Genomic DNA, 49,930 nt, shown 5'->3' with positions numbered 1-49,930 from the left:
CACGACCGTTAAGCCCTCTAGCGCCGATGGTACTTGGACCGCAGGGTCCTGGGAGAGTAGGACGCCGCCAAGCAAAGAACCACTGCCGATGATGTTCGGTGGTGGTTTTTATATTTTTAATAAATTAGTGAAGAACATAAAAACCTTCAATCAAGGAATACTTAAACTACATTAACAAAAAAAGCAGGCGTACCGATCTAAATGAAAGGGCGCTTTTTTGTTATATTATCAAGACTTGTCCACGTAAGGAACACAGTTGTGTACAAGGGGAAGCACAACTAATTGTTCCAAGGAGTTTCCCTTGACATTCTAAATATCGCTTTGCTAAGATGGACAATAATATATTTTCAGAAAACGAATTTTCGGCATACAATACAGCCTGGAATCTTCGGGTTTTGGTCGGTAAAGCTGAGCAAACTTAAGGAGGAACACTTGCGTGTGGGAAGATAAATTTGGTAAGGAAGGCTTCACCTTTGATGATGTATTGCTAGTGCCACGGAAATCCGAGACACTGCCTAAAGAAGTAGACGTATCCGTTCGTTTGAGCGATAACGTCAAATTGAACATTCCTCTGATTAGTGCAGGGATGGATACTGTTACTGAAGCGACATTGGCGATTGCCATTGCGCGTGAAGGCGGTATTGGTATTATTCATAAAAATATGTCTGTCGAGCAACAAGCTGAAGAAGTGGATCGGGTTAAACGCTCGGAGAGCGGTGTTATCACCAATCCTTTCTCACTCACAGCTGAACATCTGGTATCTGATGCTGAGGCAGTTATGGCAAAATACCGGATTTCTGGTGTGCCTATCGTTGAAGGAGATCAGAAGCTCGTAGGGATTCTGACAAACCGTGACTTGCGATTTATCCATGATTTCAACATCAAGATTAGTGAAGTCATGACCCGTGAGAATTTGGTTACAGCTCCTGTCGGTACAACACTGCAAGAGGCAGAAGGCATCTTACAGAAGCATAAAATTGAAAAACTCCCATTGGTGGACGAGTCCAACACATTGAAGGGACTTATCACGATTAAAGATATCGAGAAGGCAATTCAGTTCCCGCAAGCTGCGAAGGATGCGCAAGGTCGTCTTTTAGTTGGTGCAGCCATTGGCATCTCGAAAGATACTTTTGAACGTGCAGACGCTCTGGTCAAAGCGGGAGTCGATCTGATTACAGTGGATTCAGCTCACGGTCATCATATTAACATTATTGAGGCGGTTCGCAAGCTGCGCGAACGTTTCCCTGAGCTCACCATCATTGCAGGCAACGTTGCCACAGGTGAAGCCACACGTGATCTGATTGAAGCAGGGGCTTCCGTTGTTAAAGTAGGGATCGGACCTGGTTCCATCTGTACAACTCGTGTTATCGCAGGTATTGGTGTCCCTCAAGTTACAGCAGTATATGATTGTGCAAGCGTGGCGCGTGAATATGGCGTACCTATTATTGCTGACGGCGGTATTAAATACTCTGGCGAGATCACCAAAGCTCTTGCTGCGGGTGCTCATGCCGTAATGCTGGGAAGCCTGTTTGCAGGAACAGCAGAGAGTCCAGGAGAAACGGAAATCTTCCAAGGACGCAGTTATAAAGTATATCGTGGTATGGGTTCGATGGCTGCAATGAAACAAGGCAGTAAAGACCGTTACTTCCAGGATGATGACAAAAAACTGGTTCCTGAAGGCATTGAGGGCCGCGTAGCTTACAAAGGTCCTTTGTCTGATACCATTCATCAGTTGATCGGTGGATTGCGTTCGGGTATGGGATACTGTGGAACGAGCAATCTGGATCAATTGCGGAATGACACAAGTTTTATCCGTATTACAGGCGCTGGTCTTCGTGAGAGCCACCCGCATGATGTACAGATTACGAAAGAAGCACCTAACTACTCGTTGTAATCCGAAGAGAGTTAATGATTTCCAAGGCAAGCTCGGCGATTTTCGCCGGGCTTGTCTTTTTTTGCGGATACCCCTGTGATAGAATAGAACAAGCGGTGGCCGTCCAAGGATGGATCTGGGCGTTGCGGCGATTTTTTGACGTGATCCATGAACTTTTTTATACGATTCAAGGTAAGCTTGTTATGACTTATCCTACTAGAGAATGTTTATTATGTTTTACATAAGATAAGCATTCAGCAAGATGCGAGCGAAGTGACATTTGATCTGAACATTAGAGCAACGAACTTGCTCATTTCGATATAGCGCATTCAGCAGAGAACCACATATCCATTGACACATTGACGGGGATTTATGAAAATAGCAGCTTGAGCTGCACTGAGGCATCATTCAGAAGCTTCAGATCGAAGGGAGTATTCATCATTGAAAGTCAAACACATGAATAAAAAGAAACGTCAGATCCTCAAAAAGAGCGTAGCCTCTGTTATGCTCATTAACATGCTATGCATGTCCGCAGTGATGCCTGTTATGGCAGCAGCAAGCGATTCTGGTCAGGTTTTGACCGCGGCAGCTACAACAACGAAAACGCCGGCAAAGGCCGTCAGTATCCCTTCAGTAGACTCGCTTGGTCTTGATGTAAGATCAGCAGTCCTGATGGAAGCTTCCACAGGCCAGATTTTACTGTCAGTTGATGCGGATAAGGCAATGCCGCCAGCGAGTATGACGAAGATGATGACAGAGTATATTGTTGCAGAACAGGTGAAACAGGGGAAGTTTGGCTGGGATACAGTAGTCACGGTGGGTAAGAACGCAGCTAAAAGTATCGGATCACGCATTTTCCTGGCCGAAGGTGACCAGCATACGGTTAAAGACCTGTATATCGCCATGGCTGTTGGATCGGCCAATGATGCGACAGTTGCCTTGGCTGAATATGTTGCGGGTTCGGAAGCCGAATTTGTGAAATTGATGAATGAAGAAGCGAAACGGATGGGTATGAAGGATACCCATTTCATAAACTCTACTGGTCTTGATCGTGCAGACATGCCAGCTGAATTCCGTCCAGCAGAAGACAAGGAAACGGTAATGTCCGCTTTAGACGCTGCTATTTTGTGCAGATATATCGTCAGAGATCATCCCGACTACAAAGATTTTACAACGATTCAATCCTACAAGTTCCGTCCTAATGACAAAGCGCCGATTATCAACTATAACTGGATGCTGGAAGCGAATAAAAATATAACCAACTTCAAAAGCTACGCTTACCAAGGTCTGGATGGGATGAAAACAGGTCATACGAGCAACGCAGGCAATAACTTTACCGGTACGGCTGAACGTAATGGCATGCGTTTGATCAGCGTGGTGATGGGCACGGATTCCGAATCCGCACGTTTTAGAGAAACGAAAAAAGTGCTGGACTATGGCTTTGATAATTTTGAAGTGAAACAGGCTGTTGCAGGAAAAAGTAAAGTGACTGGCTGGGAAACGGTACCTCTGAAAAAAGGGAAAGAGACGACAGTTCCTGTCGTAACTGATAATGCAGTGAGTTTTGTTGTGCCTAAAGGAACTCAAAACCTGAATGTGACATTCAAAGCAAGTGTAACGGAAGCGGATAAACTGGTCGCACCAATCAAAGCGGGTACTAAGGTTGGTACGGTTACTTACACCTATAAAGCAGAGGGAATGGAACCTCAGGAAAAAACGGTAAACCTGATTACAGCCGAAGAAGCTGAGAAGGGCGGTTGGTTCCGCCTATTCTTCCGTGCAATCAAAGACTTCTTCGTAGATCTGTTTGATGGAATCAAAAACTTGTTTTAATCGAAAAATACAAACTAATACTGCATGAGTGGATTGTATATTTGCGCTTTTTCCGGTAAAATATCAAGTTAGAATTCTACGTATTACAGTATAAAAGTCTAAGGTTCTTTCATCTGAATAGAAGCGTTGTTATGCTTATTGAAAAATGGGAGACAACACATACACTACGGGGGGCTTGGAATATGGAAACGGGAACATCACGCGTTAAAAGAGGTATGGCTGAAATGCAAAAAGGCGGCGTAATCATGGACGTCATGAACGCTGAGCAAGCTAAAATTGCGGAAGCAGCAGGTGCAACAGCGGTAATGGCACTTGAGCGTGTTCCTTCCGATATTCGCGCAGCAGGCGGAGTGGCTCGTATGGCTGATCCAACGATTGTGGAAGAAGTAATGAAGGTTGTGACGATCCCTGTTATGGCCAAAGCACGTATTGGTCACTATGTAGAAGCTAAAGTACTTGAGTCATTGGGTGTGGATTACCTGGATGAGAGTGAAGTACTGACTCCTGCGGATGAAGTATTCCATATTGATAAACATGAGTTTACTGTACCGTTTGTATGTGGAGCGAAAGACTTGGGTGAAGCACTTCGCCGGATCGGTGAAGGAGCATCTATGATTCGTACAAAAGGTGAGCCGGGAACTGGTAACATTGTTGAGGCGGTACGTCATATGCGTTTCATCAACGGCCAAATTCGAAAAGTAACCAATATGTCAAAAGACGAGCTGTATGCTGAAGCGAAAAACCTAGGCGTTGCCTATGAGCTTTTGCTTGATGTGCATGAGAACGGGAAATTGCCAGTGGTTAACTTTGCAGCAGGCGGCGTAGCCACTCCAGCAGATGCTGCACTTATGATGCACCTTGGAGCAGACGGCGTATTTGTAGGTTCCGGTATTTTCAAATCGGACAGCCCAGAGAAGTTTGCACGTGCAATCGTTGAAGCAACAACACATTATACCGATTATAAATTGATTGCCGAAGTTTCCAAAAACCTCGGAGCACCAATGAAAGGCATCGAAATTTCCAAACTCGCACCTTCCGAGCGTATGCAGGATCGCGGCTGGTAAGAGAAGGGGAATTCAGACATGAAGATCGGCGTTTTGGCACTTCAGGGTGCTGTTACAGAACATATACGCAGTATTGAACGTGCTGGAGCTGAAGGCGTAGCTATTAAGCAGGTTCAGCAGTTAGAGGAGCTGGATGGCTTGATTCTGCCGGGTGGAGAGAGCACAACCATCGGAAAGCTCATGCGCAAGTATGGGTTCATGGAAGCCATTCGTGCCTTCGCCGCAGCTGGAAAGCCAGTATTCGGTACCTGTGCGGGTCTGATCGTCATGGCCAAGCATATTCAAGGTCAAGAAGAAGCCCATCTCGAGCTTATGGATATGACCGTTTCCCGTAATGCATTTGGGAGACAGAGAGAGAGCTTTGAGACAGACCTGCCTGTAAAAGGGATTGAAGAGACGGTACGGGCTGTATTTATACGTGCTCCGTTAATTGAGAGCGTTGGCGAACAGGTCGAGGTTCTTTCTACGTATAAAGATGAGATTGTGACAGCACGCCAGGGTCATTTACTGGCTTGTTCCTACCATCCGGAGTTGACGGATGACTACCGTCTACATGCTTACTTTGTAGACATGGCAAGGACATATAAACAATCGGTAGAAGCAAAATAAAGTACGATGTACAACCTATGATCTCCCGGTCATCGGAGCACTCCTCAGTTGTCTGTTCTAGGCTGCTGTGGTAGCTGCATCTGGACGGATGCCTCATGTTGCTTGTAACTGCTGCATAGCGGAATCGCAGCGGAGGTGGCAACCGGGGACATAGGTTGTTTTTTCGGTTATTGGCACATTGTAGGTTATAATAGATATTATTGTGTTTTTAATTGAAAGTATCGAGAACGAGCCTGAGGTGAGGCTCTATAATGTAGGTTTATTAGGAGGGGTACGCAGTGCTTGATGTGAAAATATTGCGGAATGAATATGCACGTGTAGAAGAGGCATTAAATAATCGTGGCAAATCGCTCGATCTGATTGCTGGGTTTACGGAGCTCGATGCAAAGCGACGGGAATTGCTTCAGGAGAGTGAGAATCTGAAGAGCCGTCGTAACACCGTTTCCGCAGAAGTAGCTAGACTGAAGAAGAACCGTGAGAACGCCGATGATTTGATTGTCGAGATGCGTGAGGTCTCCGATCGAATCAAAGCGATGGATGAGGAAGTACGCGAGCTTGAGGTTAAAATTAACGACCTCACGATGGCGATTCCTAACATTCCAAATGAAAGTGTGCCTGTGGGTACATCCGAAGAGGATAATGTTGAAATTCGCCGTTGGGAAGAGCCCAAGTCATTCTCTTTCACGCCCAAAGCGCACTGGGAGATTGCACAGGAGCTGGACATCCTTGATTTCGAAGCAGCAGCCAAAGTGACAGGTTCCCGTTTTACCTTTTATAAAGGACTTGGAGCGCGTCTGGAGCGTGCGCTGATTAACTTTATGATGGATTTGCACAGTGATCAGCACGGATACGAAGAAATTCTGCCTCCATATATCGTGAATCGGGACAGCTTGTTTGGAACAGGCCAGTTGCCGAAGTTCGAGGAAGATCTGTTCAAGCTTAGAGATACCGAGTATTATCTAATCCCAACAGCAGAAGTACCTGTAACGAACTACCACCGTGAAGAGATTTTGAATGCCGATGATCTGCCGAAGCATTTTGTCGCGTATAGTTCCTGTTTTCGCTCAGAGGCTGGTTCGGCTGGACGGGATACTCGCGGCTTGATCCGTCAGCATCAGTTCAACAAGGTGGAGTTGCTCAAGCTATCTTCACCAGAGACATCGTATGATGAGCTGGAGAAAATGACACAAAACGCAGAGCGTGTACTGCAACTTCTAGGCTTGCCTTACCGCGTGTTGACGCTCTGTACGGCTGATATGGGTTTCACTTCGGCTAAAACATATGATATTGAAGTGTGGCTGCCTGAGAGCAACACCTACCGTGAGATTTCATCATGCTCTAACTGCGAAGACTTTCAGGCACGTCGTGCCAATATCCGTTTCCGCAGAGAGCCTAAGGCAAAACCTGAATTCGTACACACACTTAACGGTTCTGGACTGGCAGTAGGACGTACGGTAGCAGCCATTCTGGAGAACTACCAGCAGGAAGACGGTACAGTAGTCATTCCTGAAGCATTGCGTTCTTATATGGGCGGAATTGAAGTCATTGCTCGCCGTAAATAGTGTGATGTTTGAGATAGCATAATGAACAAATCATCTTAACTCCATTCGCCATTTGAGGATGGCGGGTGGGATGGATGATGTGTTAAAGTGCTGTAGGTTGTTAAAATCCGGTTTTAGCATAAAATTTAAATAAAAAAAACTTGCATTCAATCATTAATCTATGGTATGATAATTTTCGTGGCAAGTTTATAAAATATTTTTTGGAGAGGTACCGAAGCGGTCATAACGGGGCGGTCTTGAAAACCGTTAGGGTGCAAGCCCACGTGGGTTCGAATCCCACCCTCTCCGCCATAACTTTCAAATGACACGCCGTATAAGGCTTTACGGCGCTTATGATTGAAACGCACTAGACTGTTGAACAGCGGTCTGGTGCGTTTTTTTTGTGTTCGTGACCGTTAGAGATAAATCTAACGGGAGGACTCGTAGGGGCATGTTATAAAGATAATAAAAGGCATACCTAGAAAGGTATGCCTTTTAACGAAACCTATGTAGTTTTGGCTTGCTTTTTAGACACTGCTATTTTCTTCTGCAACTCTTTATGTGCAGCAAAACTCATAATAAGGAAGATTAGGTTAACGACCGCAAGGACCGAATAGCCCGGTTCATATGTTATTGCTAATAACAAAGCTATCACTTCTACTATGACTAGAATTGAAAAGGTTGTGAATGGTAGCGTGAAAATAAAAGCCCATGCAATGAACTGAACGAAGATTAGTCCTCCGCTTAAAATACGTCTAGTCTCTCCATCATAATCTAAAGGTTGTGTTGTCAAAAACTTAAAGAATATGAATACAAGCCAAAATGCGAAGATGATACCTGTGGCAACTCTCAATAGATGATTCCCCCCTAACTCTACAATAATGAAATGATTGTACCATGCACAATTAAATTTGTAATCATTTTTCAATGAAATTTATGGGATATGGGTAGAGTTATTCATGCATAAAAACAACGTCTTCTCCGCACGTTATAGAAGTGGAGGTGGTAAAGATGAACCGCGAACTAAACATTGATCAGAACGAACTTGTAGGTGCTTGGCAGGAGCGTTTGCCTCAAGTCTTGAATGTGGGTGACCAGGCACAGGTTATGGCAGACGAAGCAGATCATCAGGCGATTCGAATACACATTGCAACAGCAGGCCACGAAATGTACTCTTTTGATTTTAAATGCCACTATGTTGATTCCCGTGAGGTCAGTGTAGAGCTAGTTGACGTGGAACGAGATGGACGGGCAACGGATGAGCGTACAGAGCCGATTCAGGAACTTGCGCATGATTACACTCGGCACATTCACGAGTGTGCTCAGTCACTGCAATCGATAACGAAATCTTAACACGAACCAAAAGGGGTCGAATGGAATGACTAAAGCCAAATCAGACGTGGATAAAAACCTGCAAAATGTTGTTGAAGATCTCGAACAGACTGTAGTTAACAGCCATCATGCGCAGCAACTACAGCAAGATTCCAATGATCGCCGCCATCAGGATGCATTAAATCATGACAAAACGGAAGATAGAGATCCATCTCATTCCTAACTTATGATGAGGAGGCACTTATATGAGTAAACCAAAAGCAATTCCTGTACCCGAAGCTCAGGATAACCATCAGCAACGTCATTCATCCAAGCGTTCTTCCATGCAGGAACCATTGTCTGGCTCTAAAAAAGTGAAGAATCAGAACCATGTGGATCATCTAAATCCGGAGGGGTAACCTGTAATGTAATGTTATCGTGCATAAAATAAGTATGAAACATAAAAAAATCACTTCATTTCAAAAGTCCCTTGTTACCTAACAGGGGGCTTTTGCGTATTCATACATATGGAAAGACTAGCAGTCAGATCATCCCGTACCTGACATAGGTCTTTCTAGCCATTTTAAAGAGGAAAAATCACAATTTTCCCAAATTAGGTTTCAGTATCGGTCGAGATGGTATATCATTGGTATTGAATTATTTTTTTGGGGTTATCACGAGAGGAGAGAAACAAATGACTAAACGCATGGGGGCGCTTCTTCTTACGTTGTTGTTAACCGTATCTTTGGCTTTAACAGCATGTAGTAGCAAGCAAGAACCAAAAGAGGCATTGAAGACAGCTGCAGCAAATGCTTCTAAATTAACTTCGTACGAAATGAGTTCCAACTTTACGATTAATGAGTTGAGCTATAAACCTGGTGATGCATCGCAGACAGATCCAAGCATGACCCAGTTTATGAGCATGCTGAAAGACGCACAACTGAATGTCACAGGTGTATACCAAAGCGAGCCAATGCAGACAGAGATGACCGTTGGCATCGAGCTTAAAGGCGATATGGGGATGACTTTTAACATTCCTATGGTGATGACGAAAGAGAAATTGTATGTAAAAGTTCCAAACATCCCATTCTTCCCGATTCCGGAAAATATGGTGAACAAATTTATTGAATTTGACTTGAAAAAATTGGCGGAGCAAGAGGGTACTGAATTTAACCCTGATGCACTGGACGCTGCCAAAACACAAAAGCTGAGCAACGAAATCATGGATGCGGTACTGGGTGAGTATGATGAAGCCAAGTTCTTCAAAAACCTCGATACCAAAGATGCAAAGTTGCCTGAAGGTGTAGATGCGAAGCAGGTCGTACAGTTCACTGTAAACAATGACAATGTGAAAGAAGCTGTTACTGTACTGGTAACCAAAGCGCTTCCTAAAGTGATGGATATTGTCTCCAAAGAAGAGTACAGAGATATGTTGCAACTGAGCCAAGCAGATATCGACAAAGCCAAAGAAGATTTGAAAATCTCTGAAACAGATCAAGCTGAAATGGCTAAAGATCTGGATAAATTGAAAGACGTTCTGACAATCAACACATTCAACATCGATTTTGCGTTGGATAAAAACGACTTCCCAGTTTATCAAAAAATGGTCGCTGACATGCTGATCAAACCGGAAGATACCAAAGACGAAATGAAATTGGCCTTCACTGGTTCGAACACATACACTAAGATTAACGAAAAGCCTGAATTCAAAATCAACATCCCGACGGGTGACGATGTAATTACAATGGAAGAGTTTGAGCAACTGATGAACTCCTCTTACGGATATTAAGATCTAAACCTGATCTATGAATAAAACCCGCCTGATACTCAAGCAGAGAATGCTCTTTTCCTGCTAGTATCCAGGCGGGTTTTATTTGTATAAATACCGTACTACTGAGGTTCATAAGGAATGGTGTGGTGTTTATTATTTAGAACAATAACTGAGGCAAGGCAAATGGGCTTAGCGCTGCGATTCATCGTGCAAATCTTCGGCAAGCACAGCGTAGATTTGATGATCCTGGTAGATTCCATTAATTTTCAAATATTTACGAGCGATCCCTTCAGGCTGGAATCCGTTTTTCTCCAGTACCCGCTTAGAACCTTGGTTTGATGGCAGTACAGCGGCCTGCACCCGATTTAACTTCAGAGCACGAAACCCGTAGGCTACAGCCAGCTTCACCGCTGCAGTCATTCGGCCACCGCCTTGATAGTCCGGATGGATGAAGTAACCCATATCTGCATAGTTAGCAACGCCGAGTACGACATTGTTCAGACTAACCTGCCCGATGAGAAGGTCATCCTTAATCGCGAAGATGCCAAACTGGTAACCGGTACCCTCGTCAGCGGCTCGCATGCGATCCTCAATCCTCCGGGTTTGAGCTTCAAGTGTGTAAAAATCATTTTCGCGAACCGGTTCAACCGCTTGGTAAGGGATGCGGGTAAGTTCAATCAGTTCAAGATAGGTTTGTGCATCTTGGGTGGTGATTAAACGAAGACTTATGCCATGAGCTGTATCATATAGTGTGAGTGCCATTGTAGTAAACATCCTTTCTTATACTTTTTTTTATTATTTTTTACGTAAACGTCTAAAAAATTGCGTCAGCATGGAAGAACACTCCGGCCGGAGAACATCAGGGATAACCTCGGTTCTATGGTTGAAGCGTGGTTCTTGGAGTAAATTCATTAGTGTCCCTGCACAGCCTGCTTTGGGATCAGCGGTACCGAAGATCACGCGTGGAACTCTGGATTGCACAATCGCACCGGCACACATTGGACAAGGCTCAAGAGTAACGTACAGTGAACAGTCAAGTAAGCGCCAAGCTCCAATAACCGCACTTGCCTCACGAATGGCTACCATCTCCGCATGGGCAGTAGAATCGAGCGTGGTTTCCCGCAGATTATACCCACGACCGATAATCTCATTGTTACGTACAATTACGGCTCCGATGGGTACCTCACCAAGTGCCTCTGCTTTGTGGGCTTCTGCAATAGCCTGCCTCATCCAATATTCATGCAGTTCTTCCTCAGTCAATGCCGTAAAATCAGGCTGGTGAAAATCATCATTCATAGGTGTAAAACTCCCTTCATTAACGTTTATTCAGCGAACAGACATTCGGGTTGTTAACACGTTGTGTACAGAAATGTGGATAACTATTAGTTAATCACATAGTTATGAACATACTATCCACAACCCTGTGGATTTGTGGACAAATTAAGTGATACATTTCATGTAAAAGTGAACAAACAACAATATTCGATCTATTTAGCCAGAGTGGTAACTTTCGGGCAAAGGGCGATTATCCTTTTCAAATAGTCATACAAGCGTTATGATGGGTATAGGTTTTGCCATATATCGCCAGAGGGCATAAGCCGAGAGGTGAAGAACAAATTTGTCTATTAAAACGAAATTATCCATGATTATGTCGTGCTCGGTGCTTGTTATTTTGGTATTAAATATCGCACTGAGTTATTATACTACAGAAGAGAATCTGAGGCAGGATAGTGAGAACAAGATGGTACTCACAGCGAAGCAAATCGCAATTTCTGTCGAACAGAATCAGTACAGTGCAGATTATGTAAAAAGACAGATCGGAAACAATCTGTGGCTTGCTTCTATTATGGCAGCAGAAGAATTAGATCCAGACATCAAGAACATTACCAATGAAGAACTGGTTCGTTTGAGTAAAAAAGTAGGTGTATCTCATATCTCACTCCTGGAACAGACAGATGATGACATCGTGGTTAACCGGTCCTCTGATCCAAGGGAGATTGGGCTCTCCACGAAATCAATGACGTACTGGTATCAGGCGTTTAAGCAGTTATTTGAGAAGCATCAGGTAACAATTCCCGAAGGGCAGAAGCTGGATCATTTCTGGTCAGATGGTTTCGAGTATTCGACCTCCAGTCCTACAGATATTGATATCTGGGGTTATTACCATGATGGAAAGAGAAATTACATAATCAACCCCTTCTATAATAATACTGAAGTAGATGACTATGTGAAGATCTCTAGCCCGGATGAAATCTTAACTAAAATCCGTGAAGTCAATCCCTCCATTTTGGAGATTACAGGTATTAATCCATTGACGTTTGCGAGCCCGGATATGAGCGATGATGGAAGAGATATCAACTTTAGCAAACTGAACAACAGACCGATCCGTTTTGGTACATATCAGTATGGCTCGGTAGATGAAGACCATCGTGCTGTGGTACGAGCTGTTCGCACAGGGCAGAATGTGTCCTTTGTGAGCGAAACACATGATCAGAAGGTTTTGAAAAGTTTTATTCCAATTTTCACACCGAATGAATCTTCCTATGTGATCAGTATTGTCATGGATTACAAACAAATATCCTCGATGGTATCTGAACAATTGGTCAGCCATGCTTCGATATCTCTGGTTTTGCTGGAGATTGTGATCTTTGGCAGTTACTTGCTTGCTGGTTACATTACACGTCCCATCCAATCAATCTTGGGTAAGGTGAATGATGTGGCGGATGGGCATTTTGATTTCCGTCTGAAGATTAAGCGCAAGGATGAGCTGGGACAGCTTGCCAACCGAATTAATGCGATGATTCGCAATCTCGGTCACTATACAAGTCGTCTGAAACAGATGTATGAAGAGAACCGGGCAGTGAAGGAGCATCTGGAGTCTATCATTAATCAAACAGCAGATGCAATTCATATAACAGACCTTGAAGGAAAAGTGCTACGGGTTAACCGTGCATTTGAGCAATTATATGGTTTCCGCAGCCGTGAGGTGCAAGGACGCTTGCTGAAGATTATTCCTCCTGAGGCGGAAGAGGAAATGAAGCAACAGCATGCACAGCTTATTGAAGGCATGTCGATTACATCTAACGAAACGATCTGGATGAAAAAAGACGGAACCCGTGTTGAAGTCAGTGTGAGTACAGCACCTGTACGCGACGAAGCTGGTGAGATTACAGCGCTCATCAGTGTCTCAAGAGATATTACAAGCCGTAATCGAATGGAAGAGCTACTTAGACGGTCGGAGAAACTGACGACAGTTGGACAGCTGGCCGCCGGAGTAGCCCATGAGATCCGTAATCCACTGACGACACTGCGTGGTTTCTTGCAGTTGCAACAGGAAAGCAACAAGCTAAACCATCGTCATCTCGATCTGATGTTATCCGAGTTAGACCGAATCAACTTAATTGTTGGAGAGTTTCTGATCTTGGCCAAGCCGCAAGCGGTTCATTTTCAAGAACGAGATATTCGTTTCATTCTTGGAGATGTTATTTCACTGCTGGATAGTCAGGCTCATCTGCACGGGGTTGAGTTTGTCCTGCATGCATCATCAGATTCAGCTATGGTACACTGTGAAGAGAATCAGTTAAAGCAAGTATTCATCAATGTCCTCAAAAACGGTATGGAAGCTATGCCGAATGGAGGAAGCATCCATATCAAGCTGAAGGTTAATGAGCAGGCCAACCGGGTTAGAATTGAAATTAAGGATGAAGGCATCGGCATTCCAGAAGAAATGATGCCAAAGCTTGGGGAGCCGTTCTTCACGAATAAAGAATCCGGCACAGGACTCGGCCTCATGGTAAGTCAGCGCATTATTCAATCCCATAAGGGCATGATGGATATTAAGAGTGTTATGAATAGGGGAACCACTGTCATTATTGAACTGCCGGCTTCTGAAGTGCAGACACAGTTACAGGAGGCAGATCCATCAGCGGAAGAACAACAACCAGATGAAGAGAACTAGATGAGGTGAGATGACCTTTTGCGTATTAATAAGTTTATTAGTGAGACAGGTTATTGCTCCCGCCGAGCAGCCGACAAATTGATTGAAAGTGGTCAGGTGACCATTAATGGCATCAAGGCGGAACTCGGCAGTCAAGCAGAAGAAGGCGATGATGTTCGAATTAACGGGAAGCCGATTAGCGAGAAGAAAAAGCATGTGTACATCGCGCTGAACAAACCCGTGGGAATCACAAGTACAACAGAGCAACATATTCAGGGAAATATCGTTGATTTTGTAAATCATCATGAACGAATCTTCCCGATCGGACGTCTAGACAAGGATTCGGAAGGTTTGATTCTGATGACGAATGATGGGGATATCGTGAATCGGATTTTGAGAGCAGAAAATCGTCATGAAAAGGAATATATTGTGACGGTGGATCGCACCATCACACCGAGCTTCCTTAAGGGAATGAGTACGGGGGTTAAAATTCTAGGGGAAATGACGTTGCCTTGCACCGTAACTAGAATGACAGACCGTGTGTTCCGTATTATTCTGACGGAAGGCAAGAACCGTCAGATCCGGCGGATGTGCAGTGCATTCGGATATGAGGTTCGCAAGCTGAAACGGATTCGTATCATGAACATTCATCTTGGAGAGCAAGCAACAGGAACATGGCGGGAGCTTACATCTGCTGAAAAAGCAGAACTGGGCAGTTTACTGGACTATTCGCTGGAATAAGGGATGCTGAGTATGAATGGGGCAAAGGCTTGCCTTAGCGTTGGCGTGAATGAAAAGCATTGTTTCCTTGTAAGAGGAGGCAATGCTTTTTTAGTTTAAATACAGAAGGATACCCGTATGCCCGCGTCTCAAAAAAGAGAAAAACCGCTCTCCTTCAGTTTCATGGAGAACGGTCTTACACTCATTCCGTGCTGAGGACTGCTAGTTGCCGCCACTCACGGATTTTACATTCGTATTGTTACTTTGATACTTCCGGATAATCGACACTTCTACACGCCGATTCTGTGCTCTTCCGATGTTTGTATCATTGCTGGCGATTGGATGATACTCCCCGTATCCGCTAGGTGTGAACTTGGAAGGATCAAGCTGAGGATTCAGCAACAGGATTTTCAGAAAGTTCAGAGCACGATCTGCACTCAAATCCCAGTTATCCTTATATTGGTTATTGGAAATGGGAACATTATCTGTATGACCGGATACGACAACTTCGTACTCAGGGAACTCTTGCAGCATGCTGGAGATCGCCTTGGCCAGTGAACGTGATTCAGGCTTCACGTCTGCTCGCCCAGAGGAGAACAGCGCTTTATCACTGATGGTGATCTTGAGCTCAGACTGGTTAAGCTTCGTGTTTAGCTGGTCTGATAGTCCATTATGAGCAATATACTTGTCGAGTCGCTTCTTGAGCTTCTCTAGATCTTCCTGTTCTTTTTGGGCCATCTGGGCATCTGTAATCTGCGCAGGAGTTTTCTTTGTGATTTCCTTCGGTATATCCTTGTTTTTGCCTAGATCTGTGCTGGAGTCTGTTGGATTCATTGAAGAGTGATCCAGAACGCCGGACCCTCCGTTGAGTGCACTGCTTAGTGCGGAGGCCATTTGCTCGAATTTGGCTGCATCCAGTGAACTCATAGAGAACAGGGTGATAAACAAGGCGAGCAACAAGGTCATTAAGTCGGAATAGGGAAGCAACCAACTCTCATCGATATGCTCTTCGTGCGGTTCGTGTTTTTTACCCTTTTTCACCTGATGATCCCTCCTTCTCTTCCAGTTGTTTACGTTCGGAAGGTGTCAGGAATACGGATAACTTTTGGTTGATGGCAATAGTAGATACGCCAGATTGAATCGACAAGAGTCCTTCAACCATCATCAACTTGATCTCCATCTCTTTTTTGGACATCCGCTTCAGCTTGTTGGACATCGGGTGCCACAACACGTAACCACTGAAGATACCAAGAAGGGTTGCAATAAATGCCGCTGCAATCGCATGAGAGAGCTTCTCCATGTCACTAAGGTCGGCGAGTGCCGCAATCAGACCTACAACGGCCCCGAGAACCCCGAGTGTTGGTGCATACATCCCCGCTTGAGCGAAGATCAGTGCGCCGCCGCGATGTCGTTCTTCGGTTGCATGAATATCTTCCATCAGTACATCACTGACGAATTCCTGATCGTTACCGTCAATAATCATCCGCATGCCGCTGCGAAGGAACTGATCATCGATCTCTTCTACTTTTGATTCCAGAGCGAGCAAACCTTCACGACGGGTAGTGGAAGCCCAGTCCATAAATGTGCCAATCAGAGAAACGCGGTCAATCAGTTGTTGCTTTTTGAAAAGGATACCGAATAACTTCGGAATCTTCTTAACTTCAGACATAGGAAACGCCATAAAGATGGTTCCTGCCGTACCAACGAAGATAATAACGTATGCTGCCGGGTTATTAACGAGGTTGACCAGCGGAGCACCCTTCAGAAACATACCAAGTACAAGGGAGACTAAACCTAAAACTAGTCCGATAATCGTTGAAATTTCCATCATACACCTCATCCATGAGATAAAATTGAATCCTTTCAAGCGGCAGAATTCGGGCTTCCGGACGAACATTGTGCCGCAATCCGTTGCATGTTTGGCAACCTCCATGGTTGCTGAAAACGAATGAAACGGTCATGTATAGTATTTATCGACCAGATGGGCTTTTTTTTTAAGGGTTATTTTCAGGTATAATAAGATCAAATCCGCCTTTTACAAGGTGAGTGGGAGTGAAAAGTCAATGGGCGTAAAGCATGGACGTGATTATGAAGGAATATTGACAGATTTAACGGTGGCTATTGGACGCATCCCGGATCGCTATGTTTTCTTTGAAATGGATGCAGAAGAGTGGGGGAGACTAGGGGAGCCGGAACAGCTGGAGGTGGACGAAGCGCTGGCTGAGGATTTGTTCTACGCGCTTGGAGAGGAATCCGTCATTCCGGTTGGAAGCGGTGTGGTGATCCATGATAAAGACCAACACCGGATTCATATTTTGATCGGAGAAGAAGAGCTAACCTTTGTACCTCTAATTTAAAAAAAATGTAGCGACGATAAAACCTTGCGCTTCAAGGCACTGAGCCGTCTGTTCTATGGATTTTGGTGCTTTGACGTGGTAAGATGATACTCATGAAAAAGGCGCCGCTGGGCGGTGGCCTGCCTTTAAGGCTGTATGGGCAGCATGCAAAGGTGCCGATGGTCATGTGGATGTAAGTCCGCGATGTCTCATCATATGGGGAGGAAGATAACGCATGGTTTTTACGCAAGAGGAAGTCGAAGCTCATCTGGGAAGGCTGGAAGGCTGGGAACTGGAAGAGGGACGGTGGATTGTCCGCAAATTTGTGTTTTCTAACTATATGAAAGGGATTGCTTTTGTAGATGAAGTCGCTGCGATTTCGGAAGCATTCAATCATCACCCTTTTATTACTATTGATTATACAACGGTTACATTGCGTCTTACGTCTTGGGATGAAGGCGGCATTACATCGGTAGACATCAAAGAAGCTGAGCAGTACAACGAAGCTTTTGAGAAAATGAGAACGTAATAATCTGCTGCAACGTCGTCTGCAGGATGATGTTTGTAATGCATACCAAAAGAGGCTTTTGTCTCCCCAACGGGAGGACAAGAGCCTCTTTGATACATTGGATACCTTACGCGCAGAAATGCTTATTTCTTCTCTGCAAGCCACATTGCAATGTGGGCGATTTCCTCGTCTTGCAGTCTGCCTTTGAATGAAGGCATGCCGCCTTTACCTTTGACAATGGTGGAATAGATTTTCTCCACATCGTCCTTACTGCCAATGTTTGCAAGAGCTGGGCCTACGCCACCTTGAAGCTGATCACCGTGACAGGAGATACAATTGGCTTTCACTAGTGTCTCAGCCTGTCCAGCGTCCATAGCTACTTCAGGCATGGTTGGTTTGGCTTCCTGAGCCACTTCTTCTTTGCCTGGAAGCGTAAACATTAAAACAATAGCTAAAGCACATGCTGCAAAAAATACCCCGCTCATGATCCATTTGTGCATCCCTTATGTCCCCTCCAGAATGAAAGATCATCTAACTCAAACTATCCCTATCATTATAACGGAAGCTGTCGCTACATCATAGCATTTTGTGGTAATTTTTTAAACTAATCACAAAAGAGAGACAAATTGAAGCCGATTAATCGGGGGTTTACTATCTTGGGCCTTCATACACCATGCAATGGAAGGGCTTTAAACCACTTGGGGTTTGACGCTCATATGTATCCTGAATGACGAATCCGCTCTTTAGATATACCTGAATGGCGCGGTTATTCCAAGTCAAAACTTCAAGATCAATCTCATTGGATGGATTCCGGCGGATGGCCTCTTGTACGATCGCAGTAACGAATGCTTTGCCGTGACCTTGACCACAGAGATCAGGGTGCATCCCTAGACCAATACGTGTGACATGCTGGAGCGGAAAATATTGTGCGAATCCATAAACCTGTTCATGTTGATCCAGGATAATGGCATATTGTTCTTGTCTGAGCTGCGCATCGCCAAACTCGACTTCTAGTGCTTTCATTTGTTCCCAAGGCAGCCAGCTGTAGATATTGTATGGCGGATCATATTGCCAGCTACATATGAGTTCAGCTTGATCCTCCTGCATAGGCACCACATGAAACGTCAAAGGGGCTTCATTCTTCATATAACAGTGCATGCTCCTTTCTCCGTTACCCGTTCTTTGTTCACTCTACAAAAGAGCTGTTCATTTGGCAAGTCTGCCAATGGTCAGAAAAAAATTGAAACAAAAGTCTGGATCATTCCGTTTATATTATAACGGTCTGGGTAAAAACATGATAAGGGCACGGACAAACGAAAGAAGACGAATCTGTTGGTTCACATATACACCATGACTTACAGCATGAGGAACCACACAGATTCAGAATGCATTAAAAAAACCGCCGGATACATTCCTGCGGAGAATGTACCGGGCGGTTCTGTTTATACTTCGTATTTCGTTACAGTATAGTTACATGGTTCCAACATCATGTTGATTACAGCTTGTACCTATTCAAGGGCCAGTGACTCATAATCGTCCGTGCTCATGATCCGTTTAGCGCCAACGTAGCGGTTAGCCCAGTAGTTCTCACTCAAAGAGCTGATCGTTACACCTTTGGAAGAAGAAGAATGTGCAAACTTGCCACTTCCTACAAAAATGCCTACGTGTGATACACCTTTACCGGTTGTGTTGAAGAACACCAGATCTCCAGGTCTCATCTCCATGCGAGATACGGAATCCCCCATGTCGTATTGGGAGCTAGATTGACGAGCCAAATCAATACCTAATTTGTCGAATACATACCGTGTGAATCCGGAGCAGTCAAAACCGTCAAGCGTTGTTCCTCCGCTTTTGTATGTAGTTCCCATTGCTGAATCGATAACTTTATCCATCTTAGAATCTGCAAATGCGCTGCCTGCTCCAAGTGATAATGCAAATGTGATACTAAGTACTGCTGCGGTCAGTTTCTTCTTAAACAAGTGATATACCCCTTCCAACGCCTGCGAGGTTAGCTTAAGGATTCGGTTGAAGGTCCCCTATGATCCCTCTGTTTCAAGATCAATTCACCCATAACTGGTTCCCCCGCTTCCCAGGTGCCAGGAATTTGGCTATGCTAGTTATGCACCTGAAAAATGAAAAGAAAATTTAATTTTAAGGATTTAATTTTAAGTTGTTACAAATAAGAATTTAAAGATTACAAAGTTGTTACTAAAAACTCACTGCGCTTATTGTACCAGAGGCTTAGTGCTTTGGCAACGTTTAGCAGTAAAATTAGCAAAAAAAACCTCGACCTTTGACGGGGAAAGGTCGAGGTTTGCGTATTTATACGCAATAACGAATGAAATGTTTCACATGAGATGGTAACATTTTTTTATTTTTGAAAGCGATCTCAGCTTGTGTGTAACATCTTAGTTCAACGTATATGATTTTCATTTCGGGTGGATGTGGACTGCCATAAACGGAAATGACTACATACTTTCCACATACTAAGTACGCTTCGGGCAAGCGGGTACGATTGCTGCAGGATCAGTCCGGATAGTCCTGTCAGGAACCATGAGGCAGAAGTGAATGCACCAAAGACAAACAAATGAACAACTCCCAACACCACCGTAATGCCGATGACAGCGAAGATGCGGCGTACAGCAATCCATAGTCCCTTGAGCGTTCCGTGGATTCGCCCTTCTGCTTCCGGGTCAGAAATGCCAAACTGCATGTAGAGCACTGCATGGTGTACAACCCAGCCATAGATAACCCAGCCTACTGCATACGGAAGACCGGGAAGTAATAAATGGAGAGAATGGAAGCTGTCCATTATTGTAGAATACAATTTGGGTAGGAGCCAGTACGCAGGCAAGAACATGAGAACGGTGCGTATGGTGTGCAGCAGCAGCATCGGTTTCCATAACTTTTTGATGCCCCGAACAAAAGGAATGCGTTCTTCTGTAGAATGATAATGTTGCAGGGAGTAGAGCAACCCAGCCTGAATAAGTGGACTGATCAGCAGGCGAAGCAATAACATGCCACCCAGAATCCACAGATAGCGCTGGACCTCCGGACCAGACAGGCTGAGCTGGCTTTCCATTTTGAATAAAAGTGTGCTTAGCTCGCCGACATCATCCGTTGGATAACGTAGCAATAGAGGAACGACGGCGGATTGAACCAATCGATAGATGAAGTAACCCCAAATTAATTGATAGATAAACAAGAGTGCCGCAATAAACATATGCTGACGGACGAGAAACCAACCTTCACGAATTTTTGCTTTCACTGTCTCCACCTCACCATGACAGACCTCCGAATACGGCTTCAATTAGTTTCGTAGCACTCATGTTCCAGCGGGATTTGACTTGCTCGTCCAGTCCGGTTCTCAGGAAATTGTTCATATGGCGATTTTCGAGCACGATGTCATACAAAGGGTCGGTCATGGCCCAGGTGACAGGAGATGTATACGTGAGCTTGTAGGTGATGCGCTCCTCGCGGCCATCCCAGTGTTTGGTTACGGTATGGCCGTCCTCAAACGCAATCCGAACAGGGACCTTGGGGAAGTCACTCCCTTTTTTGGCAATGGTGACAGAGGACTCGTACATTTTTTTGCCGTCCTTCTCTATAGTAGAAACGTTGATCTTCTCCACAGCAAAATCGGCCATGCCATTGCGGTAGACGTACTGGTCAAAGTAATCCGCCCAGGAGGTGCGGGTGACTTGTTCAACCACCTTTTGAAAATCACCGGTTGCGGGATGTTTAAAACGATATTTTTTTACATACGTCGAAAGGATTCGTTCCATGGTCTTTGCTCCGACTTGCTGTTCAATGCCGAGCAGCACCAGTTTGCCCCTCGTGTATACGTTGGAAGCATATTGATTCTGCGAATCAAACTTCCACGAGGGCTGTGTCAGAGGAGCTGGAGATGTGATCAGACCTGATTGTACCGGCAGGTTCGGAATCAATCCGTATTCTTGCTCCATCAGCTTATCTTCTGCGTAAGAGGTGAACCCTTCATCCAGCCAGGCCTCCTCAAATTCATTGCTCGCAACCATACCGTAGAAGTATTGATGTCCAATTTCATGTACAATGGTGCGCTCCAGATCGTAACCGGGCGTTGTATCATCGGCTCCAAAAGCCGTAATGAGTGTCGGGTACTCCATACCGCCAGCGCCATTTGCAGCTTTTGGCGGGACAACGATAGATAAGGTGGCATAAGGATAAGGACCAAACCACTTGCTGTAGTTCGTTAATGCGGCTTTGGCAGCAAAGAGATAACGTTCCTTCAAATCTTGATGTGCGGGATCAAGGTAGAGTTTGATGCGTACGCCGGGTACGTTGGGGGCAGAAAAGGGTTCCTCCGCATACACAAAATCAGGTGATGCTGCCCAAGCGAAATCATGCACATCATCGGCATAAAATTGATATACCTTCTCACCGTTCTTCAAGGCCGCCTGCTGCGTTGGGAATCCAGTTGCTGCCACCTTGTATGTTTCGGGCACTCGAATACGCACACTGTAGATACCGAAGTCAGCATAGAACTCGGAGTTTCCGTGATACTGATGCAGGTTCCAGCCTTCTATGGTACGGCCCCGTCTTCCAACAGGCTCGTAAGCACTGAGTTTAGGGAACCACTGGCCTGCCATGACAAAATCATCCGTTTTGCCCATCCTTGCGAAAATTTTAGGCAAACTGACTTCAAACGTTGTGCGGATGGTGATGCTTTCACCACCCTTGACGGGTTTGGGCAGACGAACCTTGATCAGCGTTTTGTCTTTGATGTTCCCGTCATCCGGCTGTACATACTGCATCCGGTGTAGCAGAGAGAGCCCATCCTCCGTCTGCATGTCAGTAAATTTCATGGAGCCATAACCATCTGTGGGCATGACATCGCCGCGAAGCTTACCGCCCGATTCTTTCATAAATGTGGTATCCGCAGAGGAGAATGCATTAGGGTACATATGAAAATAAAGTTCGTTCACCGTTTTTTTGCCCGGATGAGTCCATGTTATGGTCTGTGTGCCTTGCAGTTTGTTCCCCTCGTTCAGCTTCACATCCATGTGGTATTCAACCACACGTTTGCTGTAGACCTCGGCTGTAGGAGATTGTACACTTTCCGGGGGAGCAGGGGCTCCTGTTTTGGCTGGAGGTTTGCCCGATTCTGGAGCGAGTACGGGTAACTCAGATGAAATGGAGCGATTGTAACCGAGTGTGATCCATACCCCTCCGGCAAACAGGCATAGGGCCAGGGATATTATGAGCCAGCTCTTGGCGCGTCGTGGAATCATCGTTAAATACCTCCCGTTGACAAGCATCTACAGCATGTATATGTTTGCAATGGGCCGATTATTAGTTAAAATATTTATATCAACTCTTGGAGGCTATGAACATGGACCAAAATGAGCAAAACGGCAAGAAACAGATTGCCTTGAATATCGTGAGTGCTAAAAGCAAACATAAAGGTTTCGGTGCAGGTTCCATTGACCTGAACAACCTTTCACCGGTCATCATTGATCAGGGCGAAGCCAAAATCGACGTTGGTGCCATGCACGCGAAGAGTAAAGTGGAACGAGGCATTAAATTTTCAACGAATCGAGAAGACGTTCCGAATGGACGTCAGGTATGGCTGGTATGGGTTGCTGTGGATCGTACAGAGCAAGGGCAGTTGTATGGCGGGGCAACGGCATGTGAGATGTGGATTGACACGGAAGCCAAACGGGGGTGGAAGCTGCTCGCAGATCACGTTAACCGGATGGATTATGCGATGAAACGCCGATTTATGCTGGATGAGCTGGGACCGGAAGACAAAGCGGCACTGAAGACTCTTCTGATCTCTCATAATGAAGAATGGTGGAATGCTTCCCCGGATGAATTGAAAGAGGCACTTGCCTGAGGATAAAAAAACAAAAGCAAGAAGCCTCGAACCGGAATATCCGGTTTCGGGGCTTCTTGCTTTATTTCTGTGATGAAGATGTAGCGAAGGCTCCATACAGTCATCTGCATATTTATGAAGACTCCATGAAAGAATGCAGTCTGTTAAACCGGCAATCTTCGTGACGCAATCCAGTCATTACGGATATGCGTCATTCTACCCACCAGCGTTTAAAATCACTCCACCAGGAATGCTTCTGCTCTTGGATTCCTTTTTGATTTTCTGCCGCACGTTCTTTTTCATCCTGTGAAGCATCCATTTTCTCCGCATCGCCAAGGCAGACCTCTGTAGGTTCTGTTCCTTGAATAAACACTTCCAGCCGCTTCTCCTCACAGCCATTGCCTGCAAGTTTCCCGGTCTCCGGATTAATGTATACACTCACAACCTGATCGGGTACGGAGAAGATTTTGGGTGGTACACTTGCAAGGGCTTGTTCCGTAAACTGAGCAAAGATCGGGGCTGCGCGGCGGCCATCAGATGTCGAGATCGCTTTGCCCTGATCATAGCCCACCCATACAGCGGTTGACAGCTCTGGGGTAAACCCAACCAACCAGGCATCCGTATTTGTTGTTCCTGTTTTGCCAGCTACCGGACGTTTGATGGTGGCGGATACCCGATTGCCTGTGCCTCCGTTCTCAAAGACACTCTCCATCAGACGTGTCAATACGTAGGCGGCTGCCGGTTCAACCACTGTTTCTGCTTTGGTCTGCGGAGATTCGTACAACACCCGTCCTGCCGCATCCGTCACTTGTAAAATAGCTACGGGTGGTGTCCGTTGTCCTCCGGCAGCAATAACGGAGAAGGCGGAGGCCATCTCGAGTGGGCTGACAGGTGAAGTACCCAGTGCCAGTGATGGCACAGGGCTCAGCTTGCTTGTGATACCCAGATTCTGAGCCATGCTTACGACCTTCTCAGGGCCAACCTTCATGATGGTGTTCACGGCATAGATATTATCGGACGCAGCAATGGCTTGGCGAAGATCAATCTCGCCCAGATATTTATCGCCGAAGTTGCCCGGTTTGTAGGTTTTGCGATCATTGTCATAATGGAACAGGGTAGGCTGACTGTTGAAAATGGATGCACTGGTAAGTTGCTTCGATTCGAGGGCAGCGAGATACATAATCGGCTTAAAGGCTGATCCCGGCTGGCGTGTTGTCGTCAGCACATGGTTGATCTGATTGGTACGATAGTTTTTGCCACCAACCATAGCTTTAATGTAACCGGTGCGCGGGTCAATGGACACGAGTGCCGTTTCCAGCTCGCTTTTCGCATCCATTCCTTTGGCAACCGCCATTTCCGCAGCCTTCTGCACACGTAAATCCAGTGTTGTGTAGATGTTCAGCCCGCCGTGATCCAGCATCGCTTCACTGATGCCGAGCTCCTTCACGGCGAGATTTCGGATATAGTCACGGAAATAAGGCGCGTTCTCTACCGTTTTGCGCTCGCTCTCCGGTTTAAATTTCAACATTTCTTCGTAGGCGGAGTCCGCTTGTTTTTGTGTAATCTTACCCGTTTCGATCATGGCTTTCAGCACGATCTTCTGTCGATCCTTGGCATTCTTCATATGATTGTAGGGGGAATAATAAGTCGGCCCCTTCGGAATACCCGCAAGCATAGCGCTCTCGGCCAGATCAAGTTTCTTTGCAGATTTGCCGAAATACATCTGGGCAGCCGCTTCAATGCCATAAGCACCGTGCCCGTAATAGATTTCATTCAGGTACATCTGCAAAATTTCATCTTTGCTATATTTCATCTCAAGCTGAGCGGTGTACATTGCTTCCTTGGCTTTGCGTGTCCAGGTTTTCTCATGGGATAGGTAGAGGTTACGCGCAAGCTGCTGTGTTAACGTACTGGCTCCCTGAGACATTCGCATATGCTGGATGTTGACAAGGACTGCTCTTCCCATGCCTTGAATGTCGAATCCGAAATGCTGCCTGAATTTACGATCCTCTACGGCTAGCGTAGCATTCACCAAATCAGGAGCAATATCCTGAAGTTGAACGGGAATCGAATCTTTGCCGCCAGCAGAGAAGGTGGCGATGACCTCACCCTGACTGTCGAGTAATCTGGAGTTGCGATCCGAGTCAGCCAGCGGCAGGCTGGTTGCGTATAGATATACCAGAATAGCAGCTGAGGCAATCAGGCCAAGCGCCATCAATATGGATACATATTTGATAAATTGGAGTACACGGAACCCGCGTTTGCGGGTCTTGACATTCGGCTTGTTCATGGAACGGGCTCCTCTCTTTTCTTTCCAGTATGGGACGGGAATAACCGGGATATTCAATTCGTCTGTGAAGTGCATAAATTATAAGTCAATTTCGGCCTGAAAACCGTTTTACAGTTGAATCATCTATCGCGTATAATGCAAAAGGGTAATGAAAAGGTAGGGTTCGGCACAACATACTACAGTGTGTTTGGGCGAACAGACCAGTGATTATGTATTTAAAGTGATCACTCATTACTTTTATAGAAAGAAGGTAACGATCATGGAATTGTGGTTTACAGAGAAGCAGACCCCTGTGTTCGGCATTACCGCAAAGATTAAACAGACTTACGTCACAGAACAAACGGATTTTCAAGACCTCGCAATGGTTGAAACTGAAGAGTTCGGTAACATGCTAGTATTGGACGGCATGGTGATGACGACGGTTAAGGACGAGTTTGTCTATCATGAGATGGCTGCACATCCGGCCTTGAACACTCACCCTAATCCGAAAAAAGTACTGGTGGTTGGCGGTGGTGATGGTGGTGTGATCCGTGAAGTCATCAAACATGCGTCTGTAGAAAAAGCGGTTCTCGTCGAAATTGACAGTAAAGTGATCGAATATTCCAAAACGTATCTACCTGAAATCGCTGGCAAGTTGGATGAGCCGAACGTTGAAGTGCTCGTTAACGATGGTTACATGCATATTATTGAACATAAAAATGAGTACGACGTCATTATCGTAGACTCTACAGAACCTGTAGGCCCAGCCGCTCCGCTCTTTGAGCGCGGTTTCTACCAGGGGATCTATGAAGCGCTCAAAGAAGACGGAATCTTCGTCGCCCAGACGGACAACCCTTGGTTCAAGGCAGACCTGATCCAGAAGGTGAACAAAGACGTCAAAGAAATCTTCCCGATCGTACATGTGTACGGCTGTAATATTCCAACCTACCCAAGTGGTCTATGGACATTTACTATGGGTAGCAAAACGCATAACCCACTTGCGGTGGACGAGACTCAAATCCCGGAGATGGATACGAAGTATTATTCTCCGCGTCTGCACAAAGCGGCATTTGTACTTCCAAAATTCGTGGAAGATTTAACGAAATAAAGGGGAAATGAAGAATGAAACTGGATCAAGCTTATTCAGGAAACGTATTTATTTGCAGTTCTGAGGATTATGAAAACTCCAAAGCGGTCATCTATGGTATGCCGATGGACTATACTGTCAGCTTCCGTCCCGGTTCCCGTTTCGGCCCGGCTCATATCCGTCAGGCTTCGGTTGGACTCGAAGAGTACAGCCCGTATCTCGATAAAAGTATCGTGGACATGACCTATTTTGATGCGGGAGATTTGTTGTTGCCATTCGGTAACGCAGGACGCAGTCTTGAGGTTATCCATGAGTACATTGGCAGCCTGCTGGCAGATGACAAGTTCCCGATTGGCCTGGGCGGCGAGCATTTGGTGACATGGCCTGTCATCCAACAGATGTACAAGAAATACCCGGATCTCATTCTGATCCATATTGATGCACACGCAGACCTTCGTGAACACTATGAAGGCGAGCCCCTGTCTCACTCCACACCTGTACGTAAAGCTGCTGAATTGATGGGCGGTCAAAATATATATCAATTCGGTATCCGTTCTGGCTCCCGTGAGGAGTTCCAGTATGGCCGTGAGAATATTAACTTCTACCCGTTTGAAGTAGCGGCTCCAATGAAGGAAGCTTTGCCGAAAATGGGCAACCGTCCAGTCTATGTGACGATCGACATCGACGTGCTTGATCCTTCTGCTGCACCAGGAACTGGAACAGCAGAAGCTGGCGGAATTACATCCAAAGAACTGCTTGAAGCAGTTCACATGATCGCTGGATCGGATGTGAATGTCGTGGGCTGTGACTTGGTTGAAGTAGCCCCAATCTATGATCCGACACAACAGACACAGATCGTAGCTGCCAAGTTGATTCGTGAAATGTTGCTTGGGTTCGTGAAGTAAGTGAACTTAACTTCTGTTTCGGCCTATGTTATACTGGACACATAAGAGTTTAGTAATATATTAATCGATATATTACAGTCGTGAAGTATAGGGTGTGCGGGTTCGACCATATACTAAATAAAGAGCCATTACCGCGCCAACGGTAATGACTCTTAGGACCCGAAAGGCTGTGGATTGCCACGGCGTGCAAGAATTAAATAGTGCTATTCAAGCAAAACCCACCGTAGGCGGCTAACCTTATGAGGTGGGTTTTCGCTTGTTCCGAAGCTTTTTGCGTAACCAACGATACAGCTTTCGTCCGCTCAGCACAATACTGAGGATCGCAGCAATCCACCGGATTACATCAAGCCACGCCACAAGTTTGACCATCGACGTCACCCTCTCTCGGAAAGCAGCGCCGTGATCAGAAAACATCCACACTCAATGATAAGTCCATACCTCTAATTATAGCACATATGTTCCTGTTGCTCTATGATTTGTTAATTGATTTAAGATTTTGGACCATCCATTTTCATCATAGATGGTAAATTAATAATGAGAGTTTTACTTTTTGAATAAAAATGAATGCACCACTTTTAACCAGATGGACACCGTCATGGGTAAAGGTGGTTTTTTTCTTGCAAAATTGTCATCTGCTTTCACCCGATTTGTTACGTTATATTGTGCGATTTGGGGTAAAACGATAGAAGGAGGTGTTACCAATGAGAATCAAGACAACTAAGAACACCAAGACATGGAAACGAGCAAGCGTGATAACTTTAGCGCTCACACTATTATGGGGAATTGGACAGGCGCATACATTACCTAATGCGAGTGCAGCGCCTTCAACCGCAACATGCGGCACAGGAGGTCATGGACTGACACCAGAATTGAAAAAAGGCAGTGGTGTCGAAGGGCAGCAGTTGCAATTTACGGATATTGATTTTCTGAATCAAACTACAGGACGGGCGGCAGGTAAAGGTTTCTTGATTGGAACTTCGAATGCAGGCTGTACTTGGCAATCCATATACACGGGGCAGTGGCAGTTTGAACAATTAAACTTCCCCAATAACGTTACAGGGTATGCCCTGGCAGGCGTGAAGGGCCCCTCACTAACGTATCTCATCCGTACTGACGATGGGGGTTCACACTGGAAGAGGCTTGACACGCCGGGTGTTCCGCAATTTAAGCGGATTGATTTCAGTGATAAAAATAACGGCTACGGATACAGCTATAACGGTTCATATCGAACGTCCAATGGCGGTGTAACGTGGAGTAAAATGAATACGCCAGCCAACACCAGAGCCACTAGTTTTACTACAGATAAGCAGGGATATGCTGTTGTAGTTGTACCGGGAACAGGCTATAAGCTTGAGAAGACAAGTGATGGAGGTAAGAGTTGGAGTACAGCTCTTCGGGTGAAATCAGATACATGGAATGGAGCAGACCTGTATGCGCATGGATCTCAGGTATGGGCTATCCTATATGGAGATGCGGGCATGTCCCAGCAATCCTACTCACTCTATGCGAGTGGTGATCAAGGAGAGAACTGGAGACAGGTTTTCGCTCAATCGACAGCAGGCGCAGGGCCAGCACCTGGTTCCAATCAAGAAGGCAAAGGAAGCGGCCCGGCTAATCCTGGTGGACATCCAGGCAATATGGCACTGGTTGGTAACCAGACTGCATATCTCTCTGCTGGATCACCGGCAACGGACAAGGTTGGAATCGGACGATCCTTTGATGCAGGTTCCACGTGGAAAAACGTTGATCTGAAAACGGAAGGTTATAGTTCGCGTATCTCGTTCCCGACAACGAAGATCGGCTGGCTTGTTGTCACAAGCGAGAACAGACCTGCCGTCTATGAGACAACGGACGGTGGAATAACCTGGTCTGAAAAAATTTCAGTCCGCTCAGAACAGAATTAACAAGCTTTGAAATGAATTTATGTATTAGCTAATTCAAACTAAAGCTAATCTATATGAAATTTTGGTTGGGTTGAATAGATGTCATATCAAATATGCTCTTTTCCTGAAAATTAACTTGGGAAAGGGCTTTTTGTTTAGGCAATAAAAGGGTTGAAACCTGTCTCCAAACAGGTTATTGTAAGCGTTGACAATACATTTCAAGGGGGTTGAAATAATGGTTAATGTTATTTTAAAGTCTGATTCAGATAAAGGATTAATAAATCGCAATATATATGGTCACTTTTCCGAGCACTTGGGACGCTGTATTTATGAAGGTCTTTGGGTGGGGGAAGATTCACCTATTCCGAATACTGAAGGCATTCGGAACGATGTACTTGCGGCACTTCAGAAGTTGAACATTCCGGTGCTTCGCTGGCCAGGTGGTTGTTTTGCTGATGAATATCACTGGAAGGATGGTGTAGGGCCAAAAAGTGAACGAGCACGCATGATTAATACCCACTGGGGCGGCGTGGAGGAGAATAACCATTTTGGTACACATGAATTCATGAGGCTGTGTGAGCTGCTTGGTGCAGAACCTTATATCAGCGGTAACCTGGGTAGCGGAACGGTACAGGAAATGCAGGAATGGGTAGAATACATTACGTTTGACGGTGAGTCTCCTATGGCGAACTGGCGGAAGCAAAACGGTCGTGACGAGCCGTGGAAGCTGAAATATTTTGGTGTGGGCAATGAGAACTGGGGCTGCGGCGGCAACATGCGTCCAGAGTATTATGCAGATGAATATCGTCGTTACGCTACATATGTACGTAATTATTCCGGAAATCAGATCTATAAAATTGCTTGTGGACCGAACGACAGCAACTATGAGTGGATGGAAGTGTTGATGCGGGAAGCGGCCCGTTTCATGGATGGTATTAGCCTTCATTACTACACGATTCCGACAGGCGTATGGGAAGACAAAGGGAATGCTACCGGTTTTGGAGAGGCTGAATGGTTCACTACATTGAAGAAAACGCTGTTTATGGATGAATTGCTTATAAAGCACTCCGAAATTATGGATAAATATGATCCGGAAGGCCGAGTAGGGATCATCGTAGATGAGTGGGGAACGTGGTACAACGTTGAGCCAGGAACCAATCCGGGATTCCTTTACCAACAGAATACAATGCGGGATGCAGTGCTTGCAGCGGTGAACCTGAACATCTTCAATCAGCATAACAAACGGGTGCATATGGCGAATCTGGCTCAGATCGTTAATGTACTGCAATCACTCGTACTCACTGAAGGGGATAAAATGCTCCTGACGCCAACGTATCACGTGTTCGACATGTATCAAGTCCATATGGATGCACAACGTCTGGATCTTAACTATGAGAGCCCGGGATATACATTTGGTGAGGAGACGATTCCGCAGCTTAGCCTGTCTGCATCACGGAACAAAGATGGCGTTATTCATGCGACAGCATGTAATCTCAGTCATACGGATGAGCTTGAAGTAGTCGTGCAACTGGAGGCAGGTCAAGCGGCAAGCGTATCGGGGCAGTTGCTCCATAACACTGACTTTGGATCGTTTAATACGTTCGAGCAGCCAGATCTGGTGAAACCTGTAGCTTGGGAAGGGCTTGTTTTGGAGAATAATACATTGCGTTTTGTGTTGCCTCCGGCTTCCGTTGGTCTGGTCGCTGTTCAGGGTTAAAGTATGAAGGCCAGCAATCACCAATACCAACACCAGTCCCGTGAGGGAAGAAACGAACCCTGTAAAGGGTGTGACAGCCAGTATGATATTCATATCAGTGATGCCAAAATGGCCCGTCTGGTGGAGATCGCTTCACGCTCACGCGTAGCGGTAGAAGATGAGGAGTATGAGCGTCGCCTTGCGATCTGCTCAGGCTGCCCTGATCTGCAATATGGAACAACGTGCCGGCATTGCGGCTGCCTTGTACAAGTACGTGCGAAACTGGCTGATTCCACCTGTCCTTATCCGTATGCATCGCAGTGGTTATGAATGGAGTACAATGCACCATTTCCACTGTGAAAACGGGTAAGTTACGTATTTCCTTGAATATTGCCTAAACACGTTTCATTATAATGAAGTAAGAGAGCAAGCTTAGGGAATCAAGATAACAGAATGTATGAAGTATGATGGCCAAATAAATGAATTGAGATAACGGGATAGATGTGAACTGAGGGAGGGGCTGCACGGTACGGTGCGGCTCTTCTTTTTGATGTATAACAAAAAAACTCTGAATTTGGATTTGAATTGAGCGGGTGAACTGGATATAGTTATACAGTAGAGTGTAGGAGAGCAAGTTATTCGGAATATGAGCGTGTATAGCGACACATCCATTCAGGAAGGGCTGTTCTCACCAGCTGTCCTGATTTTGCGTCGCCTCGAATATAATGGAGGTTAACATTCATGTCGAAGATGCGACCGGTTCAGATCCGGCTGCACAGCCGTTATGAAGGGGAAGATGTACTGCAGGAAATGCAGGGAGAAGCTGTGGTCAAGGGGGCATACTTGTATGTCCGTTACGAAGAGCCACAGGCTGGGCCCGAGGGAGGCATAACCCGTACAACATTAAAGCTGGGCGGACAATCCATTAAGATTATACGTCATGGTGAGGTGGAGTCGGAGCAGGCGTTCGAATTGAACCGTAAGATTCCGGGTTTCTACCGTTCACCATATATGTCGTTTGCCCTGTCTACGCATACACAGAAGCTGGAACTTTCCATTCAGGGATTGAGCGCACGCGCAGCGTGGAGCTACGACTTTTACCGCTTTGATGAAGAAGCCGGACATTTTGCGATTAGTTTGCATATACAGGAGGAACCAAATTCATGACACGTAATCCACTAGATACGATTAACGAACGGGTAAGTACAGCCATCGGCAATGCGATTGTTGCTGCTGGCATCGTAACACAGGAAGAGCTTCCAGCTATTACGCTTGAAGTGCCTCGCGAGAAGTCCCACGGTGATCTGGCTACCAATGCAGCGATGCAGTTGACCAAGATTGCTAAACGGAACCCTCGTCAGATTGCCGAGGAGATCATTGCCAACCTGAATCTTGAAGATGCAGGTATTGAGAAGGCAGAGATTGCAGGGCCGGGATTCATCAACTTCAAATTGGACAAGAGTTACCTCTATCCTGTGCTTAACTTGGTGCATGAGCAAGGCGAAAACTACGGAAGAATCGATGTTGGAGCGGGGAAAAAGGTGGAGATGGAATTTGTCAGCGCCAACCCGACAGGCAGTCTGCATCTGGGTCATGCCCGCGGAGCGGCTGTAGGGGATGCGCTGTGCAATATTCTCGATTACGCAGGTTACGATGTAACTCGTGAGTATTACATTAATGATGCGGGTAACCAGGTATTTAATCTGGCCCGTTCTATTGAAGCGCGTTACTTGCAAGAGTTGGGTCAAGATGCTGAAATGCCGGAAGATGGGTACCATGGTGAAGACATCAAAGGTTTTGCGAAGGAACTGGTTGCGGAAAAAGGAGACAGCTTGCTGTCCATGCATCCGGGAGATCGCGCAGCATACTTCCGTGATTATGGACTGGAGAAAGAACTCGACAAGATCAAACGTGACCTGAACCGCTTCCGTGTCAATTTTGATATCTGGTTCAGCGAAACGTCACTGTATGATAACGGTGAAGTGCTTCGCGTACTGGACGAGCTGCGTGACCGTAACGAAATTTATGAAAAAGATGGCGCAACCTGGCTCAAAACGATGCAATATGGTGATGACAAGGAACGGGTGCTGATCAAAAATGACGGTACGTACACCTACCTGACGCCGGATATTGCATATCACCGTGATAAGTATTCCCGTGGTTATGACACAATGATCAACATTTGGGGAGCCGATCACCATGGATACATTCCTCGGATGAAAGCAGCTATGCAGGCACTGGGCAACGATCCGGATAAGCTGGTTGTTTTGATTGCACAGATGGTTAGCTTGTTCCAGAATGGCGAGAAAGTAAAAATGTCCAAACGTACAGGTAAAGCTGTAACGATGGAAGACCTGATGGATGAGGTTGGCATTGATGCTATTCGTTATTTCTTCACGATGCGCAGCATGGATTCCCATCTGGACTTTGACATGGATTTGGCGATTTCGACATCCAATGAAAATCCGGTATTCTACGTACAATATGCACACGCGCGTGTGTGCAGTGTGTATCGTCAAGCCGAAGAGCAAGGTATCGAGTTGTTGCCACTGGCGCAGATCGATCTCTCCAAGCTGAACACCGAGCACGAGTATGACCTTCTTCGTAAAATGGGAGAATTGCCTGAAGAGATCGCTGCAGCGGCTACAGGTTATGCGCCGCATCGCATCATTCGTTATGTGTACGAACTGGCATCCCTGTTCCACAGTTACTACCGGGCTGATCGCGTCATTACCGAAGACGCGCAGCAGACCCAGGCGCGCCTGGCGCTGATCGGTGCCGTTCGCACCGTCATCGCGACAGCGCTCCGTCTGGTGGGCGTATCCGCACCAGACAAAATGTAGTCCCTTCGGCCAAGCGGCGAGCAGCATCCTGCCGCTCGGCCGAAGGCAAAGTCTCCATGCCCCGCGCGAGCAGTTGCTAACGCGCGGGGCGTGGAGACTTTTTTGTGCCCGTGGCTGGCGGTGGCCAGCACCTGGCTCTTGCGGGTACTGGCGATGCTCGCCAAGTACCCGCAAGGGCACAGGTTTGCCGCCAGCCGCGGGCACCCAGCAGTGCCCTGCCATCGGCACAGCCGCAGGGCACTGCTTCAAGAGCAGGCTCGGTTGTGCCTGCTCTCGCTCTTGCCTGCTGCGCAAGGCGTGCCCGGCAGTGGCCGGCATCCGTTGCTGCGCAGCACAGGTGCGGCGGCTCGCAGCATGCGCCGCCGGGTTACCCATCGCCCTCTTGCATCAGCTTGAGGGCGTCTAGCTCGCCACCGCGGATTTTACTCTTCGCGGTGGTGCTTTTGCGCGCGCGCAGCGGAACCGTCGCGCGCTTCACAAGCGTCTTGATCTCGGCTGGAGACAGGCCGGGATGTTTGGCGAGCAGCAGCGCGATTGCGCCGCTTACATGGGAGGTTGCCATGGATGTACCGCTCATCTCGTGATGCTTGCCATGCACCCAGGAGGACACAATTTTATCCCCGGGGGCATAGACATCTACATAAGCACCACGATTGCTGAATGAAGCAATACGTCTGTTTTTGTCGGTAGCACCAACCGAGATGGTCTGCGGATATCGGGCAGGATAATCGATGCTGCGACGCTTGCCGTCATTTCCTGACGAAGCCACAATGACGATTCCTGCATGATACGCTCGGTTGACCACATCAAGCAAAGATTTACTTCGTGTTTTCATACCAAAACTCATATTGATAATATCCACCTTGTTGCGTACACACCAGTCGATGCCGAGTACAATGTCCGAGACATAAGCAGAGCCGTTGTGATCGAAGGCTTTGACGGGGTAGATTAATGAACGCGGGGCAACGCCGATCATGCCTTCGGTACTGTTCGCTGCGGCAATAGTTCCTGCAATATGGGTACCGTGACCGTTGTCATCATGGGGAAGCAAGCTTCGGTTCAACAGATTAATGCCACGGGCAAGGGAGTATCGTAGATCAGGATGGTGGTAATCTGCTCCTGTATCAATAACACCAATTTTGATCCGGTGTCCTGTCGAAACAGACCATACTTTAGGGGCTCGAATCTGTTTCACACCCCACGGTATACCTTGAGGAGTGCTTGGTTTGTTGTGGAGTGCAGTAGAGTGAAGCGAGATAGGAGTATCCTCCTCTATCGTAATGTCGTCCCCGTATCGATATAACACGTCCGGGCTCTGAACAGGAGCGATGAGAGTTCTGGCAAGCCTTGAGGTTCGAACGCCTCCCAGATCGGTGAATTCATTGCGCATTCGGGATAATTCAACGAGACAGGCCTCGTACTGCTGCGGTTTGGCGAATCGAATCAGATAACGTCCCCCGTGTTCAGGCTCGGGGCATCTCATTCCGTCAATCAACTGATGCAATAAACCGGTATAGTCCATTATGGGCTGCCCCCTTCGGGATGAACATGCTGAGGTATTCTATGAATGCGTTCATCCCGGCGCATGGGGAACTTGCCCTTTTTTTATAAAAACACATTCTCTCCGTGTCAAAACGGGCGCAGGTACATATGATGGATGGAGGGCTAGAGGGCTCTTGCGGGGAACCTGGTGAGGAGCAATCCTACGAGGGTATACAGTCAGAAGGCGGAGGGGACTCCGTCTTTTACATATCATTTTTGCTTTGTTCCTGGTGGCAGCGGCCATGGTGTTTATTCGTTACTTATTCATTCTGTTCATCCAAATGAGGAGATCGGGATATGGATCAAAGGATGAAAGTGTAAATATGGGACATGCTTACATAAAAACTTGCTTTTTAACGCTAAATAGGTTTTACTTAGGTTTGTTAATGGATATGTTATACGTAACGATCCAGTTTGCAGGGGATATAATGCGAATTATGTGTGAGAGGAAGTGTCTTTAGTGAGTACCTCGCTCAATTTGAAAATTGATAAAGAAAAGGTAAGAGAGATCCCTTTGGTGGATCTGGCCTTTATGGTGCTGAAAGCGGCTAATACGCCGTATTACTACCGGGATTTGATGAATGAGGTAGCGAAACAGCGCGGAATGACAGATGAAGAGATCAACGAGTATATCGCCCAGCTTTATACCGAAATTAATATCGATGGCCGTTTTGCTTGCGTCGGTACGAGTCTGTGGGGATTGAAACGCTGGTATCCGGTTGCTGGATCGGAAGATTCCATGACAGGTGCGAAGCGTCCGCGTATCATCAACGATGAAGATGATGATCTGGAAGACGAAGACTTCGGTGAAGAGGACGATAGCTACAACAGTGACGAAGACTTCGACAGCACAGATGATGATCAAGACGAAGATGAAGACGAAGATGAAGATGATGATGACATCTTTGATGAAGATGACAGTGAAGAAGAAGTGCTGGTTGAAGATGACGATCTGGAAGATGAAGACCTCGATGAAGACGATGAAGAGTCCGAAGACGAGGATGAATTTGACGACGATTCCGATAATCGGTAATCCTTTTTGCTGACGAAAAATTGCCCGGTTTTTCCCCGATAGTCAGCCTTGACAGCAGACGGGGTAACGGGTAAACTATTGCATGGGCTTATGAATGAGCGACAATATATTTATGTTTTTTAGAGAAAGTGCCCCGTCCTGCGGGAGTACTTTCTTTTTGTATTTTTAGAGGCAGAATGATGCCAAACGATTACTTTTCCGACTGCTCCCGGCCAAACCTTTTCGGCCTGTTTTTTTGTATGTTCAAACAACGAAACTGGAACTACCGACGAGGTTTAGAGTGGGACAAGCGTGGATGAAGGCTCCCGGAAAGTTTGCATTATTTTTTGCCAGGAATGATGTGTTAGTGAAAACCGTCTTCGCTGGAAAGAGCAGTTCGCAGATGCAGTTAATTTCTGCCATTGCTCTTTTTAACGATGATTACCTGGGAAACGGGTTACGATAACACCATATATCGCCTGAATTTCTGTACTTATATTAGGAGGGTAATAACAGTGACAAAGTATATTTTCGTGACGGGCGGAGTTGTGTCCTCCCTGGGCAAAGGGATTACGGCAGCCTCGCTGGGCAGATTGCTGAAGAACAGAGGACTCAAAGTAACGATCCAAAAATTCGATCCATACATCAACATTGACCCGGGAACCATGAGTCCTTATCAACATGGTGAGGTATTCGTAACGGATGATGGCGCAGAGACGGACTTGGACCTGGGCCACTACGAACGTTTTATCGACATCAATCTTTCCAAAAACAGCAATGTCACGACAGGTAAAGTGTACTCTTCTGTAATCAGCAAAGAGCGTCGCGGAGAGTATCTGGGCGGTACAGTTCAAGTTATTCCACATATTACAAACGAGATTAAAGAGCGTGTGTTCCGAGCTGGACGTGAAGCGGGTTCAGATGTCGTTATTACCGAGATTGGCGGTACGGTGGGTGACATCGAGAGTTTGCCATTCCTGGAAGCAATTCGTCAGATCAAGAGTGATGTAGGCCGTGACAACGTGATGTACATTCACGTTACACTGATTCCATATATCAAAGCAGCGGGTGAAGTCAAAACAAAACCGACACAACACAGTGTGAAGGAATTGCGCAGCATTGGTATTCAACCAAACGTTATCGTTTGCCGTACGGAATATGAGTTGTCCAAAGATATGAAAGCCAAAATCGCACTTTTCTGTGATATCGACGAGAACGCAGTCGTGGAATGCCGCGATGCGAGCACGCTGTATGAAGTACCGCTTAACCTTCGTGAAGAAGGTCTGGATGAGATCGTGGTTAACCATCTGAAACTGACTACTCCTGCACCGGATATGAGCGAGTGGGAAGGTCTGGTGAACCGGATCAGCAAGCTGGAGCGTACGGTTGAGATTGCGATCGTTGGTAAATATGTTGCATTGCATGATGCGTACCTGAGTGTTGTAGAGTCCCTGTCCCATGCAGGATTTGCATCCAATGCCGATGTGAAGATTCGCTGGGTTCCTTCTGAAGATATTACCGATGAGAATGTAGGCGATATGCTGCATGGCGTTGGTGGTATTCTCGTTCCTGGCGGCTTCGGTGATCGCGGTATTGAAGGTAAAGTATCAGCAATCCGTTATGCCCGTGAGAAAAATATTCCGTTCTTCGGAATTTGCCTTGGTATGCAGGTTTCTGTCATTGAATATGCACGCTCCATTGTTGGGTTGAACGGTGCGAACAGTTCGGAGATTAATCCGGCTACCGAGTTTCCGGTAATCGATCTGTTGCCTGAGCAAAAAGATATCGAAAATCTCGGCGGTACGATGCGTCTGGGTCTGTACCCTTGTAAGCTGCAGGAAGGTTCTTTGGCAATGTCTTGTTACGACGATGAGTTGGTATATGAAAGACACCGTCACCGGTATGAGTTTAACAATGAATACCGTGAAGCCATTGAAAAAGCAGGTCTTGTTATTTCCGGTACATCACCGGATGGACGCCTGGTTGAAATTGTGGAACTTCCTGGACACCCTTGGTTCTTGGCAGTACAGTTCCATCCGGAATTCACTTCCCGTCCGAACCGTCCGCAACCATTGTTCCGTGAGTTCGTGAAAGCTTCTCTGGAGAATGCGGAGAAATAATAAATTGAATCGTTGAAAATACCTAGTATTACAAGGATGTTTCTGGCTGCTATTATAGCGCGGAAGCGTCCTTTTCTTTTTAGTAAAGACCTAGATTGATTTACTCTTTGTCAATTTGAGATAATGGAAGGATTTATGTGGAAGAGGTTTGAGATAGTAGAAGGATTTTACTGGAAGAGGTAGAATACTTATCATGACGACTATGGGATAGTTATCCAGATGTAATGTGTATATGCTTTCCTAATTCTAGGAGGTTACAGCGTGGAAGAGAAAAAAGTTCTGATTGTCGATGACCAAAACGGTATTCGTATTCTACTGATGGAAGTGTTCAGCAGCGAAGGGTATAACACATTTCAGGCGGCGAACGGCAAAATTGCGCTCGAAATCGTCAATAAAGACAAGCCGGACCTGGTTTTGCTGGACATGAAAATTCCAGGAATGGATGGGCTTGAAATACTGAAGCATATCAAAGAGATTGACCCTGACATCAAGGTTATTATGATGACGGCGTATGGAGAACTTGACATGATTAAGGAAGCTACCGATCTTGGCGCACTCATGCATTTTACGAAACCGTTTGATATTGATGAGATGCGTGTGGCCGTCAATATGCAACTTCGCAATGGTGCTGCGAACAAGTGCAGCTAAATCCTGTTGATACAGGATTTTTTTGCGTCAGCCTAACAGCTGCATGTCATCATGAGAAAATGGGGTATTTCACCTGTTTGTGTAGGGAATATTGGAAATGGTAACGCCATCATCCCTTGTCTGTGAAAACTGTGCTGCAAAGCACAGCATTTTTGCAAAAGCTTGTTTAGTATTTGACATGGGATGTGGTATAATAAGCCCGTATGTGATTTCGGCTAAAAACCATAGACACAACCCAAACCCCTAGGAGGATTGAAACCATGCCATTAGTATCTATGACAGACATGTTGAACAAAGCACTTGAAGGAAAATACGCAGTTGGTCAATACAACATCAACAACCTTGAGTGGACTCAAGCGATTCTTGCTGCCGCTGAAGAAGAGAAATCCCCAGTAATTCTGGGCGTATCCGAAGGTGCAGCGCGTCACATGGGCGGCTTTACTACTGTAGTTAAAATGGTAGAAGGACTCTTGATTGACATGAAAATTTCCGTACCAGTTGCAATTCACCTGGATCACGGTTCAAGCTTCGACAAATGTAAAGAAGCAATCGATGCTGGCTTTACATCCGTTATGATCGACGGTTCCCATCACCCAATCGATGAGAACATCGAAATGACTAAAAAAGTAGTTGAATATGCACACGCTAAAGGCGTTTCTGTAGAAGCTGAAGTTGGTACTGTAGGCGGACAAGAAGACGACGTTATCGGTGGTATTCAATACGCTGACCTGAACGAATGTATCCGCATCGTTAAAGAAACAGGTATCGATACTTTGGCACCAGCTCTGGGTTCCGTTCACGGTCCTTACCAAGGCGAGCCAAACCTCGGTTTCAAAGAAATGGAAGAAGTTCGTGACGCGGTACAAGTTCCACTGGTATTGCACGGTGGTACAGGTATTCCTAAGCACGATATCGATAAAGCAATCTCCCTGGGTACTTCCAAAATCAACGTGAACACAGAGAACCAAATCTCGTTCACAAAAGCAGTTCGTGAAGTGCTTGCAGCAAAACCAAACGCTTACGATCCACGTACGTTCATCGTACCAGGCCGTGAAGCAATCAAAGAAACAGTTAAAGGTAAAATCCGTGAGTTTGGTTCCAACAACAAAGCGTAATTTATCTTTAAAAGTTCCATACTGTGAAATGGAAGAACACCGCCTAGCCGGTGTCTTTCCATTTTCACACCTTATTTCTACAACGTTAGCCATCAGCACGTATTGCCGTTCATCGGCTGCAAAACACGTAGGGGGACATTAAGCTTTATGGAAAAATTAATGATTAGTGGCGGACGTCCGTTACAGGGAACTGTAACTATAAGCGGCGCCAAAAACAGCGCCATTGCGCTTATTCCTGCAGCATTGCTTGCCGAGTCAGAGGTCGTGCTCGATAACTTGCCATTACTCAGTGACGTGGCTGTATATGCAGAAATTTTGGAGGAACTCGGAGCGCGTGTGACTTGGGAAGGCAGTCAGATGAAAATTGATCCTTCCGATATTAAATCAATTCCTATGCCAAACGGTCCTGTGAAGAAGCTTCGTGCTTCATATTATATGATGGGAGCACTGCTTGGACGTTTTAAAGAAGCAACAATAGGTTTGCCCGGAGGTTGTAATTTTGAACCTCGTCCAATTGATCAACATATCAAAGGGTTTGAAGCGCTTGGCGCAACCGTAACAAATGAGCACGGCTCTATCCATTTGTATGCCAAAGAGCTACGCGGAGCTAAAATATATCTTGATGTAAGCAGTGTTGGTGCAACCATCAACATTATGCTGGCGGCCACTCGTGCCAAAGGCTCTACAATTATTGAAAATGCGGCTAAAGAGCCTGAGATTATAGATGTAGCAACACTTTTGAATTCTATGGGGGCCAGCATCAAAGGTGCAGGTACAGAAACGATTCGAATCGAAGGAGTTTCGGAGCTAAAGGGTTGTCGTCACTCCATTATCCCGGATCGGATTCAAGCGGGCACGTATATGATCGCTGCGGCGGCCACACGCGGAGATGTACTCATTGATAATGTCATTCCCAAACATCTGGAGGCTTTAACAGCCAAGTTGCTGGAGATGGGAGTGGGTATCGAGGAACTGGACGAAAGTATTCGGGTCATTGGACAGCCAAAGTACAGCCATGTCGATGTGAAGGCATTGGTATATCCGGGCTTCCCAACCGATCTGCAGTCCCCGATGACCAGTGTATTAACACAAGCGAACGGTGTAAGTGTACTGAGCGACTTTGTATACAGCAATCGGTTCAAACATGTGCCTGAGCTGGTTCGTATGGGTGCCAAAATTCGTGTGGAAGGGCGATCAGCCATTATTGAAGGTAGTGCACTGAACGCGGCTAAAGTAAAAGCGTCAGATCTTCGTGCTGGTGCAGCATTAGTCATAGCGGGACTCACCGTCAGTGAAGGAGTTACTGAGGTGACGGGGGTTGAGTTTATTGATCGAGGATACGATCATTTGGTGACCAATTTACGTTTGCTTGGTGCAGACGTGTGGAGGGAAACCGAATAAGGATTTCAACTAGGCAGCATCGTAAATATTCCGCTTGAAGCGTGTTTTATAGCGATGCTGCATAACCTATAGTAGAATGGGGTAAACTATTCTAATAGATTTTGCATTTTCTTCCGGATATGATGAACTGTAACAGGTTCTTGTTCCGGAGGGTCTTTTTTTGAAATAAACATCATAAGGCTTTATGAACACATCATTCCTTATATTGTTTTTGAAAATCATTCCCTTTCTCCAATCCCCGGATTTGTTTGAACCTGCGCTTCATAGCCGGTCTTCCCGGATCGATCGCCCCATGTTTGGAGTTCACTCATTAAGGATTATGCCATGTAATGGCCATTCCACCCGGAAAATTACACACCAAGACAGGTATTTGCATTATAACGGTTACATTCCGTACAATGGATAGAAGAGATTGTGGTTAGAACTGCTTTCTATAGCTTGAATTAGCTAACGAAACTATCCATTTCACGGACTCATTAATTGAATAGGTGGTTATTATATGGATCTGCAAATTTCCGATTTGGAAGAAATGAAATTAACGGACCTCTATAAGCTGGCGAAAAAATACCAGATTCCTTATTACGGGACCCTTAAAAAGAAAGAATTAATCTTTGCTATACTCCGTGCACAAGCGGAACAAAGTGGTTTGATGTTTATGCAGGGTGTGCTCGAGATTTTACCTGAAGGTTACGGCTTTTTGAGGCCAATCAACTATTTACCAAGTACAGAAGATATTTATATCTCGGCTTCACAGATTCGCAAGTTTGATTTACGGACGGGTGACCTTGTATCAGGTAAGTGTCGCACGCCAAAAGAAAATGAGAGATATTTCGGTTTATTGCAAGTTAACGCTGTAAATGGTGAGAATCCATCGGCGGCTGCGGAGAGACTTCATTTCCCGGCATTAACCCCACTGTATCCGCAGAAGAAACTGGTTCTTGAAACATCCCCGAGCCATTTATCCACACGTATTATGGATGTGCTTGCCCCTGTAGGGTTGGGACAACGTGGATTGATCGTAGCACCTCCCAAAGCCGGTAAAACGCTTCTCCTCAAAGAAATTGCCAACAGCATCTCAACTAACAATCCAGAAATTGAACTTTTTGTCCTGTTGATTGATGAACGTCCAGAAGAAGTAACGGATATGTCTCGTTCGGTAAAAGGGGAAGTTGTTGCTTCCACGTTTGATGAGCTGCCCGAGAATCATATTAAAGTAGCGGAACTGGTGCTGGAGCGTGCACTGCGTTTGGTCGAAGCCAAAAAGGATGTCGTTATTTTGCTGGATAGTATTACACGTCTGGCCCGTGCGTATAACCTGGTGATTCCGCCATCTGGACGTACACTAAGTGGTGGTATTGATCCAGCAGCATTCCATCGTCCAAAGCGTTTCTTTGGTTCTGCTCGTAATGTAGAGGAAGGCGGCAGTTTGACCATTTTGGCAACAGCGTTGATTGATACGGGATCACGTATGGATGACATCATTTATGAAGAATTTAAAGGTACGGGTAATATGGAGCTTCATCTGGATCGCAAATTGGCTGAACGCCGTATTTTCCCTGCCATCGATATTCGCCGTTCCGGTACACGCCGTGAAGAGGTACTGCTTAGCAAGGAAGAGCTGGATACGATCTGGGCTATTCGTAAAAATATGAATGATTCCCATGACTTCGTTGAAGGTTTCCTGAAGAAACTACGCAACAGTAAAACGAATGCCGAGTTCCTGGCTGCGTTTGATGCGGCTGGAAATGCGCCCTCCAGCAATGCTGGAACGACGACAACTCGCCGTTCCCCAAGACAAACGGCTACATCAGGAACATCGAATTAACATTTGAATTGCAGTTTGGATTCGTATAACGTAGCCATAATCGTTGTAAGATAATGATGTGGGTGACTATACTATGTACTGACTGCAATATAATATACTCGTCGTCAGGTTTAACCCAATAGATGTGAGGAGAACATCATGTATTTAGTATACGCAGATGAAAAAGGCAATGTTTTTGATCATCCTTCCCTGTACGGACTCGCCCGCAGCGGAGATATGATTGTGGAGATAATGGAGGATGAGTTGATTCCTCTGCCGGATGGTGCAACATTGGTTGGTCTTCCAAGCACCCGTCCTATTGGTATGGACCCGGATACAGGCGAGATGTTGCCTTTGTCGAGTGATACACAAGCCGTAGGTGCACTATTGCCGCAAGGTTTTACGCGTCTTTGTTTGCCGGGTTATGTAAAAACGGATAAGGAATACAAGCTGCCGTTGTTTGGATACTCGGCTGTCGTTTGGAAAGATGGAGGGTTCTACGTTACGGCTTCCCAGTCCGATATTCCGGAGAAGTGGAATCCGATGAACTGTGATCGTGACGATGTGCGCTCCGGTGTTAAACGGTTTACGGAGAAGTATCCAGAGAACCGATTGTACACCCACCTGTCCAACTGTGCATTGGGTTATGAGTGTCTGACGTCTTCCAACACATTCTTGAATCGCTGGGAAGGTGGCGTTCCTGTATCGTACTCATGTAATGCTGGCTGTTTTGGTTGTATCTCTGAACAGCCGGATGACAGTGGTTTTGTATCACCGCAGACACGGATGAATTTCCGTCCTCGTGTGGACGAGATCGTTGAAGTGATGCTGGAACATCTGAAAACACCTGAATCTATTATTAGCTTCGGACAGGGATGTGAGGGGGAACCTTCCACACAAGCCAAGCTGATTATCGAAGCTATTCGCGAAGTGCGCTCCATTACGGATATGGGGTATATCAACATCAATACCAATGCTGGCTTGAATGATCATATTCGCGGCATTGTGGATGCAGGGCTGGATCTGATGCGTGTGAGTACGATCAGTGCACTGGATGACCATTACAACGCATATTACAAACCTCGTGGATATACACTGGCTAATGTGGAAAAGTCCATGAAGTACGCTGCAGAGCAGGGAGTATATACTTCCATTAACTATTTAATCTTCCCGGGTGTAACGGATCGTGAGGAAGAGATTGAGGCAATGATTGAATTTGCACGCCGCACCAACCTGCGATTGATTCAGATGCGTAACCTGAATATAGACCCGGAGAGCTATTTGGAGTTAATTCCACCGGCAAAGGGCGATATTTTGGGAATGAAGCAGATGCTGGAGATTTTTGCGGAAGAGTTGCCGGATGTTGTCATCGGGTCGTATACGCATGTTCCACCAGCAGGGATGGCTCGCCCTAAAAAGCTGATTACCTCTTGAATGAATTAGATTGCAACCGGGTTTAGGCCGTGTTATAATCTGCTGTGTTGTGCCATTTACTCTGGGTCCGCTTGAGGCTCAGGGCGGAAAGAGGTGAAAGGTAATGAAAGAAGCAATTCATCCTAAATACACGATTGGTCAAGTATCCTGCGCATGCGGTAATACTTTTGAGACTGGTTCGGTTAAAGACGGACTTCGTGTAGAGATTTGCTCCGCGTGCCACCCGTTCTTCACAGGTAAACAGAAGTTTATCGATGCTGGCGGCCGTGTGGATCGTTTCAAAAAGAAATACGGAATCTAATCGTACAATTCCTTGTGAATTGTCTAATTATTGTATCCCAATCACCCCTGCTATTTTGGCAGGGGTTTTTAGTTACTTATGCAGAGAAGCAAGTGGTTTCCATTTTCCAGCCGGTTGCATTTTGGACTACCTTGCGTTATACTATTTCTTACCGTGCTAGATGGGGAGGTAGCGGTGCCCTGTAACTCGCAATCCGCTATAGCGAGGTTGAATTCCTGTTAGAGGTTTTGTCGATGTGAGGTTTGGTCCCTGAACGTGGTGTTGACGGTTGGGTCCTCCGCAATGAGTACTCATGAACCTGGTCAGGTCCGGAAGGAAGCAGCCATAAGTGAGACCACTCTTGTGCCGGAGGGTTGCCTAGCCCGAGCTATTGTTCAGGGGTGCCGCTTGGATCGCAAATATCGATAGCAGGTGCACGGCTTAACTTTTTAAATGTAGAGACCTTTGCATCAGTATGAATGCAGGGGTCTTTTTTGATATGTTGAAAAAAACTGCGCATGAAATGAGTCAGATAAAGTTTGGATTCACTCTGGAATATAGTATAATGGGGTGACGACAACGGACTCGAATGCGAAGTGGAAGGAAGGTAACGCATCATGGAGCATATCGCGTTATACCGGGCGTGGCGTCCTCAGTCGTTCCAGGATATGGTGGGACAACAACATATTATTCAGACCTTGCAGAACGCGATTCGTGAACAGCGGACCTCCCATGCTTATTTGTTTAGCGGTCCCCGAGGGACGGGGAAGACAAGTGCGGCCAAAATATTGGCCAAAGCTGTAAACTGTGAACGCGGACCTGCAACTGAACCTTGTAACGAATGTGAGGCTTGCCGCCGAATTACGAACGGCGCTGTTATGGATGTGCAGGAGATTGATGCTGCATCCAATCGAGGCGTCGAGGAGATCCGTGATCTTCGGGAAAAGGTGAAATATGCCCCTACCGAAGTCCGGCAGAAGGTTTATATTATTGATGAAGTGCACATGTTGACGACAGAGGCGTTCAATGCTTTGCTCAAAACACTGGAAGAGCCGCCGCCACATGTGATGTTTATTTTGGCAACGACAGAACCGCATCGTCTGCCTGCTACCATTATATCGCGCTGTCAGCGATTTGATTTTCGCCGTGTATCTCTGGAAGAACAGACAGCCAGATTGGCTTTGATCTGTGAACAGGAAGGGATGGAAGCGGATCAAGATGCGCTTCAGTACATTGCCCGTCTATCTGATGGCGGGATGAGGGATGCGCTTAGTGTGCTGGATCAAATCTCATCATTTACCGATGGGCGAGTAACGTACCAGCAGGTTATGGATATGACAGGCGGTATTCCTTCAGAACAATTTGCTAAGCTCGCATCCTCCTTGCTCAAAGGGGATGTCGGTCATATTTTGCAGATGATCGAAGGCTTTATGCATGAAGGCAAGAGTGCAGACAAATGTATGGAGAATCTGCTCTATTATTTCCGGGATTTGCTGATGATCAAAATGGTGCCAGATGCGGACAAACTGACGGATCGGGTGTTGAACCCGGAATCGTTTCGAGATATGGCGGAATCGTTTACGAAGGAACAGTTGTTTCAGATGATCGATACGCTGAATCGGTACCAGAGTGAGATGAAATATGCGGTTCAGCCCCAGACATTATTTGAAGTGGCTTTGCTTAAACTGTGTAGTATCCCGGCTTCGGGAGGAGTGGCTTCATCGGCTGGGGTGCCTTCTCCTTCAGCACCTGCTGATGCTGGAGAGATCAACCGATTGAAACAGCAACTTGCTGAGTTGGAGAAAAAGCTTGATCGGGCGCTCAAGAGTGGTCTTTCGGGTGGGGATGCGGCTTCAAATGCTCCTGCACGACCGGCAACACGTGCGCCAATGTCAAGGGCTAACGCCCCGGTGAAGCTTCCAGCAAATTTGGATCAATATATTGCTCGCAAAGGATCTCCCGAATTCGCCGAAATCAGTAAAAAGTGGAGCCAGATTTTGCAACGTGTCAAAGAGGAGAAGGTTACGGTTCATGCCTGGTTTATGGATGGAGAGCCAGTTTCGCTTCTCGAAGATAATGTGCTGGTTGCTTTTAAGAACAACATCCACCGTGAAACGACGGAGAAACAGGCGAATCGTGATGTCATTGAGCGGGTACTTTCCGAACAGCTTGGGCGTCCGGCTCGACTTGTGACGATGATGCTTAGAGACTGGACGGGTGCGATGGAAGGAGCTTCTGAAACGCCAAAGGAGGATTTTAAGCTTGAACCGGAGCATGAAGACGGTGGTTCAGGCGATAAACAGCCTTGGATTGATGAAGCTATTCAGTTATTTGGGGAAGATCTCGTAGTCATTAAAGAGTAGTACATTACGAAGTGATGTGTATAATTTGAGATAACTATATTAAAGGAGATGACGGATATGAATAACATGAACCAAATGATGAAACAAGTGAAGAAAATGCAGGAGCAAATGCTGAAGGCGCAGGAAGAACTCGCGGACAAAACGGTTCAAGGAACTTCTGGCGGCGGAGTGGTAACTGCTGAAGTTAACGGACATAAAAAACTGCTTTCCATTACGATCAAGCCTGAAGCCGTAGACCCGGATGACGTTGAAATGCTTCAAGACCTTGTCATGACTGCTGTGAATGATGCTTTAACCAAAGCAGATGAAATTGCGAATCAGGATATGGGTAAATTCACGGGCGGCATGAAAATTCCGGGGTTATTTTAATATAAACTGATCCTGTCAAAAGGAGACTCAACCGATTGTATTATCCTGAACCGATAGCCAAGCTTATTGATGCCTTTACCCGTCTTCCTGGGGTGGGGCCAAAGACAGCGGCGCGTTTAGCTTTTCATGTGCTTAACATGAAGGAAGATGACGTTATTGATTTTGCCAAAGCGCTCGTGAGCGTGAAGCGTAATCTCCATTACTGTTCTGTATGCTGTAATATTACAGATACGGACCCTTGCCGGATATGTCAGGATAAGTCGAGAGATGTGTCTGTCATCTGTGTAGTCCAAGATTCGAAAGATCTGGTAGCTATGGAGCGGACTAAGGAATTCGATGGGTACTACCATGTGTTGCAGGGGGCGATTTCTCCAATGGAGGGAATTGGTCCGGATGATATACGCTTGAAAGAGCTGTTGACTCGTTTGAGTGATGAGCGGGTAAAAGAATTGATTTTGGCGACAAACCCCAATATTGAGGGCGAGGCTACGGCAATGTATATTTCCCGCCTAGTGCGTCCGTTTGAAATTAGTGTTACCCGTATTGCCCATGGATTACCCGTAGGTGGGGATCTGGAGTATGCAGATGAAGTTACCCTTTCAAAGGCACTGGAAGGACGCAGGGAGATGCGCTAATGTATCTTGTTGCTTGTGAATTTGATAAGAGTGACGTTCTTATAGAAGGCAATCCGATAAGTTGATTATATTGCAAGAGAGAGCCGTGGGCTCTCTCTTTTTTATTTTAAAAGTAAATGTCCAAGTTCTAAGTTTGTCCCTTCCTTGATATGTATGAGAGTGTGCTATACGCATGGAAAAGGGAGGGTGTTTATGTTGATATGGCGAAAAAAACGTAGCTTGGAGGATGGAAGAAAGAGAGAGCTGGCGGAACTAGAGGCGGAGTTGGTTTATGCGGATGTGCAGAAGGCTAAACAAGAGTGGGAACGTGCGATGAGACAGTTTGAGGACGCTCTGGGAGAGGATGAGATCGATTATGCCATCTATGTGCTTGAAGCGGCCGAGAGGAAATACCAAATTCATTTGAAGCGGGCCAAACGGTTGAGCGGTATAGATATGGCTGCTACTGATCGAGAACTTAGTGTGTAATTAAATTAAGGTGGCTGAGTATACAGGTGATTTTATATATAGCTGGAGGTGGAGTGTATGAAGAGTGTTATTCTGGGAAGCATATTGGTTGCCTCTATGTTGGCGCTGCTATTTGTTTTGTTTAGAAAGCGCTTAGGGTTATCAATCTTTGCATCAATCGGAATTCATGTGGTGCTTGCCGCCGCTGGGATATATATCGTAAATTACTCAGGTTGGATAACAGGAGTTTATATCCCGTTAAACCCTGCAACAATAGGTACTGTTACTGTTCTGGGACTCCCGGGGGTCGGTCTGTTGTTGGGGTTGAAAATTTCTTTATTTGGGTAGTTGACTATATAGCGAGATATATGGTACATTATATCTCGTTGCTTTGCTTGCTTGGTTACACACTTTGCTTGAAACAAATGAAGTTAATTATGAACTTCAAAAATAATTTCAAAAAAAGCTTGACCAAAACAAACGAAGTATGATATATTATAAAAGTCGCCGCTGAGACAAATTGGTGACGAAAAAACAAGTTTGATCTTTGAAAACTGAACAACGAGTGAGTAAACATTCTGCTTGCAGAATGGTGTGAAGGTTTTTGGTACATGCCATCTGGATGTATGGAAACTGGAGCGCAAATGAGATTTTTAATCTCGTCAGATTCAAAATGAGCTTATCGCTCTTTTCAATAACTTTATTGGAGAGTTTGATCCT

Annotated in this window: 48 protein-coding genes, 1 tRNA gene, 1 rRNA gene, 1 other RNA gene and 1 riboswitch; of the genes, 38 read left to right on the top strand and 13 right to left on the bottom strand. The window is 46.0% G+C overall.

The features are described 5' to 3' along the window. The 7 genes from rrf to EC604_RS27425 all read left to right on the top strand — a co-directional run. A 5S ribosomal RNA gene (gene rrf / locus EC604_RS31130) occupies window positions 1-73 on the top strand; the annotation flags it as partial. Window positions 74-436: 363 nt separating this feature from the next. Beyond that, window positions 437-1,894, top strand: coding sequence for an IMP dehydrogenase (gene guaB, locus EC604_RS27450; RefSeq protein ID WP_090924897.1), 1,458 nt, complete (start codon window positions 437-439; stop codon window positions 1,892-1,894). 435 nt (window positions 1,895-2,329) lie between these two features. Further along, window positions 2,330-3,706 carry a D-alanyl-D-alanine carboxypeptidase family protein gene (locus tag EC604_RS27445; RefSeq protein ID WP_192895169.1) on the top strand — a complete coding sequence of 459 codons (1,377 nt, stop codon included), beginning with the start codon at window positions 2,330-2,332 and terminating at the stop codon, window positions 3,704-3,706. A 182-nt stretch (window positions 3,707-3,888) separates the two neighbouring features. Beyond that, entirely contained in the window at window positions 3,889-4,770 is an 882-nt protein-coding gene (gene pdxS, locus EC604_RS27440; protein WP_024628815.1) for a pyridoxal 5'-phosphate synthase lyase subunit PdxS, read from the top strand. An 18-nt stretch (window positions 4,771-4,788) separates the two neighbouring features. Further along, entirely contained in the window at window positions 4,789-5,379 is a 591-nt protein-coding gene (gene pdxT / locus EC604_RS27435; RefSeq protein WP_123067173.1) for a pyridoxal 5'-phosphate synthase glutaminase subunit PdxT, read from the top strand. 278 nt (window positions 5,380-5,657) lie between these two features. Then, complete coding sequence (gene serS / locus EC604_RS27430; RefSeq protein ID WP_123067172.1) at window positions 5,658-6,941, top strand: serine--tRNA ligase; 1,284 nt, start codon at window positions 5,658-5,660, stop codon at window positions 6,939-6,941. Window positions 6,942-7,143: 202 nt separating this feature from the next. After that, window positions 7,144-7,232: transfer RNA gene (locus EC604_RS27425), tRNA-Ser, on the top strand. 193 nt (window positions 7,233-7,425) lie between these two features. On the opposite strand, the gene EC604_RS27420 is transcribed toward EC604_RS27425, so the two are convergent. Next, on the bottom strand, window positions 7,426-7,773 hold the full coding sequence (locus EC604_RS27420; RefSeq protein WP_123067171.1) for a hypothetical protein: 348 nt from the start codon (window positions 7,771-7,773) through the stop codon (window positions 7,426-7,428). A gap of 158 nt (window positions 7,774-7,931) precedes the next feature. Between EC604_RS27420 and EC604_RS27415 the strand changes: the two genes are divergently transcribed. From EC604_RS27415 to EC604_RS27405, 4 genes are all read left to right on the top strand, one after another. After that, the gene (locus EC604_RS27415; protein WP_123067170.1) at window positions 7,932-8,273 is read left to right on the top strand and encodes a hypothetical protein; all 342 of its coding nucleotides are present in this window, start codon (window positions 7,932-7,934) and stop codon (window positions 8,271-8,273) included. A 25-nt stretch (window positions 8,274-8,298) separates the two neighbouring features. Next, window positions 8,299-8,475, top strand: a complete 177-nt coding sequence (locus tag EC604_RS30195; RefSeq protein WP_192895168.1) for a hypothetical protein — start codon at window positions 8,299-8,301, stop codon at window positions 8,473-8,475. A 22-nt stretch (window positions 8,476-8,497) separates the two neighbouring features. Next, the gene (locus EC604_RS27410) at window positions 8,498-8,650 is read left to right on the top strand and encodes a small acid-soluble spore protein P (protein WP_123067169.1); all 153 of its coding nucleotides are present in this window, start codon (window positions 8,498-8,500) and stop codon (window positions 8,648-8,650) included. A gap of 275 nt (window positions 8,651-8,925) precedes the next feature. Next, a complete protein-coding gene (locus EC604_RS27405; RefSeq protein ID WP_123067168.1) occupies window positions 8,926-10,020 on the top strand; it encodes a hypothetical protein in 1,095 nt (364 codons plus the stop codon). A 171-nt stretch (window positions 10,021-10,191) separates the two neighbouring features. On the opposite strand, the gene EC604_RS27400 is transcribed toward EC604_RS27405, so the two are convergent. Beyond that, entirely contained in the window at window positions 10,192-10,764 is a 573-nt protein-coding gene (locus EC604_RS27400) for a GNAT family N-acetyltransferase (protein ID WP_161557070.1), read from the bottom strand. A 33-nt stretch (window positions 10,765-10,797) separates the two neighbouring features. Then, window positions 10,798-11,298 carry a tRNA adenosine(34) deaminase TadA gene (gene tadA / locus EC604_RS27395; RefSeq protein WP_123067166.1) on the bottom strand — a complete coding sequence of 167 codons (501 nt, stop codon included), beginning with the start codon at window positions 11,296-11,298 and terminating at the stop codon, window positions 10,798-10,800. A 322-nt stretch (window positions 11,299-11,620) separates the two neighbouring features. Here tadA and EC604_RS27390 point away from each other — a divergent pair, with 322 nt between their 5' ends. Next, on the top strand, window positions 11,621-13,960 hold the full coding sequence (locus tag EC604_RS27390; protein ID WP_123067165.1) for an ATP-binding protein: 2,340 nt from the start codon (window positions 11,621-11,623) through the stop codon (window positions 13,958-13,960). 18 nt (window positions 13,961-13,978) lie between these two features. Continuing rightward, window positions 13,979-14,680, top strand: a complete 702-nt coding sequence (gene rluF / locus EC604_RS27385) for a 23S rRNA pseudouridine(2604) synthase RluF (RefSeq protein ID WP_123067164.1) — start codon at window positions 13,979-13,981, stop codon at window positions 14,678-14,680. A gap of 201 nt (window positions 14,681-14,881) precedes the next feature. Here rluF and motB read toward each other — a convergent pair whose 3' ends face one another. Together motB and motA are read right to left on the bottom strand one after the other, a co-directional pair. Next, window positions 14,882-15,700 carry a flagellar motor protein MotB gene (gene motB / locus EC604_RS27380; RefSeq protein WP_123067163.1) on the bottom strand — a complete coding sequence of 273 codons (819 nt, stop codon included), beginning with the start codon at window positions 15,698-15,700 and terminating at the stop codon, window positions 14,882-14,884. Beyond that, a complete protein-coding gene (gene motA, locus EC604_RS27375; protein WP_123067162.1) occupies window positions 15,687-16,487 on the bottom strand; it encodes a flagellar motor stator protein MotA in 801 nt (266 codons plus the stop codon). Before motA ends, motB begins: the two co-directional genes overlap by 14 nt. 235 nt (window positions 16,488-16,722) lie before the next feature. Here motA and EC604_RS27370 point away from each other — a divergent pair, with 235 nt between their 5' ends. Both EC604_RS27370 and EC604_RS27365 read left to right on the top strand, forming a co-directional pair. Beyond that, a complete protein-coding gene (locus EC604_RS27370; RefSeq protein ID WP_090924883.1) occupies window positions 16,723-17,016 on the top strand; it encodes a hypothetical protein in 294 nt (97 codons plus the stop codon). 214 nt (window positions 17,017-17,230) lie between these two features. Then, complete coding sequence (locus EC604_RS27365; protein ID WP_123067161.1) at window positions 17,231-17,524, top strand: 4a-hydroxytetrahydrobiopterin dehydratase; 294 nt, start codon at window positions 17,231-17,233, stop codon at window positions 17,522-17,524. Window positions 17,525-17,646: 122 nt separating this feature from the next. Here EC604_RS27365 and EC604_RS27360 read toward each other — a convergent pair whose 3' ends face one another. The 5 genes from EC604_RS27360 to EC604_RS27340 form a co-directional block, all read right to left on the bottom strand. Beyond that, the gene (locus EC604_RS27360) at window positions 17,647-18,003 is read right to left on the bottom strand and encodes a c-type cytochrome (protein ID WP_110899512.1); all 357 of its coding nucleotides are present in this window, start codon (window positions 18,001-18,003) and stop codon (window positions 17,647-17,649) included. A 151-nt stretch (window positions 18,004-18,154) separates the two neighbouring features. After that, the gene (locus EC604_RS27355) at window positions 18,155-18,649 is read right to left on the bottom strand and encodes a GNAT family N-acetyltransferase (protein ID WP_123067160.1); all 495 of its coding nucleotides are present in this window, start codon (window positions 18,647-18,649) and stop codon (window positions 18,155-18,157) included. Between the two features lie 362 nt (window positions 18,650-19,011). Next, window positions 19,012-19,482, bottom strand: a complete 471-nt coding sequence (locus EC604_RS27350) for a C40 family peptidase (RefSeq protein WP_123067159.1) — start codon at window positions 19,480-19,482, stop codon at window positions 19,012-19,014. A gap of 3 nt (window positions 19,483-19,485) precedes the next feature. Further along, window positions 19,486-19,623, bottom strand: a riboswitch (cyclic di-AMP (ydaO/yuaA leader). A gap of 293 nt (window positions 19,624-19,916) precedes the next feature. After that, window positions 19,917-20,771 carry a hypothetical protein gene (locus EC604_RS27345; RefSeq protein ID WP_151458127.1) on the bottom strand — a complete coding sequence of 285 codons (855 nt, stop codon included), beginning with the start codon at window positions 20,769-20,771 and terminating at the stop codon, window positions 19,917-19,919. A gap of 10 nt (window positions 20,772-20,781) precedes the next feature. Further along, complete coding sequence (locus tag EC604_RS27340; protein WP_123067157.1) at window positions 20,782-22,773, bottom strand: M1 family metallopeptidase; 1,992 nt, start codon at window positions 22,771-22,773, stop codon at window positions 20,782-20,784. Window positions 22,774-22,874: 101 nt separating this feature from the next. Between EC604_RS27340 and EC604_RS27335 the strand changes: the two genes are divergently transcribed. Further along, window positions 22,875-23,378, top strand: a complete 504-nt coding sequence (locus EC604_RS27335) for a YwhD family protein (RefSeq protein ID WP_123067156.1) — start codon at window positions 22,875-22,877, stop codon at window positions 23,376-23,378. Between the two features lie 190 nt (window positions 23,379-23,568). Here the strand turns inward: EC604_RS27335 and EC604_RS27330 are convergent, their stop codons facing one another. After that, on the bottom strand, window positions 23,569-25,647 hold the full coding sequence (locus EC604_RS27330) for a transglycosylase domain-containing protein (protein WP_123067155.1): 2,079 nt from the start codon (window positions 25,645-25,647) through the stop codon (window positions 23,569-23,571). Window positions 25,648-25,906: 259 nt separating this feature from the next. Here EC604_RS27330 and speE point away from each other — a divergent pair, with 259 nt between their 5' ends. Together speE and speB are read left to right on the top strand one after the other, a co-directional pair. Continuing rightward, a complete protein-coding gene (speE, locus tag EC604_RS27325; protein ID WP_123067154.1) occupies window positions 25,907-26,734 on the top strand; it encodes a polyamine aminopropyltransferase in 828 nt (275 codons plus the stop codon). Window positions 26,735-26,748: 14 nt separating this feature from the next. After that, a complete protein-coding gene (gene speB / locus EC604_RS27320; protein ID WP_123067153.1) occupies window positions 26,749-27,618 on the top strand; it encodes an agmatinase in 870 nt (289 codons plus the stop codon). A 237-nt stretch (window positions 27,619-27,855) separates the two neighbouring features. Here the strand turns inward: speB and EC604_RS30880 are convergent, their stop codons facing one another. Next, window positions 27,856-27,987 carry a hypothetical protein gene (locus tag EC604_RS30880; RefSeq protein ID WP_275670057.1) on the bottom strand — a complete coding sequence of 44 codons (132 nt, stop codon included), beginning with the start codon at window positions 27,985-27,987 and terminating at the stop codon, window positions 27,856-27,858. A 332-nt stretch (window positions 27,988-28,319) separates the two neighbouring features. Here EC604_RS30880 and EC604_RS27315 point away from each other — a divergent pair, with 332 nt between their 5' ends. From EC604_RS27315 to EC604_RS29780, 6 genes are all read left to right on the top strand, one after another. Continuing rightward, window positions 28,320-29,522 carry a WD40/YVTN/BNR-like repeat-containing protein gene (locus EC604_RS27315; RefSeq protein WP_123067152.1) on the top strand — a complete coding sequence of 401 codons (1,203 nt, stop codon included), beginning with the start codon at window positions 28,320-28,322 and terminating at the stop codon, window positions 29,520-29,522. Between the two features lie 214 nt (window positions 29,523-29,736). Continuing rightward, on the top strand, window positions 29,737-31,218 hold the full coding sequence (locus tag EC604_RS27310) for an alpha-N-arabinofuranosidase (protein WP_123067151.1): 1,482 nt from the start codon (window positions 29,737-29,739) through the stop codon (window positions 31,216-31,218). A gap of 3 nt (window positions 31,219-31,221) precedes the next feature. Continuing rightward, window positions 31,222-31,527: a DUF6171 family protein gene (locus EC604_RS27305; protein ID WP_192895167.1), complete on the top strand. Its 306-nt coding sequence runs from the start codon at window positions 31,222-31,224 to the stop codon at window positions 31,525-31,527. A 411-nt stretch (window positions 31,528-31,938) separates the two neighbouring features. Continuing rightward, window positions 31,939-32,364, top strand: a complete 426-nt coding sequence (locus tag EC604_RS27300; protein ID WP_123067150.1) for a DUF1934 domain-containing protein — start codon at window positions 31,939-31,941, stop codon at window positions 32,362-32,364. Then, window positions 32,361-34,040 carry an arginine--tRNA ligase gene (argS, locus tag EC604_RS27295; protein WP_123067149.1) on the top strand — a complete coding sequence of 560 codons (1,680 nt, stop codon included), beginning with the start codon at window positions 32,361-32,363 and terminating at the stop codon, window positions 34,038-34,040. Before EC604_RS27300 ends, argS begins: the two co-directional genes overlap by 4 nt. 210 nt (window positions 34,041-34,250) lie before the next feature. Then, a complete protein-coding gene (locus tag EC604_RS29780) occupies window positions 34,251-34,436 on the top strand; it encodes a hypothetical protein (RefSeq protein WP_151458126.1) in 186 nt (61 codons plus the stop codon). Here EC604_RS29780 and EC604_RS27290 read toward each other — a convergent pair. Continuing rightward, window positions 34,408-35,562, bottom strand: a complete 1,155-nt coding sequence (locus tag EC604_RS27290) for a S8 family peptidase (protein ID WP_123067148.1) — start codon at window positions 35,560-35,562, stop codon at window positions 34,408-34,410. The genes EC604_RS29780 and EC604_RS27290 overlap by 29 nt on opposite strands. Before the next feature lie 480 nt (window positions 35,563-36,042). On the opposite strand from EC604_RS27290, the gene rpoE reads away from it, so the two are divergent. The 14 genes from rpoE (at window position 36,043) to EC604_RS27215 (ending at window position 49,558) form a co-directional block, all read left to right on the top strand. Continuing rightward, complete coding sequence (rpoE, locus tag EC604_RS27280; RefSeq protein WP_123067146.1) at window positions 36,043-36,615, top strand: DNA-directed RNA polymerase subunit delta; 573 nt, start codon at window positions 36,043-36,045, stop codon at window positions 36,613-36,615. Window positions 36,616-37,109: 494 nt separating this feature from the next. Then, window positions 37,110-38,714 carry a CTP synthase gene (locus tag EC604_RS27275; RefSeq protein ID WP_123067145.1) on the top strand — a complete coding sequence of 535 codons (1,605 nt, stop codon included), beginning with the start codon at window positions 37,110-37,112 and terminating at the stop codon, window positions 38,712-38,714. Between the two features lie 261 nt (window positions 38,715-38,975). Then, on the top strand, window positions 38,976-39,362 hold the full coding sequence (locus EC604_RS27270) for a response regulator (protein WP_090924863.1): 387 nt from the start codon (window positions 38,976-38,978) through the stop codon (window positions 39,360-39,362). Between the two features lie 260 nt (window positions 39,363-39,622). After that, a complete protein-coding gene (fba, locus tag EC604_RS27265; RefSeq protein ID WP_123067144.1) occupies window positions 39,623-40,477 on the top strand; it encodes a class II fructose-1,6-bisphosphate aldolase in 855 nt (284 codons plus the stop codon). A 147-nt stretch (window positions 40,478-40,624) separates the two neighbouring features. Beyond that, a complete protein-coding gene (locus EC604_RS27260; protein ID WP_123067143.1) occupies window positions 40,625-41,878 on the top strand; it encodes a UDP-N-acetylglucosamine 1-carboxyvinyltransferase in 1,254 nt (417 codons plus the stop codon). Window positions 41,879-42,377: 499 nt separating this feature from the next. Continuing rightward, window positions 42,378-43,703: a transcription termination factor Rho gene (rho, locus tag EC604_RS27255; protein ID WP_090924861.1), complete on the top strand. Its 1,326-nt coding sequence runs from the start codon at window positions 42,378-42,380 to the stop codon at window positions 43,701-43,703. Between the two features lie 138 nt (window positions 43,704-43,841). Beyond that, window positions 43,842-45,116 carry a radical SAM protein gene (locus EC604_RS27250; RefSeq protein WP_123067142.1) on the top strand — a complete coding sequence of 425 codons (1,275 nt, stop codon included), beginning with the start codon at window positions 43,842-43,844 and terminating at the stop codon, window positions 45,114-45,116. A 103-nt stretch (window positions 45,117-45,219) separates the two neighbouring features. Next, on the top strand, window positions 45,220-45,417 hold the full coding sequence (rpmE, locus tag EC604_RS27245) for a 50S ribosomal protein L31 (RefSeq protein WP_056698168.1): 198 nt from the start codon (window positions 45,220-45,222) through the stop codon (window positions 45,415-45,417). Window positions 45,418-45,568: 151 nt separating this feature from the next. Further along, window positions 45,569-45,836: signal recognition particle sRNA large type (ffs, locus tag EC604_RS27240), an RNA gene on the top strand. Window positions 45,837-46,013: 177 nt separating this feature from the next. Continuing rightward, window positions 46,014-47,759, top strand: a complete 1,746-nt coding sequence (gene dnaX / locus EC604_RS27235; protein ID WP_123067141.1) for a DNA polymerase III subunit gamma/tau — start codon at window positions 46,014-46,016, stop codon at window positions 47,757-47,759. 57 nt (window positions 47,760-47,816) lie between these two features. Further along, window positions 47,817-48,128, top strand: coding sequence for a YbaB/EbfC family nucleoid-associated protein (locus EC604_RS27230; RefSeq protein ID WP_111273525.1), 312 nt, complete (start codon window positions 47,817-47,819; stop codon window positions 48,126-48,128). 35 nt (window positions 48,129-48,163) lie between these two features. After that, window positions 48,164-48,763 (top strand): recombination mediator RecR, encoded by a 600-nt coding sequence (gene recR / locus EC604_RS27225; protein WP_062329683.1) that lies wholly within the window; start codon window positions 48,164-48,166, stop codon window positions 48,761-48,763. 192 nt (window positions 48,764-48,955) lie between these two features. After that, complete coding sequence (locus tag EC604_RS27220) at window positions 48,956-49,231, top strand: DUF2508 family protein (RefSeq protein ID WP_123067140.1); 276 nt, start codon at window positions 48,956-48,958, stop codon at window positions 49,229-49,231. Between the two features lie 57 nt (window positions 49,232-49,288). Then, window positions 49,289-49,558, top strand: coding sequence for a pro-sigmaK processing inhibitor BofA family protein (locus EC604_RS27215; RefSeq protein WP_123067139.1), 270 nt, complete (start codon window positions 49,289-49,291; stop codon window positions 49,556-49,558). Window positions 49,559-49,930: the final 372 nt, after the last annotated feature.

Origin of the sequence: Paenibacillus amylolyticus (assembly GCF_003719335.1) — a bacterium.
Lineage (GTDB): Bacteria > Bacillota > Bacilli > Paenibacillales > Paenibacillaceae > Paenibacillus > Paenibacillus amylolyticus_D.
The sequence above is the reverse complement of the archived record's forward strand: the minus strand, read 5'-3'. Positions and strand labels throughout refer to the sequence as shown.

Coding starts and splice junctions, on each gene's coding strand:
- EC604_RS27290 (WP_123067148.1), bottom strand. CDS start 35,562: ATGGACTATACCGGTTTATTGCATCAGTTGATTGACGGAATGAGATGC.
- EC604_RS27300 (WP_123067150.1), top strand. CDS start 31,939: ATGTCGAAGATGCGACCGGTTCAGATCCGGCTGCACAGCCGTTATGAA.
- EC604_RS27410 (WP_123067169.1), top strand. CDS start 8,498: ATGAGTAAACCAAAAGCAATTCCTGTACCCGAAGCTCAGGATAACCAT.
- dnaX (WP_123067141.1), top strand. CDS start 46,014: ATGGAGCATATCGCGTTATACCGGGCGTGGCGTCCTCAGTCGTTCCAG.
- EC604_RS27415 (WP_123067170.1), top strand. CDS start 7,932: ATGAACCGCGAACTAAACATTGATCAGAACGAACTTGTAGGTGCTTGG.
- tadA (WP_123067166.1), bottom strand. CDS start 11,298: ATGAATGATGATTTTCACCAGCCTGATTTTACGGCATTGACTGAGGAA.
- EC604_RS27335 (WP_123067156.1), top strand. CDS start 22,875: ATGGACCAAAATGAGCAAAACGGCAAGAAACAGATTGCCTTGAATATC.
- EC604_RS27230 (WP_111273525.1), top strand. CDS start 47,817: ATGAATAACATGAACCAAATGATGAAACAAGTGAAGAAAATGCAGGAG.
- EC604_RS27365 (WP_123067161.1), top strand. CDS start 17,231: ATGGTTTTTACGCAAGAGGAAGTCGAAGCTCATCTGGGAAGGCTGGAA.
- EC604_RS27215 (WP_123067139.1), top strand. CDS start 49,289: ATGAAGAGTGTTATTCTGGGAAGCATATTGGTTGCCTCTATGTTGGCG.
- rpmE (WP_056698168.1), top strand. CDS start 45,220: ATGAAAGAAGCAATTCATCCTAAATACACGATTGGTCAAGTATCCTGC.
- EC604_RS27305 (WP_192895167.1), top strand. CDS start 31,222: ATGAAGGCCAGCAATCACCAATACCAACACCAGTCCCGTGAGGGAAGA.
- pdxT (WP_123067173.1), top strand. CDS start 4,789: ATGAAGATCGGCGTTTTGGCACTTCAGGGTGCTGTTACAGAACATATA.
- EC604_RS30880 (WP_275670057.1), bottom strand. CDS start 27,987: ATGGTCAAACTTGTGGCGTGGCTTGATGTAATCCGGTGGATTGCTGCG.
- motA (WP_123067162.1), bottom strand. CDS start 16,487: ATGGAAATTTCAACGATTATCGGACTAGTTTTAGGTTTAGTCTCCCTT.
- speE (WP_123067154.1), top strand. CDS start 25,907: ATGGAATTGTGGTTTACAGAGAAGCAGACCCCTGTGTTCGGCATTACC.
- EC604_RS27220 (WP_123067140.1), top strand. CDS start 48,956: ATGTTGATATGGCGAAAAAAACGTAGCTTGGAGGATGGAAGAAAGAGA.
- EC604_RS27445 (WP_192895169.1), top strand. CDS start 2,330: ATGAATAAAAAGAAACGTCAGATCCTCAAAAAGAGCGTAGCCTCTGTT.
- EC604_RS30195 (WP_192895168.1), top strand. CDS start 8,299: ATGACTAAAGCCAAATCAGACGTGGATAAAAACCTGCAAAATGTTGTT.
- argS (WP_123067149.1), top strand. CDS start 32,361: ATGACACGTAATCCACTAGATACGATTAACGAACGGGTAAGTACAGCC.
- fba (WP_123067144.1), top strand. CDS start 39,623: ATGCCATTAGTATCTATGACAGACATGTTGAACAAAGCACTTGAAGGA.
- EC604_RS27360 (WP_110899512.1), bottom strand. CDS start 18,003: ATGCACAAATGGATCATGAGCGGGGTATTTTTTGCAGCATGTGCTTTA.
- EC604_RS27340 (WP_123067157.1), bottom strand. CDS start 22,773: ATGATTCCACGACGCGCCAAGAGCTGGCTCATAATATCCCTGGCCCTA.
- EC604_RS27260 (WP_123067143.1), top strand. CDS start 40,625: ATGGAAAAATTAATGATTAGTGGCGGACGTCCGTTACAGGGAACTGTA.
- pdxS (WP_024628815.1), top strand. CDS start 3,889: ATGGAAACGGGAACATCACGCGTTAAAAGAGGTATGGCTGAAATGCAA.
- EC604_RS27370 (WP_090924883.1), top strand. CDS start 16,723: ATGGGCGTAAAGCATGGACGTGATTATGAAGGAATATTGACAGATTTA.
- rho (WP_090924861.1), top strand. CDS start 42,378: ATGGATCTGCAAATTTCCGATTTGGAAGAAATGAAATTAACGGACCTC.
- EC604_RS27355 (WP_123067160.1), bottom strand. CDS start 18,649: ATGAAGAATGAAGCCCCTTTGACGTTTCATGTGGTGCCTATGCAGGAG.
- EC604_RS27400 (WP_161557070.1), bottom strand. CDS start 10,764: ATGGCACTCACACTATATGATACAGCTCATGGCATAAGTCTTCGTTTA.
- EC604_RS27405 (WP_123067168.1), top strand. CDS start 8,926: ATGACTAAACGCATGGGGGCGCTTCTTCTTACGTTGTTGTTAACCGTA.
- EC604_RS27315 (WP_123067152.1), top strand. CDS start 28,320: ATGAGAATCAAGACAACTAAGAACACCAAGACATGGAAACGAGCAAGC.
- EC604_RS27250 (WP_123067142.1), top strand. CDS start 43,842: ATGTATTTAGTATACGCAGATGAAAAAGGCAATGTTTTTGATCATCCT.
- EC604_RS27330 (WP_123067155.1), bottom strand. CDS start 25,647: ATGAACAAGCCGAATGTCAAGACCCGCAAACGCGGGTTCCGTGTACTC.
- EC604_RS27310 (WP_123067151.1), top strand. CDS start 29,737: ATGGTTAATGTTATTTTAAAGTCTGATTCAGATAAAGGATTAATAAAT.
- speB (WP_123067153.1), top strand. CDS start 26,749: ATGAAACTGGATCAAGCTTATTCAGGAAACGTATTTATTTGCAGTTCT.